Here is a 41,669-nt window from a genome sequence, read left to right on the forward strand (position 1 = left end):
GGCCTGCGCCGCCCCGCCCTCCGTCCCGGTGAGGACCCCGCCAACGCCCACCGGACAACCGACAGCCTCCGCCGCCCGGACCGCACCGGCAGCGGCGCCTACCCCGTGGTGCCCGAAAGCCGCGCGACTTCGAGCGGCGCACATCCCGTAGCGCCGGACGACCACGCCGATTCGAGTGGCGGGTATCCCGTGGTGCCGGAGGGACGCGCGGCCGTGAGCGGCGCGTATCCCGTCGTTCCCGGCACTTTCAGCGCCTTCGCCGACCAGGCCGACCAGCCCGGGCGTGCCGATTCGAGTGGCGGGTATCCCGTGGTGCCGGGCAGTTTCAGCGCTTTCGCCGACCAGGAAGCCGAAATCCCCGGCGGCGCCACCTCGGCCGATGGCCGCGCCACGGCAAGCGGCGGCTTCCGCACCGGCGAAGGACCAGCCGGCACCAAGCGCGCCGCCAGGTCCACCTCCACCGGCGAAAACCCGGTCACTTCGACCGGCGCCAACCGCACCGTCGGCGGGTCTGCCCGTGAGCGCCGGGCCACCTCGACCGGGAGCAACCGGGCCGTGGGCAGGTCCACCTCGACCGGCGGCTTCCGGATCAGCGAGAGCCGGGCCGCCTCGACGGGGATGAACCGCGCGGTCGGCAAGGCCACCTCGACCGGCGAGCAGCGCACCACAGGCGAAGGCCGTTCCACCGCCACCGAAGGCCGCTCCACGGTGACCGGCACCCACCGGGCGATGGGCAAGCTCGCCGGGCGGCGGCGGGTCGCGAAATGGCCGATCTTCGCCGGCGCCTTCGTCGTCCTGCTGATACTCGGGCTGCTGGCCTGGGGCTGGGCCAACAACGTCCTCAACAGCCGCGCCGAGGCCCAGGCCAACGCCTGCACCGACGGCAATTCCACGCTGACCGTCGTCGTTACCCCGTCCGCGCAGAAACCGCTCACCTCCGCCGCGGACCGGTGGAACCGGGCGAACACGGTCGTCCACGCGCACTGCGTGCACGTCGAAGTCCGCGCGATTCCCCCGCAGCAGGTGCTGGACGCGCTCACCGGCAAGGCCGACGTGAGCACGATCGGCGGCTTCCCGGCGGCGTGGGTTCCGGAGAACTCCTTCTGGATCAACCAGCTGGTGACCGCGAAGCCCGGCATCGTCGGCTCCCCCGCGGAGTCGGTCGCCTCGGCCGCCTCCACCGACTACCAGTTCCTCGGGCTGGCGGGCCCCACCGTGGACGAGGTGCAGACCCGCGCGGCCCAGGTGTTCCGCGACTTCCTGCACGAGCCGGCGCAGCAGGCCGACTTCAAGGCCGCCGGCCTCAGCGGCTGACGGCCGCGGCGGTCAGGCCTCGAGCCGGTCGGGATCGGGGCCGGTCCGGCCACCGTTGTCTAGTTCGTCGATGACCGCCAGGTCATCGGGCGCGAGTTCGAAGTCGAACACCTCGAAGTTCTCGCGGATACGGGACGGGGTGACCGATTTCGGGATCACCACGTTCCCGGACTGCAGGTGCCAGCGCAGCACGATCTGCGCCGGGGACTTGCCGTACTTCGCGGACAGGCCGGTGATCGCCCGGTCCGCCAGCAGCGCGCCCTGCGCGAGCGGGCTCCACGCCTCGGTCACGATGCGGTGCTCGGCGTGGAATGTCCGCAGTTCGAGCTGGGCCAGGTTCGGGTGCAGCTCGACCTGGTTGACCGCGGGCACGATGCCGGTCTCGTCGAACAGCCGGCGCAGGTGTGGGATGTGGAAGTTCGACACCCCGATCGCCCGCACCCGTCCGTCCGCGTACAGCTTTTCGAACGCACGCCACGAATCGACGTAGGCTCCGCGCTTGGGGGCGGGCCAGTGGATCAGGTACAGGTCGAGGTAGTCGAGCCCGAGCTTGGTCATGCTCTTGTCGAACGCGCGCAGCGCCGAGTCGTAGCCCTGGTCGCTGTTCCACAGTTTCGTCGTGACGAACAGTTCTTCACGCGGCAGCCCGGATGCCTTGATCGCGTCACCGACTCCGGCCTCGTTCCGGTAGATCATGGCGGTGTCGATACTGCGGTACCCGGTTTCCAGCGCGGTCTGGACCACTTTCGCCGTGTCTGCGGGCGGTACCTGGAACACGCCAAAACCGAGGCGTGGGACCGAGACACCGTTGTTGAGCGCAACTTCGGGAGTCATGGGCCGATCGTGCCACGCGCCCACGGCGGCCGCCGAACGTGGTCGGCCGGCCGGAAAAAAGCCCCGACCGCCATTACGGCGTTCGGGGCCTCCCCACTCTGTCCAATGCGCCTGAGAGGTTCACCCGGGGCGTTGGTCCGGGTTTGCACCGTCGGCGGGGTCATCGGGTTGTGGCCTTGACCCACTTTCCAGAGGCGTCTCTTCCGCGCGGTCCGGGGGCCTGAGAGGTTCCGGGGAGGATTTGCTCCTTCGGCGCCGAACCCGGGTTGGGGTCCGGTCTCTCCCGCACGGCTTCGGCGACTGCACACGCCAGCCTACCGTCAGTTAATTTCAGCCCGTGCGGCGGGCATTGCGTCGCTGGGTCAGCTCGTCCGGGACGATCGCTTCGATCTCGCCGCCGTCGGCGCGCTCGGCCGGGAACTCGTGGATAGTGCCGCTGATCTCCTGCATCGGGACCTTCACCGCGATGCCGAACACCCCTTGGCCGCCTTGCAGCAGATCGACGATCTCCTCCGGTGAGGTGCACTCGTACACCGTGGTGCCGTCCGACACCAGCGTCACCTTCGCCAGATCCGCGACGCCGCGGGCCCGCAGGTGATCGACCGCGACCCGGATGTTCTGCAGCGACACCCCGGTGTCCAGTAAACGCTTCACGATCTTGAGCGCGAGGATGTCCTTGAACGAGTACAGCCGCTGCGAACCGGAACCGTGCGCGGTCCGGATGCTGGGCGCGACCAGTTTCGTGCGGGCCCAGTAGTCGAGCTGCCGGTAGGTGATACCGGCGATCTGGCAGGCCGCGGGCCCCCGGTAACCGACCAGTTCATCAGGCAGGGACGAGTCAGGGAACAATTCGCCCTGCTCTCCGTCGACCGCCTTGATCGGCCTCTCCTCGACCACGCATGCCTCCCCTCGCCCGGCCGTGCGGCCGGTCGAAACAAGCACCGGGATCCCGGGAGCGGAACCCCTGCCGGTGAAACCGCATCGATGTGTTCTTGCAGAGGGAGAATCACACCTTGGCGATTTACCGCCTTCGACGGTATGCGTGCGGGCCCCACCGGTCAACGCGACGCGCGGAACGCCCCCACACCAACTCACCACGACAGCCCGGCAGAATCCGATACCAACGCAACCGCAGCGGCCCAGCGAGCCGACTCACCAACGCAACCACAACGGGGGTCCAGGGGGCTCGCCCCCGGCGGGGGTTTGGGGGTTCGACCCCCAAAAGACACAGGTAAGGCGCCCTGGGGCTCGCGCTTTCCGCGAGCACACCTCACCCGAAACCGGGCGCCTTATGTATCTGCGCCGCGGAAGTCTTCCGGGGACACGGAGTCGAGGAACTCGCGGAACTTCTCCACTTCGTCTTCCTGCTCGTCCGGGATGATCAGCCCGGCCTCTTCGAGCACGGAGTCGACGGCGTGGATCGGCACCCCGACCCGCAGGGCCAGTGCCACCGAGTCGCTCGGCCGCGCGGAGACCCGGATATCGCCGTCGAACACCAACTCCGCGAAGAACGTGCCTTCGCGCAGGTCGGTGATCACGACCTGTTCCAGTTCGCGGCCCAGCGCCCCGATGACCTCCTTGAGCAGGTCATGAGTCAGCGGCCGGGCCGGGCGCACGCCCTGTTGCTCCAGCGCGATGGCGGTGGCCTCGACGGATCCGATCCAGATCGGGAGGTACCGCTCGCCCTCCGTCTCCCGCAGCAGCAAGATCGGCTGATTCGCGGGTAGCTCGACCCGCACGCCGACGACGCGCATTTCGCTCATCGGACTTCGCCTCCCTCTCCTGTGCGCGGGCTGCAACGCCGCCTCGACGATCCCGCGTCGACGATTCCGACGCTACTCGTCCGCTTGGCGCTGTGCTCGCTTGTCTCGCGTAGTGACCGGCGCGCGTTCGTTGTCCGGCAATCCATAACCAACCGTACGGCATCCGGGGCGATAGGAAGAGTCATGAAACTGTGTCAATACCGACCGTGGAGCAGCCGATGTAGCCGCCTCATCCCCCGGTCACGCCCCGGATGCCGGCTTTGACCAGCAACGTGTGCAACGTGACCGAGAGGGCCGCCAGTTCCCGGACCATCTCGTCCGCACGCGCTCTCGCATCGGCGTCGTGATGACGCGAGACCGGGGTGACGATCTGTTCGAGCAGCCCGACCTCGCGGTCGGCCGAGGCCCGGAAGGCACGCAGATGCCGTGGTTCGATGCCGAACTCGGTCATCGCCTTGACCGTGCGCGCGACCAGCACCGCGTCCGGATCGTAGAACCCGGCGGCACCGGGCCGGAGCAGCCCGTACTGCTCGAGCTCGGTCAGGACCGGCGCGTCGATACCGGCCTCGGCCAGCAACTCCTCCTGGGTGAGCCGGATTTCCCGCCCTGGCGCGAAATCCCCGGCCGCGGGCAGCCCGTCGCCGGTGTGGGCCGACAGCGCCACGAGCTTGCGCGGCAACCGCGTACCGGCCACCTCGTGCCCGTCGGCGCCGCGGTCCGCGGCGTCGAGCTGTTCCTTGATCACCTTCAAGGGCAGGTAGTGATCCCGCTGGGCGGACAGCACAAAACGCAGACGCTCGACATCCGCCGGGGAGAACTGGCGGTAGCCCGACCGCGTGCGGCCGGGCTGTACCAGTCCCTCCGACTCGAGAAACCTGATCTTGGAGATGGTCACGTCGGGGAAATCGGCGCGCAGCTGCGCCAGTACGGCCCCGATGCTCAACCCATCGCGCTGTGGCCGCCCGGCAGCCGTCACTGTGCCCCCTGGCCTCCGTGCCCCGGGCCGGTCAGGAAGACCAGGCGGAACTTGCCGATCTGCACCTCGTCACCACCGGCGAGCACGGCCTGGTCGACCGGCTCGCGGTTGACGTAGGTGCCGTTCAGGCTGCCCACGTCGATCACCACGAACTCCCCGCCCTCGCGGCGGAATTCCGCGTGGCGCCGGGAAACCGTGACGTCGTCGAGGAAGATGTCACTGTCGGGATGCCGCCCCGCGCTGGTGGTGTCGCGGTCCAGCAGGAACCGCGAGCCTGCGTTGGGGCCCCGCTTGACGACCAGCAGTGCCGAGCCGGGCGGCAGCGCGTCGATACCGGCGACCGAGGGCTCGGAGGCCGGTGGCTCGTGGCCCTCGGCGTCCGCCAGGAAGTCGGCCCGGAAAACCGAAGTCCGTTCCGGAGACTGCTCCGGGGGAACGCCGGGTCCGTCGTTCGTGCTCACCTGAGCTCTCCTCACCACTGAATTGTTCGCCTACCCAAAAACGTGTGCCGTCAACGTACCGTGTCTGCCTGGACGCAGCCCCCGCGGCCTCCCTCTGCGCAGGCGAACACTAACCAGCGGTGAGCGCCTGGTAGGCCTCGGAATCGAGAAGGGTGGCGACCGCGGCCGGGTCGCGGAGTTTGAGCTCGATGAGCCAGCCTTCGCCGTACGGGTCGCTGTTGATCAGCTCCGGGGAGTCCGCGACCGCGCTGTTGACGGCCACGACCTCACCGTCCAGCGGCGCGAACAGCTCGGACACGCTCTTGGTCGACTCGACCTCGCCGAACGACTCGCCCGCACCGACCTGCTTGCCGAGTTCGGGCAGCTCCACGAAGACGACGTCGCCGAGCTGGTCCTGTGCGTACTCGGTGATCCCCACCCGGACCGAGTCGCCGGAGGCGGTGGCCACCCACTCGTGCTCCTCGGTGTACCGCAGCTCTTCTGGAGCGGACAAGTCAGTCCCCTTTCCTGCCTGGTTTCGCTCGCGAAAGTCTTACATCCCACGCGAGCGCGCGGCACCCCGGATGGCCGAGACGGTCTGGATCACGTACAGCGCGCCCGACCACAGGTAGAGCACGCAGCCCCAGGACAGGAAGGCGTAGGCGATCGGGCGGGCCACCGCGGCGACCGTCGAGCCGCCCTGGGTGAGCAGCAGGAAGGGGAACGCGTACATCAGCACGAAGGTCGCCGCCTTGCCGACGTAGGTGACCTCCGGCGGGGCGAAACCGTTGCGGCGCAAGGCGAGGATGCAGACACCGACGACGAGCTCGCGCACCACCAGCGGCGCGAAGACCCACCACGGGATGATGTCGCGGACGAGGAACGCGACCAGGATCGCGGCGATGTAGAGCCGGTCGGCGGCGGGGTCGAGCAGCTGACCGAGGCGGCTGGTCTGGTTGAGCCAGCGGGCCAGCTTGCCGTCGAGCCAGTCGGTGAGCGCACTGAACACCAGCAGCGCGAGTGCCCAGCCGTCTTCGCGCGGCCCCAGCAGGAGCCACAGGAACACCGGGACACCCGCCAACCGCAGCAGGGACAGGATGTTCGGGGCGTTGAACGCCTGCGCCAGCAGGCTGGGCTCACCCGGGGGGCCGGCAGGACGGCTGTCGGTCGTGACTCTCTCCGGGCTGGACTCGCTCACGGACCCAACCCTAGCCGGGTCAGGTCCAGGTCAGCGCGCACACCGCGTCAGTTCATGCGGTGGTAGCTCCAGCCGCGGCGACACAGGTCGGCGGTGGTCAGTGACTGGGGGCGGCCACGGTGGTCGGTGCCGATCCAGCGGGAGTCGCCGGGTTCGAGGACGTAGGGCCGGCCGTGGCTCCAGACGACGGTGCACGGGATGGTGGGCGGGGCTTCTTGCTCGGTTTCGGTACTCATCGCTCTCAGTGCTCGGGGACGTCGGGCATGCCTTGGGGGGCACACGGGGAATGTCGGCCGTTGCGCGCGATCCGTTAGCCACTGGCGGGGAATTCACCCGCACCGGGCAAAACCCACGCACGATCCGTGACTGTCTACTGTGGACTATTGCTGGTCCGGCGAGCGAGGCAGGGCGCGGCCGGGTAGCCTTCCGCTGCCGATCGCGGAGGGGAGACCGATTTGGAGGCCGTCACGCACCGATTCCGCTGGTGTGCGGTGGGGGCAGCGCTGCTGCTGACCGCGGGATGCTCGGGCACGGACGACCCCGTCCTGCGGGCCGGCACTCCGGCGCCGGTCACCACCTCCGCGAGTACCACGGCGCCGACGCCGGCCGGCCCGGCACCCAGTTCGCCGGAGAGCCTGCCTGCCGCCTCGCCGGCTCCGTCAAGCTCCCGCCCGGCGACCTCCGGCGCGGCACCTCCGGCCGGCGCCTGCGGCATGGTCACCGCCGCGAGCGGGCTGACCCTGCAGGTGCTCGACTCCCCCGGGATCCCTTGCGCGGACGCGAAAGCGCTGGTCGGCAAGTTCCAGGCACAGCTGGCCGGCAAGCAGCCTGCCGGGTCCACCCAGCCCGCGAGCGCCACCGTGGACGGCTGGCTGTGCGTCTCCGGGCCGCCCGCCTCCCAGGGTGGCACCAGCTGCAGCCTCGATGACAAGACCGTGTTCGCCAGTGTGGCGGCCGAGTAATCCCCTCCCGGCAAGAAAACCAAGGAAAACCGACGTGTCGCGACAGTTTGTGCTTCGCTCGATCGGACCCGTGGCGGTCTGCGTGCTCACCCTCAGTGCGTGTGGCTCTCAGGCTGCGCCGCCGCCCGTGCCCGTCCAAGGTCAGGACGTCCAAGCCGTGCTCGGGGTCCCGCCTGCCCAGAACATCCAGTGCGGCACCGTGCCCGCGTCCGGCGGGGCGCAGGCCAAGGTGACGATCCGCGAAGGCGTGGTCGAATGCGCCGAGGCGGTCACCGTGCTCACGCAGTACTTCGGCCGCCTCACCGCGGCCGCCGCGGCGAGCCCGGACGGCGCCGGCCCGATCGCGATCGACCCATGGACCTGTGGCAGCGACGCGGGCTCGGTCGTCACCGCCACCTGCTCGACCGAGGACGGCCGCGAGATCGACGCCGAGCCCGCGCGCTGACGGGTCAAGCTTTCAGGCCGGGGAAGTCTTCTTCGCGGAACTCGCCGTCCGGGCGCTCGCGGGTGGCGTGTTCGGCGTGACGCAGCTCGACCCGGCGGATCTTGCCGGAGATCGTCTTGGGCAGCTGCGCGAACTCCAGCCGCCGGATTCGCTTGTAAGGCGCCAGATGTTCGCGGCAGAACGCGAGGATGCTCTCGGCGGTCGCCGCGTCCGGCGCGTGCCCGGCCGCGAGCGTCACGAACGCCTTCGGCACGGCCAGCCTGATCGGGTCCGGCGAGGGCACGACGGCGGCCTCGGCGACCGCATCGTGTTCCAGGAGCACGCTTTCCAGCTCGAACGGCGAGATCCGGTAGTCCGAGGCCTTGAACACGTCATCGGTGCGCCCGACGTAGGTGAGGTAGCCGTCCTCGTCCACCGAGCCGACGTCACCGGTGTGGTACAGACCATTCTCGAAGGCCTTCGCGGTGCGCTCTTCGTCATCGGCGTAGCCGGTCATCAGGCCGACCGGCCGGTGTGCGAGATCGAGGCAGATCTCGCCCTCGCCGCCGCGCTCCCCCGTCACCGGGTCCACGAGCACCACGGTGAAGCCCGGCAACGGGCGGCCCATCGACCCCGGCTTGACCCGCTGACCCGGCGTGTTCGCGATCTGCACGCTGCTTTCCGTCTGCCCGAACCCGTCGCGAATCGTGACGCCCCAAGCCTTCCTGACCTGTTCGATCACCTCAGGGTTGAGCGGCTCTCCCGCGCCGACGACCTTGCGCGGCGGGGTCCGCAAAGCGGTGAGATCGGCCTGGATCAGCATCCGCCACACCGTGGGCGGCGCGCAGAAACTCGTGACCCCGCACCGGTCCATCTGGGCCATCAGCGCAGCGGCGTCGAACCGGCTGTAGTTGTACAGGAACACCGTCGCCTCGGCGTTCCACGGCGCGAACACGTTGCTCCAGGCGTGTTTCGCCCAGCCTGGCGAGGAGATGTTGAGGTGGACATCGCCCGGTTCCAGCCCGATCCAGTACATTGTGGACAGATGGCCGACCGGGTACGAAACGTGCGTGTGCTGCACCAGTTTCGGCTTCGCCGTGGTCCCCGAGGTGAAGTACAGCAGCAGCGGGTCGGTCGCCGCGGTGACGCCGTCGGCGGTGAACCGCGCCGGCGCCGAGTACGCGTCGGCGAACGAAGCCCATCCCGGCGCCGGCTCGCCGACCGCGATGCGAGTGTAGTCCCCGGTGACGTCGGCGAACTTCGGCACATCCGCCGAGCGCACCACGACATGCTTCGCCGCACCCCGGTCCACCCGGTCACGCAGGTCCGCCGGGCCGAGGAGGGTCGACGCGGGAATGATCACCGCACCGAGCTTGATCGACGCCAGGATCGTCTCCCACAGCTCGACCTGGTTGCCCAGCATGAGAATCAGCCGGTCACCGCGGCGCACGCCGAGCCCGCGCAACCAGTTCGCGACCCGGTCCGACCGCTGCGCGAGCTCCGGGAAGGTCCAGCGGCCCTCGGTGCCGTCCTCTTCGACGATCCACAGGGCGTAGCGCCGCTCGTTCGCCGGGTCGCGGGCGATGACGTCGAACCAGTCGAGCGCCCAGTTGAACTCGCCCGGCTCGGGCCAGCTGAACGCGCGGTAGGCGGCCTCGTAGTCCTCGCGATGCACCAGCAGATAGTCCCTGGCCTGGCGGAAAACGTCGCCCGTCACCTTTATTCTCCCTTGAACTCCGGCTGCCGTCGCTCGAGAAACGCCTGCATCGCCTCGCCGAGATCCTTGCTCGGCAGGAACGCGGCGTTCCACGTCGATACGTACCGTAACCCCTCGGCGATGCGCCGCTGGGTGTTCACCTCGAGCACATCCTTGACCCCCTGCACGACCAGCGGCGGGTTGGCGGCGATCTCGGCGGCCAGCGCCCGCGCCGCCGCCAGCAGCGAGTCCTGATCCGGGTAGACGTCGTTGACCAGGCCGATCTTCTCGGCGCGGGCGGCGTCGATGTCCCTGCCGGTCAAGGCGAGCTCCCGCAGGTGCCCCTCGCCGATGATGCCGGAAAGCCGTTGCAGACTGCCGAGATCCGCGACGATGGCGACCTTCGTCTCGCGCACGCTGAACTTCGCGTCGGCGCTGGCGAGCCGGATGTCGGCCGCGGAGGTCACGTCGACCCCGCCGCCGATGCACCACCCCGCGATCGCGGCGACCACGGGTTTGCGGCATCCGGCCACGGCATTGACCGATTCCTGCAAAGTGCGGACTTCCTTGAGGAGCGCGGTGCGCGGGCCGGCGAGGGCGTCCCCGGCGAGCAGCGGCGCCCACATTCCCATCATCGCCGGCAGGTCGAGGCCGTAGGAGAAGCTGGCGCCGCTGCCGGTCAGCACGATCGCGTTGACCTGCGGGTCGGCGTCGAGCGCGGCGAACACCAGTGGCAGCTCACGCCAGAAGTCCGGGCCCATCGCGTTGCCCTTGCCCGGGCCGATCAGCGTCACCTCGGCGACGGTGCCGGTGCGGTCGACTTTGAGCGAAACCAGATCTTCAAGATTTGTCAGGTCTGTCATGTCTGTCATCCTTATGCATGGACATGACACGTGAGCTCCCCGGTTCGTTCACGTTCGAGGGGCACCGGCTGGCCTATACCGACTACGGCGCCGGTGACCGGGTGGTCGTGCTGACGCATGGGCTCATGTTCACCCGCCGGATGCACGCCCCGCTCGCCCGCAAGCTCGCCGCGGACGGCTACCGCGTCATCACGCTCGACCTGCTCGGGCACGGCGAATCCGACCGGCCGACCGAATCGTGGCGGTACTCGATGCCCGCGTTCGCGCTGCAGGTGCTCGCGCTGCTGGACCTGCTGGAGATCGACCGCGCGGTCGTCGGCGGTACCTCGCTCGGCGCCAACGTGACGCTGGAGGTGGCGGTCGCGGCGCCGGAGCGGATGCACGGCATGATCATCGAGATGCCGGTGCTGGACAACGCGATCGTGGCCGGGTTGCTCACGTTCGCGCCGCTGCTGTTCGCCGCGCGGTTCATCCCGGTCGGCGTGGCGGGGGTGGCTTCGGTGGCCGGGTGGGTGCCGCACGGCAACCAGTGGGTCGACGTCGTCACCGACACCCTCGAGCAGCGGCCGGCCGCGATGGCCGCGCTCCTGCACGGTGTCCTTTTCGGACGGATCGCGCCGCCGAAGGCCGTGCGGCGGCTGATCACGGTGCCGGCGCTGGTGATCGGGCATCAGCGCGACCCGATCCATCCCTTCGGGGACGCCGACACGCTGGCCGCGGATCTGCCGGACGCCGAGTTCGTCCAGGCCCGCAGCCCGGTCGAGCTGCGGACGGATCCGCAACGGCTGACCGGCATGATCACGAACTTCGTGCGGCGCCGTTACTGATCCGATCAGTAACGAACGGCGCCGTTACGCCGGCTGAGCCAGTCCCGCGACCGGGCCGATCACGGTGACCGCGGGCGGGCGCACCCCGGCTGCCTTCGCGTCCGCCTCGACACAGTCCAAAGTGGACCGGGTGATCCGCTGGGCCGCCGTGGTGCCGTCCTGCACGATGGCGACCGGGGTGTCACCGGGGCGGCCCGCCGCCAGGAGCGCGCCGGCGAACTGGCCGAGCCGTTCGACGCCCATCATCAGCACGATGGTGCCACGCAGCCTGCCGAGCGCGTCCCAGTCCACGAGCGAGGTTTCGTGTCCTGGCGGCACATGACCGGACACGACGACGACTTCGTGTGCGACCCCGCGGTGGGTCACCGGGACGTCGGCCATGGCCGGGACGGCGAAGGCGCTCGTGATCCCGGGAACGACGGTGACCGGCACGCCCGCTTCGGCGCAAGCGAGGACTTCTTCGAAGCCGCGCCCGAACACATACGGGTCCCCGCCTTTGAGCCGCACGACGAACTTGCCCGCCTTCGCGTGCTCGATCAGCGTCGCGTTGATGACGTCCTGGCTGGCGGCGCGGCCGTACGGGATCTTCGCGGCATCCACGATTTCGACGTTCGGCGGCAATTCGTCGAGCAGCTCGCGGGGCCCGAGCCGGTCTGCCACCACGACATCGGCGCGCGCGAGCAGACGGCGGCCCTTCACGGTGATGAGCTCGGGATCGCCCGGCCCGCCACCGACGAGCGCGACGCCGGGCAGCTCGCCGATCCCGGCGGCCGCGTCCGGGATCGCGCCGGTGTGCAGGGCTTCGACGATGTTGTCGCGAACGGCGGCCGAGCGCAGCGGCTCGCCGCCGGACAGCACCCCGACGACGAGCCCCTCGTGCCGGCCCACCGCGGCGGTGACCGCGGTGCCCTCGGTGCCGGCGTCGGCCCGCACGCAGAACACCCGGCGGCGTTCGGCCTCGGCACAGACCTGGGCGTTGACAGCGGGATCATCGGTGCAAGCCAGTGCGTACCAGGCGCCGTCGAGATCGCCGTCGGTGTAGCGGCGGCGAAGCCAGACCAGCTCGCCCGCGTCGGCCATCGCGCTCACCGCGGGCGTGGTGTGCGGTGAGATCAGCTCGACGGCGGCACCCGCGCCGATCAGCCGGGGCAGCCGCCGCTGGGCGACGCTGCCCCCGCCGATCAGTACGACGCGGCGGCCGGTGAGATCGAGGCCGGCGAGGTAGTGGTCTTCCGACATGGCCCCATCATGACTGGTGGGGACCGGCGGCACCTGGTCAGGGCTGCAGGAGTGTGAGCAACCCCGTGTTGCCGAACATCTGCGCGGCCTCCAGTGCCGAGGGCGCACCGGTCTCCGGGTCGGCCCCCTTGGCGACGAGCGCCTTGACGATGTCGGTGGCGTTCTTGAACACGGCGGCGGCCAAGGGGCTCTGGCCGTGCTCGGTCAGCTGGTTCGGATCGGCGCCGCGGTCGAGCAGCACCCGCACCGCCTCGGTGTTGCCGTGGTACGCGGCGAGCATGAGCAACGTGTCGCCCCGGTCGTTGGTCGCGTCGAGGGGAACGCCACCGTCGACGTAGGTGCCCAGCAACTGGGCATTTCCTTCCCTGGCCAGGACGAACGCCCGTGCCGTGGGGTTCAGCAGATCCGCATCCGATGCTTCGTCGCTCATGCTCACCACATTAGCGTGTGCCGTAGGGCAGCAGGGCCATCTCGCGGGCCGTCTTGATCGCGACCGCGACCTGCTTCTGCTGCTGCGGGGTCAGTCCGGTGACCCGGCGGGAACGGATCTTGCCGCGGTCGGAAACGAACCGCCGCAGCAGCTCGGCATCCTTCCAGTCCACTTCGGACACTCCGAGGACGTGCAGCAGGTTCCGCTTGCGTTTGAGGGGACGTCGCTCGGCCACCGTCACCAGCTCGCCTTCGACACACCGGGCAGCTCGCCGCGGTGCGCCATCTCGCGCAGCCGCACCCGGGACAGCCCGAACTTGCGGAAGTAACCGCGTGGCCGGCCATCGGCGGTGTCGCGGTTGCGCAGCCGGGTCGGGCTCGCGTCCCGTGGCAGTGCCTGCAGCGCCGACATGGCCGCGGCCCGCTCCCCGGGCGTGGACGCCGGCGAGCGGATCGTCTCCTTGAGCTCGGCCCGCCGCTCGGCGTACCGCTGGACGATCTCGCGACGCCGCCCGTTCTTGGCGATCTTCGACTTCTTCGCCATCAGCGCTCCTCCCGGAACTCGACATGCCGGCGCGCCACCGGGTCGTACTTGCGCATGACCATCCGGTCCGGATCGTTGCGGCGGTTCTTGCGCGTGACGTAGGTGTAGCCGGTCCCCGCGGTGGATCGCAGCTTGATCACCGGGCGCACGTCGTTTCTCGCCATCACAGCTTCACTCCCCTGGCTTTCAGTTCCGCGGCAACGGCTTCGATGCCGCGCTTGTCGATCGTCTTGATGCCCCGCGCCGAGACCCGCAGCCGGATCCAGCGGTTCTCGCTGGGCAACCAGAACCGGCGGCTCTGCAGGTTGGGCTCCCACCGGCGCGAGGTGCGCCGATGCGAGTGCGAGACCTGCTTGCCATAGCCCGGCCGGGTGCCGGTGACCTGGCAGACCTTGCTCACTAACCACCCCTAGTTGATATCGGTTTTCATTTTCATCTAACGTACAGCATCGTGCGAACCTTCCCGTCCGGCACCCCGCGGGTGCCCCTGACCCTGATCTGCGGCCTCGACCCGGAGGCCGGCAACCGGCTCGCGGAGCGGCTGCTGCGCCCCGGAACCGCTCTCGTGCATCACGATCTGCGCGAGGTCACCTCCGGCGTGGCCCGCCGCAGACTGCGGCTCGACGACCACGACGAAACCGTCACGCTGGAGCTGGCGCACGGCTGTGTCTCGTGCACGCTGCGCGAGGATCTGTTGCCACTGCTGCGAAAACTGGGGCGAATGTCCGAAGTGGACCGGATCGTGCTGCGGCTCGACGAGTCGATGGAGCCGGAACCGGTCAGTTGGGCGGTCCACCACGTGCTCGTCGGTGACCGGCCAGTGAGCGACGACGTCGAGATCGACGGCGTGTTCACCGTGCTGGACTGCGCGACCTGGCTGGCCGACGCGACCGGGGACGACACGCTCGCCGACCGCGACCGCCGGGCCAGCCCCGACGACGAGCGCACGGTCGCCCAGGTTGCGTTGTCCCAGGCCGAATTCGCCGACGTACTCGTGCTCGCCGGTGCCGCCGCGAACGCGTGGGACGCCGCGAGGACCAGCGCCGTGCTCGACCGGGTGGCCCCGGCCGCGCCGCGCATCGCGCTCGCCGACGCCGACCAGGCCACCTTGGCCGCCGCCGTCCGGCCCGGCGCCCGCCGGGGCGAGGTCACCGACATGCACGGCCCGCTGCTGAGCGGCGAGCCGCCGCTGCACGCCGACTGCGGGATCTCGGTGCTGCTGTTCACCGCACGGCGCCCGTTCCACCCGCAGCGTTTCCACGACGCGATCGACGTGCTGCTCGACGGGGTGGTGCGTACGCGCGGCCGTGCCTGGGTCGCCAGCCGGCCGGGTACCGCGTTGTGGATCGAGTCGGCGGGCGGCGGGCTCGGAATCGGCGACGCCGGACCGTGGCTCGACTCACCGGATGCTCCACAGTGGACAGATGTGTCGCCGGAACGCCGGACACTGGCGTCGCTGCGCTGGGACCCGGTGTTCGGCGACCGGGCACAGGAGATCGTCGTGGTCACCGACCAGGCCACGCCCGAGGAGATCGACGGTGCCCTGCGCGAAGCGCTGCTGACCGACGCCGAACTCGCCGCCGGTCAGCAGGCGTGGCTGGGCTATCCCGACCCGTTCGGCTCCTGGGTGACCGCCGACGACTGAGCCGGCCCGCCGGGGCAGCAGGCCGGAAGACTCGTCACGACACGCCTTCGAGCGCGGAACGCCGCAGCAGCGGAAGGCCGAACGTCACGAGAATCCCCGGCAGCAGCGAGAACCCGAGCAGGATCGCGGTCACCGCACTGGACGGCTGCGCGGCCGAAGCGTCCACAGTGGACACGTAACCGCCGATGGTGAGAACCAGCCCGAACAGTCCCGGCCCGAGCGCCAGCCCGAGGGTCTCCGACGCCGTCCACACCCCGGCCGCCACCCCCGCACGGGTCGCACCGGTTCGCTGCTCTTCCAGGCTGATCAAGTCGGCCAGAATCGCCAGCGGGAACACCTGGATCCCCGCATACCCGACGCCGGCCAGCGCCACGAACACCACCGACACCGCGAATGGCACCACGAGCGACGCGCACAACCCGGCGGCGCCGAGCGCGAAGGACAGGCAGGCGACCCGGAAGCCCCACAGCTTGCCCCAGCGCGCCCCGATGCGCGGCCACAACGGCATGGTCACCAGCGCCGGGCCGACGAAGCACACGAACAGCACGGTCTGCAGCGCGGCGTCGCCGAACACGTACCGCGCGGCGTAGTTCACGCCCGCGAGCAAGGTGCCCAGGCCCAGTGACTGGACAAAGTAGACACCCAGCAGCCAGCGGAACCCGCGCCACTGGCGCATGGTCGCCAGCAGCTCCCGCCAGCTCACCGTGGTCGGCCGCAGCGAGCCCACGGGCGCGCCGCGGATCCCCAGCAGCACCGCGATCATGCCCAGCAGCATGACCACCCCGATGACCACGCCCATCACGCGATAGCCGGCGAGGCCGCCGATGCCGTCGGTGATCAGCGGCGCGCCACCGCCGGAGACCAGGATCGCCAGCGCCAGGAAACCGATGCGCAGGCTGGACAGCCGCGTGCGCTCCTGCGGGTCCTCGGTGAGCTCGGCAGGCAGCGCGTTGTAGGGCACCTGGAACAGCCCGTATGCGGTGGCGCACAACAGGAAGGCGACCACCACGTATGCCGCGTCGGCGGTCCTGGAGCCGAAGCCGGGATGCGCGAAGATCGCCCCGAACAGCACCGCCAGCCCGATGCCACCGGCCAGCAGGAACCGCCGCCTGCTGCCTCGCCTGGCCAGATCGGCGTCGGACAGCCGCCCGGCGAACGGGTTGAACACGACGTCCCATGCCTTGGGCACCAGCACGATGACGCCGGCGACCGCGCCGGGCACCGCCATCGTGTCGGTCAGGTAGGGCAGCAGAAGGAGCCCGGGCACTGTGCCGAAGGGACCGGTGGTGAAGGACCCGAGGGAGTACCCGAACCTCGTGGAAGCCGGAAGTGCGGCCACCGAACCTCCTTCACCCGCGTACTGCGCCGATGCACCGGGGACGAATCGTGTCATCGCCGCTCACCGCGGGTGTGACCGGGGCGTCGTTTCACGAGTTCGCCGCCCCGGTCACCTTCCAGTCCGGGCCCCTCCCTTAGCTCGCCTTGCGCTCGGCGACCAACTGCAGCGCGATGTCGATGATCATGTCCTCCTGGCCGCCGACATAACGCTTCTGGCCCACCCGGTACAGGATCTCGTGCGCCGGCACGCCGTAACGCTGCTCCGCCCGCTCCGCGTGCAGCAGGAAGCTCGAGTACACCCCGGCGAAGCCCTGCACGATCGACGAGCGGTCCATCACCGGCAACCGCGTGATGTAGGGCTTCACGACGTTCTCCGCCGCGTCGAGCAGGATGTCCTTGTCCACGCCCGTTTTCACGCCGAGCCGCTCGAACACCGTGGCCAGCACCTCGGTCGGCGAGTTGCCGGCGCCGGCGCCGAGCGCGACGAGGGAACCGTCGATCTGCCGCGCCCCGGCGCGATACGCCAGTACCGAGTTGGCGACGCCGAAGCTCATGTTCTGGTGCCCGTGATAGCCGACCTGGGCCTGGTCGCCGAACTCGGCGGCGAGCGCCTCGACGCGGACGCTCGCGTCCTCCAGGATCAGCGCGCCCGCGGAGTCCACAATGTACACACACTGGCAGCCGGCGTCGACCATGATCCGGCCCTGCTTGGCCAGCGCCTCCGGCGTGGACATGTGCGACAGCATCAGGAAACCGACGGTCTCCAGGCCGAGTTTGCGTGCCTCGGTGAAGTGCTGGATCGAAATGTCGGCCTCGGTGCAGTGGGTCGCGATCCGCACCGCACCCGCACCGAGATCGGCGGCGGCCTTCATGTCCGTCACCGTGCCGAGGCCCGGCAGCAGCAGCACGGCGATCTTCGCCTGCTTCGCCTCGTCCACCGCGGCGGCGATCAGCTTGCGCTCGTCCACGAGCGAGAACCCGTAGTTGAACGTCGAGCCGCCGAGCCCGTCGCCGTGGGTCACCTCGATCAGCGACACCCCCGCGGAGTCCAGCGCCCGCACGGTGTCGCGCACGTTCTCCTCAGTGAACTGGTGCGCCATGGCGTGGCTGCCGTCGCGCAGGCTCGTGTCGACGATCCGGACCTCGCGTTCCACCTGGTCCCACGTCATGCGATCGCCTCCAGCTTCCGTTGCGCGAGCAGCTCGCCGGCCTTCGCCGCGGCGGCCGTCATGATGTCCAGGTTCCCGGCATACGGCGGCAGGTAGTCGCCGTTGCCCGCGACCTCGAGGAACACCGCCACCCGCGCCTGTCCGTTCCAGCCGGGCCGCGGCTCGTCGAACTGCGGCGCCGCCTTGAGCGTGTAACCGGGCACGTACTCCTGCACGGTCTTGACCATCCGCTCGATCGACGTGGTGATCGCGTCACGGTCGGCGTCGGGGTCGATGGCGCAGAACACCGTGTCCCGCATGATCATCGGCGGGTCGACGGGGTTGATGATGATGATCGCCTTGCCTCGCGCGGCGCCGCCGACCGCTTCGATCGCGTGCGCGGTGGTCTCGGTGAACTCGTCGATGTTCGCGCGCGTGCCGGGGCCCGCCGAACGCGACGAGATCGACGCGACGATCTCCGCGTAGGGCACCGGCGTCACCTGCGAAACGGCGTTCACGATGGGAATCGTGGCCTGCCCGCCGCAGGTGATCATGTTCAGATTGGGCACGTCGAGCTGCTCGGGCAGGGTGACCGCGGGACAGGTGAACGGCCCCACCGCGGCCGGGGTCAGGTCGATCGCCTGTATCCCGGCCTCGGCGTAGCGCGGCGCGTTCGCCAGATGCGCCTTCGCCGAGGTCGCTTCGAAGACCAGTTCGGGCTTTTCCGCCTGGGCGAGCAGCCAGTCCACCCCCTCCGCGGAGGTTTCCAGGCCAAGGCGGGCCGCCCGCGCGAGCCCGTCGGACGCCGGGTCCACCCCGACCATGTAGCGCACGTCAACGTATTCGCTGCGGCGGAGTTTGGCGAGCAGGTCGGTGCCGATGTTGCCCGGCCCGACGATCGCCGCGATGGCTTTCTTCATGCCTTTACCGTCCTCGTACGGTAAGGCACACTCAACCTATGTGTGCCGCTGAGCGGGACGAAGTCGCCGGACTGACCGCCTCCCGCCTGACCGCGCTGCTCGGCGCGTTCCGCCCTGGTGACGACGTCCTCGGCGTGTCGGAACTCGCCCGCCGCACCGGGATGCCGAAGTCCTCGGCGCACCGGCTGGTCGGCCACCTCGTCCAGGAAGGCTTGCTGGAACGGGAATCCGGCGCGGTGCGGCTCGGCATCCGGCTGTTCGAGATCGGGCAGCTGGCCGCCGCGCGGCGCGGGCTGGTCGACGCCGCCCGCCCGTACCTGGCGGATCTGCGCGAGGCCACCCGCAACACCGTGCACCTCGCCGTGCTCGAAGGCACCGAGGTGGTCTACTTCGACATCGTGCGCGGCCGCGACGCTCCCGCACTGCCTTCGCGCATCGGTGGGCGATTTCCTGCCCACGCCACCGCCGTTGGAAAAGCGATACTCGCGTACTCTCCCGGTCAGCTGCTGGAGACGGTAATCTCTGCGGGCCTGCCTCGCATCGGTCCGCGGACGCTCACCGCGCCCGGCCTGCTGCGCAGGCAACTGACCAAGGTGCGTGAGGAGGGCATTGCGTACGAGCGGGAGGAATCGGCCGCCGGCGTCATTTGCGTCGCGAGCCCGGTGCTCGACGGGTCGGGTCGCGCGCGTGCCGCGGTTTCGATCTCGGGGTGGAGCAACCGGGTTCGTGCCGAACGGGTGGCTCCCGCGGTCCGGACCACTGCCCTTACGCTGTCCCGCACGCTCCCTTAACAGCCAGTGCACGCGTCGTCGGCCACCATCGCCCGCGACGCGGATACTGATCAGGTTCGCGCCAGGCGAAACGGAGGACGCCCGTGATCGGCCAGACCACGCAGGTCGACGACCTGCGGCTTGTCGCGCTGCCCAGCGCTGTCAGCTGTGCCGAGATGTTCGTACGCTTCGCGCTGGCGGAGTGGAGATTGCGCGAACTGATCACCGAAGCCATCCGTATCACCCGCCATCTGGTGTCCTCCTCGGTTGATGGTTCGCCCACCGACTCCCCGCGGTTTCTCACCATCCGGTTGCGGCTGCACGGGGACGCGCTGGTGATCGAACTGGATGACGACGTCCGCGGTGAGCCGCCGGAGCTGCCGGGTGCACAGATCAACTCCGTCACCCTGCCCGGCGCGCGCCGCAACGTCTGGTCGGAACTTCCGCTGCCGACGGGTATGTCCGCGGAGGCGGTGCCGCTACCGCAGCGTGCGCGCAACCGCGCCGCCGCGACCGCGGAGTTCCCCGCCGAGCAGCCACCGGTGGATGCGGATTCCCAGATCCTGCAACGGGTCCTGTACGGGCTCAACCGCGGCAACGGCCGGTAGAGACCGTTTCGAAAGTGGTTTGCGTAGCGGTGCGGGTAGCGGAACCTCAGGCGGCCCCTCCCGCCGGGATCGCCTCCTCAGGTATGCCGACACACAGAAATAACGCTGCCGGCGCTGCCAGTTATGAAACACATCCTGGCCCCGGTCTGTCCCGTTAGGACGGTTCAGGCGAGCCCGCGGATCGCGCGGGCAGGCGGGCGGTCACCGTCGATCGCGGCCACCATCTCGAGCACGCGCCGGGTCTGGCGTACTTCGTGCACCCGGAACACGCTCGCCCCGTCGCGGGCGGCGAGCGCGGTCGCGGCGAGCGTGCCGTCCAGCCGCTCGTGCAGCGGGACGTCCAGTGTCTCCCCGACGAAGTCCTTATTGGACAGTGCCATCAGCACGGGCCAGCCGGTGTCCGCCAGCATGGCCGCGTGCCGCAGCAAGGCCAGGCTGTGCCAGGTGTTCTTGCCGAAATCGTGGGTCGGGTCGATCAGCACCCCGGCCCGCGGCACCCCCAGCGCGACAACCTGTTCGGCCCGGCGGGTGGTCTCGTCCACCACGTCGCGCACCACATCCTCGTAGCGCACGCGGAACGGGCGGGTGCGCGGCACCGCTCCCCCGGTGTGCGAGCAGACGTAGCCCGCGCCGAACTCGGCGGCCACCTCGGCGAGTTTCGGATCCGCACCGGCCCACGTGTCGTTGAGCAGATCGGCCCCGGCCTCACAGGCGAGCCTGCCGACGTCGTGGCGCCAGGTGTCGACGCTGATCACCAGGTCCGGGTGGCGGCGGCGGATCTCCGCGACGAACGGCGCCACGCGGCGGATCTCCTCGTCGACGTCGACGTCGGCGCCGGGGCCGGCTTTCACGCCGCCGACGTCGACGATGTCGGCGCCCTCGGCGACCGCGCGGTCCACCGTCGCGAGTGCCTTGTCATCGGCGAAGGAGGCGCCCTTGTCGTAGAAGGAATCGGGGGTGCGGTTGACGATCGCCATCACCAGCGCGCGATCGCGAACCAGCCGGCGGCCACGGAATTCAAGCTCGGCACGAGACACGGCCCTATCATGCCCCGGCGGTCCGGGGGGCGAAAACGGCTGTCATGGCCTAAGTTCCTCATCGAGACTCGAAGGGGGTGCGCGCGGATGGCCACTCGTCCCGCCGGACCGGCCGAAACGCTGGGCAGGGAACGCTTTCTGCAGGCGGCGCTGAATGTGCTCGTCGAGCAGGGCGTGGCCGGGCTGACCGTGCGGGGGCTGGCCGGGGCGGCAGGCAGCTCCACCATCGGTGTCTACACCCGGTTCGGTGGCCGTGCGGGCGTGCTGGACGCGTTGTACGAGCGCACTTTCGAGCTGTTGCACGACGAGCTGGCGCGGCTGCCCGCGATCTCCGGTGACGCCTTGCCGGATGTGCTCGCGTTCGGCCGGATGTACCGCGAGTTCGCGCTGGAAAGCCCGGCGCGGTACGCGTTCATGTTCGAGCGCGCGGTGCCCGGTTACGATCCGGATCCGGATCTGCGGCTGCTCGCCCAGCGCGATACTTACGACCAACTGGTGGCGCGGGTGCGCCCGGCGGTCGCCTCGGCGAGGGACGCCGAGCGGGCGGGTTATCTGCTGTGGACGACGATGCACGGGTTGGTCAGCCTGGAACTGACGAACCGGGCGCGGACCCCACCACCGGGCTGGTTTCTCAAGCCCGGCAACGATTCCTACGCCACCATCTTCGACGACGGCATCACCACAACCCTCACCGGCCTCCCCCGCGCCACCCCCGGCCAGTAACCGGAGCGCCCAGGGACTTCGGGGTACGAAAAGGCCCCCAGCTCCAACGAAATCGGAGCCAGGGGCCCTTCCGAAAGCGAGATGACCTCACCAACGCAACCACAGCCGGGGGTCCAGGGGGCTCGCCCCCTGGCGGGGTTTGGGGGTTCGACCCCCAAAAGACACCGTAAAGCCGGGGAGGGGCGAGCGCTTTCGGCGAGCACACGCCCCCAAAAAAGAACCGGCTTTACGCGCCGCCCGACAGCTTTTCGCGCAGGGCGGCCAGTTGCTCGTCGGAGGCGAGGGTGCCACCGCTGGTCTTCGTCGCGGAGTCCGCGGGCGAGGAGCTGTAGTTCTGCTCGCCACCCTCGACACCCGTCGCGGCGTCGGCGGCCGCAGCCGCGTCGGCTTCGGCGGCCTTGGCGACCTGGCGCATGTGCGCCTCGTAGCGGGCCTGCGCCTCGGCGTACTGGCGCTCCCACTCCTCCCGCTGCTTGTCGAACCCTTCCTGCCACTCGTTGGTGTCGGGGTCGAAGCCTTCGGGGTAGATGTAGTTGCCGGCGTCGTCGTACTCGGCGGCCATGCCGTACTGGGTCGGGTCGAACTCGGTCTCCGGCGTGACACCCTCGTTCGCCTGCTTCAGCGACAGCGAGATGCGGCGCCGCTCGAGGTCGATGTCGATGACCTTGACCATGACCTCGCCGCCGACCTGCACGACCTGCTCCGGGATCTCCACGTGGCGCTCGGCCAGCTCGGAGATGTGCACCAGGCCCTCGATGCCCTCCTCGACGCGCACGAACGCGCCGAACGGGACGAGCTTGGTGACCTTGCCCGGCACGATCTGGCCGATCGCGTGGGTGCGGGCGAACTGGCGCCACGGGTCTTCCTGGGTGGCCTTCAGCGACAGGGACACGCGCTCGCGGTCCATGTCCACGTCGAGCACCTCGACGGTGACCTCCTGGCCGACCTCGACGACCTCGCTCGGGTGGTCGATGTGCTTCCAGGACAGTTCCGAGACGTGCACCAGGCCGTCGACACCGCCGAGGTCCACGAAGGCACCGAAGTTGACGATCGAGGAGACGACACCCTTGCGGACCTGACCCTTGGCCAGCGCGTTGAGGAACTCGCTGCGCACCTCGGACTGCGTCTGCTCGAGGTAGGCCCGCCGCGACAGCACCACGTTGTTGCGGTTCTTGTCCAGCTCGATGATCTTGGCCTCGAGCTCGCGGCCGACGTACGGCTGCAGATCGCGCACGCGGCGCATCTCGACGAGCGAGGCCGGCAGGAAGCCGCGCAGGCCGATGTCGAGGATCAGGCCGCCCTTGACGACCTCGATGACGGTGCCCTTGACGGGCTCGTCCTTCTCCTTGAGTTCCTCGATCGTGCCCCAGGCGCGCTCGTACTGGGCGCGCTTCTTGGACAGGATCAGGCGGCCTTCCTTGTCCTCCTTCTGGAGAACGAGAGCCTCGACCTCGTCACCGACGCTGACAACCTCGCCGGGATCGACATCGTGTTTGATCGACAGCTCACGCGAGGGAATCACACCCTCGGTCTTGTACCCGATGTCGAGCAGCACCTCGTCACGATCGACCTTGACGATGGTGCCCTCAACGATATCGCCGTCGTTGAAGTACTTGATCGTCTTGTCGATCGCCGCGAGGAAGTCTTCCTCCGACCCGATGTCGTTGACTGCGACCTGCTGGGCCTTGGCCTCGGTCGTCGGGACGGTGGTGGTGTCGGTGGTCATTAGGTGGGTAGCTCCGGTAACGGCTTGGGAATAGTGGGTGTGCAGTTTGCTGGCGCGGCGAGCAGGACGACGGCAGGCTGTTCAGCAAACGTTCGGGCGAACGGCCGCAAGCAGCACCGCCGAGGTGTGCGCGACCCGGACCCCCAGCTCGAGCTGTGCCAGGGAGGAAGGTAGCGCGAACCCACTGCGCTGGATGTATCGTACGCGGCGGGCGGTACGCGGCACAAACAGGGTCACCAGTACCGCGCGCCCCGCCCGGCTGGGCCAGAATGCGACCGTGACCGCTCAGGACAGGCACGAGCGCGCCGAGCACCGGCTCGGCACCGTCGGCATCGCCCACCGCCCGGTGGACGCGGGGGAAGCCGTCGCGGCCAATCGGGCCTGGTGGGACGCTGACGCCGACGATTACCAAGCCACGCACGGGGATTTCCTCGGGGACGCCGATTTCGTCTGGTGTCCCGAGCAAGTGCGCGAGGCCGACGTCGCGCTGCTGGGCGACGTAGGGGGCCGGCGCGTCGTGGAGATCGGCTGCGGTCAAGCCTCTTGTGCGCGCTGGCTTGCCCTCGCGGGCGCGTATCCGGTGGCACTGGACCTGTCCGGTGGAATGCTTCGTCATGCACTGGACGCCAACGCGCGCACCGGAATCGATATTCCTTTGATACAGGCGAGTGCCGAAGAACTGCCGCTGGCGACCGGAAGCATGGATCTCGCGTGCTCCGCCTTCGGCGCGCTGCCGTTCGTTTCCTCGCCCGAAACGGTGTTCGCGGAGCTGCACCGGGTGCTGCGGCCCGGCGGGCGCTGGGTGTTCGCGGTGACCCATCCGATGCGCTGGATCTTTCCCGACGATCCCGGGCCGAACGGGCTGACCGCGACCCAGCCGTACTTCGATCGCACGCCCTACACCGAGATCGACGGCGAAGGGCGCGCCACCTACGTCGAGTACCACCGGACGCTCGGCGACTGGATACGGGCGCTGACCGCGGGCGGATTCGTGCTGGAAGATCTCGTCGAACCGGAGTGGCCCGAAGGGCACACGCGCGTGTGGGGACAGTGGAGTCCGTTGCGCGGCAAGCTTTTCCCGGGCACGGCGATCTTCCGCACGCGCCGGACAGGGCCGTGATCGGCGAGCGGCTGCTGGCGGCGCAGCGCGCCCGGTTCGCCGCCGCCGACCCGCTGGTGCCCGTCCCGCCGGGGCCGCCGGATGGCGAACTGCTCGCGGCGGCGACCACCGCAGGCGAACAGGTCGCGGCGGTCCTGCAGACGAAGACGTACGCGCCCGGCACGCTTGATCTGCTGTGGTCGGCACAGCGCGTGTGGCAGCTGTTCCCCTATCCCGGCAAGAGCGGGACCGAGGGTATGGACGCGCTGCTGCGCGCGTGGCGGCACCGGATGGACGCCGAGTCGCCCGGCCCGGATTCGTCCTGCACCGTCACGTGGCCGAGCCGCGACGCGGCGGCCATCCACGCGTTCCTGCGGCACGGGATGGTGCCGATCTCGGTGCTCGCGATCCGCACCGCGCCACCGCCGGCGGAGCTCCCGCGCGAGGACGTCACGGTCCGGCTCGCCACGCCCGAAGACTTCGAAGAAGTGCTTGCACTGTCGAAGGAAACCTTCGACTACACCGCGATGGTGACCTCGCACGAGCGGCCGGACGCGGTCGAGCTGATGACCCCGCAGCTGACCCGGAATCTCGCGGCCGGCGCGCCGATCTGGCTCGCCGAGGCCGGCGGGATCGCGACGTCCGTGGCGGACTGCGGCTGGGTCGATTCCGCGCCGGGCACGTGGGCGGCCGAGCTGTTGCCGCCGGGACGCTGGGGTTACGTGAACAACGTGGCGACCCGTCCCGGCGCCCGCGGCCGCGGCATCGGCCGCGCGCTGATGTCCACTGTGCACCGTGCGTTCGCCGAACGCGGCACGGTGGGCACTTACCTCTACTACAACCCGACCAACCCACTGTCCTCGGTGTTCTGGCCCCAGCAGGGTTACCGTCCATTGTGGACATTCTGGGAGGTCCAGCCGGCGTCGGCGTTGCGCTGACCACATTCGTGCCCCATGTCGTTGCACGACACCACCCGTATGGGGTAATTTTTGCACTGACCAGTCAGTTCAAAAACTAGGGGGATGTTCGTGCGGGTGAACGCGGACGAGGTGACCGTCACCGGACCACATGGTCCCGTGCTGGCGCCGACTTCAGTGACCGTGGAGGACGGCGAACTCCGGCTCGTGCACGGCGAACCGGGGCCCGGGATGACCGCGCTGGCGCTCACGCTGACCGGCCGGATGAAGCCCAGCACCGGCACGGTCACCATCGATGACGCGGCCGACGACGCGAAACTCCGGCGCCTCACCGCGGTGGTGGACGCGCCGGGCATCAGCGAACCCGACGAGGCGCTGCCGCTGCGGGTGGTCGCCGGTGAGGAACTCGCGCTCGGCGGGCAGCCCGCCGGGAAAGAGGACGTCGCCCGGTGGCTCGCCGGGCACGACGCCGCGGACCTGGCCAACGTGCGGTTCGAGAACCTCGAGCCCGCCGTGCGCACGCGCCTGCTGACCGAGCTTGCGGCCGGGCGCAAAGGCGTGCGGATGCTGGTGCTCGACACTCCGGACCGGCACACCAGCGACGTCGGCAGCTGGGCCGGGCTCGCCCGCGAGCAAGCCGGACGCGGGCTGGCCGTCGTCGTGCTGACCGCCACCACTGCCCTGGCCTCGCTGCCGGAAACCCCTGTCAGGATCGGAGAAACGTCGTGACCAGCTTCCGGATCGCCGCGGGTGAGCTGCGCAGGCTCACCGCGGGCACCCTGCCCAAGCTCGCGGTCGCCGCGCTCATCCTGGTTCCGCTGCTGTATGCCTCGTTCTACATCTACGCCAACTACGACCCGTACGGCAGGCTCAGCAAGCTGCCCGCGGCGATCGTCAACTCCGACACCTCCGCGCAGGGCCGTGACATCGGCCGCGAGGTCACCGCTGACGTGGTCAAGTCCGGCTCGTTCCGCTGGCACGAGGTGTCCGCGGACGAAGCGGCCAACGGCGTGCGCGAGGGCAAGTACTCGTTCGCCGTCACGATCCCGCCGGACTTCTCCGCCGCGCTGACCTCCACCGGCAACTTCACGCCGAAGCAGGCGACCATCCGGCTGACCACCAACGACGCCAACAACTATCTGTCGCGCACGATCGCGAGCGAGGTCGCCGAGCAGATCCGGAACACGATCGCGGAAAAGGTCGGCGCGGAGGCGGCGAACCGGTTCCTGATGGGGTTCTCCACGATCTACGGCAAGACCCAGGAGGCCGCGAACGGCGCGGCACAACTGGCCGACGGGGCCGGCAGTCTCCAAAGTGGACAGAAACAGCTCGCCGACGGCGCGGCGCAACTCGCGGCAGGCAGCAGCCAGCTCGCCGCCGGCCTGAACACGCTGGAAGACAACACGGCCGCACTGCCGCGACAGACCCGTCAGCTCGCCGACGGCGCGGCGCAGGTGTCCGCGGGCAACGCGCAAGTCGCCGCTCAGGGGGCGGCGCTGGCAAGCGCCTCGGCCGATCTGCAGAAGACACTGGACAACGCGGACACCGAGGTCGCCGGACAGCTGCGGTCGGACGGTTTACCGGAAGACCAGGTGCAGCGGGTACTCGCGGTGCTGCGCGCCCAGCGCACCCCCGCGGACCAGGCCAACACGAAGATCCAGACCGCGTCGGGACAGCTGAACCAGCTCGCCGCCGGCTCCCGCCAGGTCGCCGCCGGTGCGGCGACGCTCGCCGCTTCCGCGCCACAACTGACGAACGGCATCGCGCGGGCCGCGGACGGTGCGAACTCGCTGGCGTCCGGCGCCGCGAAACTCGACGACGGCGAAAAGACCGCGCTCGACGGCACGAACCGGCTCGCCGCGGGCTCGGTGCAGTTGCGGGACGGGCTGAACGATGGCCTGAAACAGATCCCGAACCCGGACGATCCGCAACGGACCGCGACCGCGGACACGATCGCCGACCCGGTGACCGTCGACTCGGCCGGCCTCGCCTCGGCCGGTACCTACGGTGCCGGGCTCGCGCCGTTCTTCATGGCGCTGGCCACCTGGATCGGCGGGTTCGTGCTGTTTCTGTTGCTGCGCCCGCTTTCCGCCCGCGCACTGGCCGCCGGGGTCGCCCCGGCGCGGGTCGCGATCGGCGGCTGGCTCGCGGCCGCGGTGCTCGGCATCGCGCAGGCACTGGTGCTGTTCGGCGCGGTGACCTGGCTCGTCGGCGTCCATGTCGCGCACCCGTTCGCCGCGATCGGCTTCATGATCCTGACCTCGCTGACGTTCACCGCGATCGTGCATGCGCTCAACGCGATGTTCGGTGCCGTCGGCAAGTTCCTGGGGCTGGTGCTGCTGGTGCTGCAGCTGGTCAGTGCGGGCGGCACGTTCCCGTGGCAGACGCTGCCGGATGCCCTCTACCCGCTGCATCTGGTGCTGCCCATGGGATATGTCGTGGACGGGCTGCGGCATCTGCTCTACGCGGGCGCGTCGTTGCAGAGCCTGCTCGACATCGGGGTGCTGTGCGGCTGGCTGGTGGCGGCGATAATGGTGTCCGTGCTCGCCGCCAGGAAACAACGTGTGTGGACCGTGTCGAAGCTGCGCCCGGAGCTGAGTCTGTGACGGCCGGTACCCAGCAACGGTTGTTCGAGGCGACGTTGAAACTGGCCGGCAGCCGTGGGCTGGCCGGGCTGACCGTCGACGAGATCGCTGCCGAAGCCGGGGTCGCGAAAGGCACGGTGTACTACAACTTCGGCAGCAAGGACGGGCTCATCGACGCGCTGCTGCGCTACGGGGTGGGGCAGCTCGCGGAGCGCCTGCGGGCGCACAGTGATGCGCCCGACCCGGTCGCCGGGCTGGAGTCCCTTGTGGACGAAGGGCTCGCGTTCGCCGCGGAGTACCAGGGTTTCTCGCAGATCCTGGTGAGCGAGCTGTGGCGGACGCCGGGCCAGTGGCACGAAACGCTGACGCTGCTGCGCGAAGAGATCATCTCGATCGTCAAGCAGCAGCTTCAGCGAGTCGCCGACGCGGGACGGCTGCCGCCGGACGTCCGGATCTCCATGCTGGCGGGGGCCCTGTTCGGCACGCTGCTCGTGGTGGCCCTGGACTGGCAGGCGTTCCAGCCGCAGCGTTCGAGGGCCGAAGTACGCGATGGTGTGCTGCAGCTCGTGCGTGGGTACGCGCGCTGAGGTCGTCGTCAGCTCGTCAGCGGACGAGCGGGCGGGAGTGGCCGACCTGGTGAAGTGAGGTCGCGTGACCGTCGACGGCCCGCGTGACCGCGCCCCCGATCGCGTTCGCCAGCTCGGTGTGGCACAGCGGGCGAGCATCGTCTATTTCGGACATTGTGCCGACCAGGACGAGCTGGGTGGGATGTGCGGCGAGCACCGGTTCGGGCTCGATCGGGGGCCCGCCCGCCTGGCGCACCTCCACGACCGGCGCGCCGGGCGCGAGCAGCCGCTCGCACGCGCCCAGCACCGAACGCCGGTACTGGTCGTGGACCCAGGCGACCATCAGATCGGCCGGGCCGCGAAGCGCGGTCTCGGCCTTGCCCGCCAGTTCACGCGGACGGTCCCAGCGCGCCTCCACCCACAGCGCCCGGCCGGTCTCGAAACAGCCGGCCGCGGCGGTCGCGGTCGGCCGGTGCCCGCGCGCCCGCAACGCCTTGACCGCCGCAACACCCTGTTTCGGTTCCGGTTTGGGTTCCGGGACGGCGATCGGGTGGTAGCGGCGGCACGGCAACACGACGAGCCAGCCTTGCCGGACCAAGGTTTCCGCCACCCCGGACAGCATGCCGGTGCCTGCCAGGATCAACGCTCGCCTGCCCGCCATGACCCCGACGCTACCGCCGCCCCTGCCCGTTCGCAGGGCTCCATCCGGGCCTTTTCCACCCGGAAACAGAGTATTCACATGGGAATCCGCCGTTCGGTTACCCACCGCGGTGGCCTCGGCGCGCGGCGTCGCCTCACTTCAGGTGCCGGGCGAAGAACCGGTTCCCGTCGTCTCCCTCGAACTGAGGGACGCCGGTGTGCCCGCCGAGATTGGCGTGCAGCGTCTTCTCCGGGGAGCCGAAGGCGTCGAACAGGTCCAGGGCCCGCTGCCGGTCGTTCCCTTCGTCGTCCCACTGGAGCAGGACCAGCAGCGGAATGGTGACCTGCCGCGCCTCCTCGATCATGGCGCCGGGCACGAAACTCCCGGCGAACAGCACGGCGGCCGAGATGCGCGGCTCGGCCACCGCCAGCCGGACGCCGATGGCGATCACCCCTCCCGCGTAGCCGACCGGGCCGCCGATCTCGGGCAGCGCAAGGAGGGCGTCCAGGGCGGCCCGCCATTCCGGGACGGCCTGTCCGACCAACGGGAGGACGAGCCGGTCGACGATCTCGTCGCCGACCCGCTCGCCCGCCGCCAGCGCCCGGCGCAGGTCGGCGCGGGCCTCCTCGGCGGCGGCGGAACGGGGCCGCTCACCGCTCCCGGGGAGCTCGATGGTGGCCGCGGCGTAGCCCTGCGCCGCGGAGTGCCGGGCCCGGGCCACCAGCCGCGGGTACATCTTGTGCAGTCCGCCGGGGTGGCCGAGCAGGATCAGCGGGGCCGGTGCGGATCCGGGCGTCCACAGGATGCCGGGGATCCCGCCGAGAGTGAACTCGCGTTCGAGGACACCGTCGTCGAGACGACGTTCGGAAGTGAAACGCATGGTCGTGCCTTTCGGGAGTGCTGGTGAACGGCGCTCCCGGACGACCTATCGCCCGACCGTGACCCCGCAGGAGAGCACCCATGTCGAAACGTTCACGGGTACCACCTCCTCGTTCTCTCGCACGGCCTCCGGAAAAGTAGCAGTGGACGCCGTGGTCCGCCAACGGGTTTTCCCGGAGCCGCCGCGTCAGTGCGCGGCGTCGTTCCACGAGCGGCCGAAACCCACCGAGACCTCCAGGGGCACGGCCAGCTCGCACGCGGCGCCCATCTGCTTGCGCACCAACGCTTCCACCTCCGGGTGTTCCCCGTCGGCGACCTCCAGCACCAGCTCGTCGTGCACCTGCAGCAACAACCTGCTGTGCAACCGCGATTCCTTCAGGGCCCGCTGCACGCCCAGCATCGCGACCTTGATGATGTCCGCCGCGCTGCCCTGGATCGGGGCGTTGAGTGCCATCCGCTCGGCCATCTCGCGGCGCTGCCGGTTGTCACTGTTGAGATCGGGCAGATAGCGCCGCCTGCCGAAGATCGTTTCGGTGTAGCCGGTCTTGGCCGCCTCCAGCACCACGTTCTGCAGGTAGTCCCGCACCCCGCCGAACCGCTCGAAGTAGTCGTCCATCAGCGCGCGCGCCTCTTCGGTGGTGATGCGCAGCTGGTTCGACAGACCGTAGGCCGACAACCCGTAGGCGAGGCCGTAGTTCATCGCCTTGATCTTCGCTCGCTGGGCGCCGGTGACCTCCGCCGGCTCGCACGAGAACACCTTCGCCGCGGTGGCGGCGTGGAAATCGAAACCCGACTGGAAAGCCTCGATCAGCGCGGCATCCTCGGACAGGTGCGCCATGATCCGCATCTCGATCTGGCTGTAGTCCGCGGTCATCAGTTCCGTGTACCCGGCGCCGACGACGAACGCGTCACGGATGCGGCGGCCCTCGTCGGTGCGGATCGGGATGTTCTGCAGGTTCGGATCGACCGACGACAGCCGGCCCGTGGCCGCGATGGTCTGGTGCAACGTGGTGTGGATGCGCCCGTCGGCGGCGATCGACTTGATCAGGCCCTCGACGGTGACCCGCAGCCGGGTCGCGTCCCGGTGTTCCAGCAGATGCTGCAGGAACGGGTGCTCGGTCTTCTCGAACAACGTCTGCAACGCGTCGGCGTCAGTGGTGTAACCGGTCTTAGTGCGTTTGGTCTTGGGCATCTGCAGCTCGTCGAACAGTACGACCTGCAACTGCTTCGGCGAACCGAGGTTGATCTGCTTGCCGATCACCCGGAACGCGTCCGCTTCGGCCTGGCGCACCCGGCTCGCGTAGTGCTGCTCCAGGTCGGTCAGCTGCTCGATGTCCACCGCGACCCCGGCGGCCTCCAGCTCGGTGATGACCTCCAGCAGCGGCAGCTCCATCTCCTGCAGCAGCCGGGTGCCGCCGATCTTGTCCAGCTCGGTGATCAGCGCATCGGCCAGTTCCGCGACGGCCCGCGCCTTGACCAGCTCGGCCTGCACCAATTTCACGTCACCGTCGTCGCCGTCCAGCAGCGACAGCTGACCATCGTCCTCGTCGGCCTCGGAGCGCAGCTCGCGATGCAGGTACCGCAGCACGAGATCGTCCAGCTCGAAGGAACGCTGCCCCGGGCGCACGAGATACGCCGCGAGCGCGGTGTCCAGGTGCAGCCCGGCGAACGTCCAGCCACGCGCGAGCACGGCGTGCAGCGAGATCTTGAGCGAGTGGCCGACCTTGCGCATCTTCGGGTCGGCGAGCCAGGCCGCGAGCGCCCTCTCGTCCTGTTCGTCCATAGTGGACAGATCGACGTACGCGCCCTGACCGTCCGCCGCGGCGAACGAGAGTGACTGCGCGTCGGCCGACACCGAGGCGCCGCTGGTGCGGAACGACAGCCCGACCGGTTCACCGGGCTGGACGTGCTCGGCGAGCCAGGCGGTGAGCCCGCCGGTGGGCAACGCCGACCCCGCGACCTCGAAACCCTCGTCGGCTTCCGGCTCGGCGCTCTGCAGCGTCGCGAACAGCCGGTCCCGCAGGACCCGGAACTCCAGCTCGTCGAACAGCCGGTGCACTGCGTCCCGGTCCCAAGGATGCAGGTTCAGCTCGTCCGGCGTGACGTCGAGGGGCACGGTCCGGACCAGTTCGGTCAGCTCGCGGTTGAGCGTGACCGACGACAGGTGCGCCCGCAGCGCGTCCCCGACCTTGCCCTTCACCTCGTCGACGCGGTCGATCAGGGTGGCCAGCGAGCCGAACTGCTGGATCCACTTGGTGGCGGTCTTCTCCCCCACCCCCGGGATACCGGGCAGGTTGTCCGACGGGTCGCCGCGCAGCGCCGCGAAATCCGGGTACTGCTCGGGCGAAAGACCGTACTTGCCCTGCACACCCGCCGGGTCGAACCGGACGAGATCGGAGACACCCTTGCGCGGGTACAGCACCGTCACCGAGTCGCTGACCAGCTGCAGCGCGTCCCGGTCACCGGTACAGATGAGCACGTCGAAGTCCTCGTCGACGGCCTGCGTGGTGAGGGTGGCGATGAGGTCGTCGGCCTCGAAGCCCTCCTTGTCCAGCACCGGGATGCCGAGCACGCCGAGCACTTCCTTGACGAGGTCCACCTGGCCGCGGAACTCGTCCGGCGTCTGGGAACGGCCCGCCTTGTATTCGGTGTAGCGCTCCGAGCGGAACGTCTGCCGTGACACGTCGAACGCCACCGCCAGGTGCGTCGGCTGCTCGTCGCGCAGCAGGTTGATGAGCATGGACGTGAACCCGAAGACGGCGTTGGTGGTCTGGCCGGTCTTGGTCTTGAAGTTCTCCGCCGGCAGCGCGAAAAAGGCGCGGTAGGCCATCGAATGGCCGTCGATCAGCAACAGCCGCGGCCGGTCGGCCGGCGCGGTTTTCACTGTGGCGTTCGCTACGGATCGGTTCTGACTGGGGCTCACGGGAGCGAGTCTAGGGTGAGGGTCTGACAGTCTCGCCCCTCGTATCGCCTTAGGAGCCGTGCGTGACCGAACAAGTGTCGGAAGTGAGCTCGGAAGTGAACGTTGCCGAGCAGCAGCTCAACGACAAGATCGGCCTACGGCTGGTGGAGGCGGGACCGGAGCGGGTGGTCGGCACGATGCCGGTGGACGGCAACCGTCAGCCGTACGGGTTACTGCACGGCGGGGCCAACGCGGTGCTCGCCGAGGCGCTGGGCTCGACCGTGGCGGCGCTCAGCGCCGGGCCGGACAAGCTGGTGCTGGGCTTCGAGCTGTCCTGCACGCACCACCGCGGGGTGCGCGAAGGCCTGATCACCGGGACGGCGGTCCCGGTGCACGTCGGCCGCGGCACCATCACCGCGGAGATCGTGCTGACCGACGAAGCCGGCCGGCGTACCTGCACCGCCCGGCTCAGCTGCATCGTGCGGGACCGGCCCCCGGCGTAACCCGTCACATATACCCCTGTGGAGGCAGCCCGCCCTACCCTCCTGGAGGGCGGCGCCCCTTGGCCTTCACTTAAGGTGTCGCGGTGCGCCCGAACCTGCGGACGATCTGGATCGACGTGCTGCTCGCCGTCGTGCTGACCACGCTCCTGCTGGCCACGCAGATCGGCTACTACGCCGACCGGCTCCGGTGGTTCGACTACGTACTGCTGGTGCTGACCTCCGCGCCGGTCGCGCTGCGCCACCAGTTCCCCGTGCTGACCCTGTGCACGATGGCCGGCGCCGAACTGACGTATGCCCTCGCCGGCGGCGTGCTCAACAACGTGGGGCTGAGCCTGCTCGTGGGCATGTTCTCGGTGGGCAACCTGCGGCGGATCCGGACGGCGGCGACGGTCTGGCTGCTCGCCACCGTCGCGGTGGTGGTGAGCGCGCGGGTCTCCGGCAGCAGCGCGCAGAGCTGGCCGGAGGCCGTCCAGGCCGCGGTCGCGTTCTTCTGCGTGTGGATGCTGGGCGAAGGCAGCAAACGCTGGTCCCAGCGCGCCGCGCGCCTGGCCAGGCAGGCAGCGCAGGCCGTCGCCGACGAGCGGGTGCGGATCGCTCGCGAACTGCACGACATCGTCGCCCACCACATGTCGGTGATCTCCCTGCAGGCCGGGCTGGCGCGGTACGTCATCGACACCGACCCGCCCACCGCTCGCGCCGCGATCGCGACCGTCGGCGATTCGAGCCGCGAAGCGCTCGGCGAACTGCGCCGGCTGCTCGATGTGCTGCGCGTCGAGCAGGACAACGAACCGGCCGACGGCTACCGCCAGCCTGGACTGTCCTCATTGGACGATCTGGTGGAACGCACCCGTAGCGCGGGCCTTCCGGTCAAGGTCGTCACCACCGGCACGCCACACGAACTGCCGGCGGGACCGGACCTGTGCGCCTATCGCGTCGCACAGGAATCCCTCACGAATGTACTCAAACACGCAGGTCCGGCTGCGGCCAAAGTGGAGCTCGACTACAGTGAGCGAGCACTCACGCTGACGGTCACCGACAACGGCCAGGCCAAGCCCGCCTCGTCGCCGAACTCGCACGGGATTCGCGGGATGCGGGAACGGGCGGAACTCTACGGCGGGGTTCTCACCGCGGGTCCGATGGCGACCGGGGGTTTCCGCGTGCGGCTGCGCTTACCGGTGAACAAGGAGCGAGCATGACGATCCGTGTACTGGTCGCCGATGACCAGGCCCTGATCCGGACAGGGCTGGTGGCACTGCTGGCCGCCGCGCCAGGGCTGGAGTCCGTCGGCGAGGCCGAGGACGGGGCGCGGGCCGTGGCGCTGGCCGCCGAACTGGAGCCGGACGTGGTGCTGATGGACATCAAAATGCCCGTACTGGACGGGATCGGCGCCGCCAGCCGGATCCTCACCGCCTCGCCGCGGACCCGGATCATCGTGCTGACCACCTTCGACATCCCCGAATACGTCTACACCGCGCTCACCGACGGCGCGGCCGGCTTTCTGCTCAAGGACACGCCACCGGACGCCATCCTCGCCGCGGTGCACGCGGTCCATGCCGGTGACACATTGGTCTCCCCCAGCATCACCCGCAAACTGGTCGAAACCTATGCGCACCACCATCGTGCGACGGTGATCGGTGACAGCACCGAACTGGACCGGCTGACCCCACGCGAGACCGATGTGCTGCGGCTGGTCGGAAACGGGTTCAGCAACGCCGAAATCGCGGAACGCCTGCGGTTGTCCGAAGCCACGGTCAAAACGCATGTCAAGCACACCATGGCCAAGCTCAACCTCACCAGCCGCGCCCAGGCGGTCGTCGTCGCCTACGAGACCGGGCTGGTCGTGCCCACGGCGGCGAGGAACGGCTGAGTGACGGGACACCCGCGCCGGGTGCCCCGTCGCGACGTGTCAGCCGACGCCGAGATAGGCCTCTTTGATGGAGCTGTCGGCCAGCAGTTCCCGGCCCGGCCCCTGCCGCGTGATGCGGCCGGTCTCGAGCACGTAGGCCCGGTCCGCGCGGGAAAGCGCCTGCTGCGCGTTCTGCTCGACCAGCAGGACCGTGGTGCCCTGCTGGTTGATTTCGGTGATGATGCGGAAGATCTGCGCGATGAACTGCGGCGCCAGCCCCATCGACGGCTCGTCGAGCAGCAGCAGTTTCGGCTTGGCCATCAGCGCCCGGCCGATCGCGAGCATCTGTTGTTCGCCACCGGAAAGCGTGCCACCCTGCTGCGAACGCCGCTCCTGCAAACGCGGGAACAGGTGGAACACCCGCTCCAGATCGGCCGGCAGGTTCTTCCGGTCCTTGCGGGCATACGCACCCATGTCGAGGTTCTCGGCGACCGTCATGCCGGGGAACACCCCGCGGCCTTCGGGCACCTGCGAAATCCCCCGCACGACACGCAGATCCGCGCGCAGCTTGGTGATGTCCTCACCGGCGAACGTGATCGACCCGGCGGACAACGGCCGGATCCCGGAAATCGCCCGCATAGTGGTCGACTTCCCGGCCCCGTTGGCGCCGATCAGCGCGACGATCTCGCCCTCGCCGACGGTGATGGACAGCTCCGATACGGCCTGGATCCGGCCGTAGTGCACCGAAACGCCGGACAGCTCAAGCAACGTCATCGTCAGGCACCCCCAGATACGCGGCGACCACCGCCGGGTTCTCCCGGATCTCGGCCGGCAGCCCGTCGGCGATCTTCTTCCCGAACTCCAGCACCACGATCCGGTCCGTGACCCCCATGACGAGCTTCATGTCGTGCTCGATGAGCAGCACCGTGTAGCCGTCGGCGCGGATCTTGCGGATCAGCGCCATCAGCTGGTCCTTCTCCGCCGGGTTGAACCCCGCGGCCGGTTCGTCGAGACACAGCAGTTTCGGCTCGGTGGCCAGTGCCCGCGCGATCTCCAGCCGCCGCTGGTAGCCATACGGCAGGTTCTTGGCCTTGTCCGCGGCCCGGTCGGCGATGCCAACGAACTCCAGCAGCGCCATCGCCCTGTCCACGGCCTGCCGTTCCTCACGGTGGTGCCGGGGCAGCCGGAGCAACGCGCCGACCACACTCGTCTTCGCCCGTGCGTCGGCACCGACCACGACGTTCTCCAGCGCCGTCATCTCACCGAACAGCCGGATGTTCTGGAAGGTACGGGCGATACCGCGCTGGGTGATCTTGTGCCGGGACGCCTTGCCCAGCGGCTTGTCCTCCAGCAGCACCTGCCCGGACGTCGGCCGGTACACCCCGGTCATCGCGTTGAAGCAGGTGGTCTTGCCGGCCCCGTTCGGCCCGATCAGGCCGAGGATCTCCCCGCGGCGGATCCCGAAGGACACCGAGTCCAGCGCGGTCAGCCCACCGAACCGCAGTGTCACGTCACGCAGTTCGAGCAGGGTCGCGCCCACCTCGACCTGGATTTCGCGATCGGGAGCGACGGCGTCGGCGACCTCCGCTTCGTGCTCGGCGCGCTGTTGCGCGCTCATGTGGGCGACCTCGGCGACGAGCCCGCCCACTTCCCTGGTCTCCTCGTTCGGGTTCGTCATCGGTTACTCCCTGCCGGTCCGCTGGCAAGTGCGCTGTCACCGCTGAGCTGCTCGCCGCGGCCGATGAGCCGCCGGTAGGCCTGGCGGCCACGGGCGAGCAGGCGCTGGCGGGCACCGAGCAGGCCCTGCGGACGGAAGATCATCAGGATGATCAGCGCGATACCGAAGATGAGGTAGTTGTAGTCGGCGATCTGCACGAACCGCAGCGGCAGATAGGCGACCACCACCGCACCGAGCAGCACCCCGACCTTGTTGCCCGCCCCGCCCAGCACGACTGCGGCGAGGAACAGCATCGAAGTGACCACGTCGAACGACTGGTTGTTCACGAAGCCGAGTTTCCCGGCGTAGATCGAACCCGAAAGCCCACCGATCGCGGCGCCGATCACGAACGCCCAGATCTTGAACTTGTAGGTCGCCACCCCCATGATCTCCGCGACGTCCTCGTCCTCGCGGATCGCGACCCAGGCGCGGCCGGCTCTCGACCGTTCCAGGTTTCCCACCAGCAGCAGGATCCCGACGATGATCGTGACGGTGAACCAGTACCACTGGGTGGGGTTGGCGAAGAACGGCTGGCCGGCGTTGTTGGTGCCGACCCGTTCGAACCCGGACTGGCCGCGCAACGGCGTCACGTTGTCGGCGAGCAGGCGGATGATCTCGCCGAACCCGAGGGTCACGATAGCCAGATAGTCACCGCGCAACCGCAAAGTCGGGGTGCCGAGGATGACCCCGAAGATCATCGTGATCACCATCGCGAGCGGCAGCGTCCACAGATAGGGCAGCTTGTGCAGCGACGAGTTCGGGGAGGTGAACAACGCCGCCACATACGCGCCGACCGCGAAGAACCCGACATATCCCAGGTCCAGCAGACCCGCCTGCCCCACCACGACGTTGAGGCCGACGGCGACGAGCGCATATCGGGCCACATCGAACATCGCGGTCGGGAAGTCCGTGCCGGTGGTGGCCAGGATCGGCGGGTTGAGCACCGGCAGGAAGTAGATCAGCACCAGCAGCGGGATGAGCATCGCCCACTGCGCGGGACGGGGCAGACTGTTCCAGCGTTCCCTGATGTTGTTCATACCCGCGCCTTCCCCAGCGACTCACCGAGAATCCCGGTCGGCCGGAACATCAGCACGATGACCAGCACCACGAACGCGACGATGTCCTTCCACTCACCACCGAACAGCGACTGGCCGTAGTTCTCCACCAGACCCAGCACGAACCCGCCGAGCAGCGCGCCACGCAGGTTGCCGATACCGCCGAGCACGGCGGCGGTGAACGCCTTGATCCCCAGCAGGAACCCGCCGTTGTAGATGGCGCCCTGCGGGATCTTCATCATGTAGAACAGGGCCGCCGCACCGGCCAGCAGACCGCCGACGAGGAACGTCACCACGATGACCCGTTCCTTGTTCACGCCCATCAGCGTCGCGGTATCGGGATCCTGTGCCACGGCACGGATTCCGCGCCCGAGGCGGGTTTTGTTCACGAAATAGTCCGCGACGAACCACAGCAGCACGGCGGCCACGAAGATGATGATGTCGCGGTTGGTCACCACGGCCCCGAAGATCCGGAACAGCGGTTGTGGTTGCAGCAGCCGGATCTGTGGCTGCTGGTTCAGCCCGAAGATCAGCTTGAGCGCCTGCTGGATCGCGAACGACGCGCCGATCGCGGTGATCAGGAAGACCAGCCGTGGCGCGTTGCGGTTGCGCAGCGGCCGGTACGCCACCCGTTCCAGGCCGACGGCGACCGCACCGGATACGGCCATCGCGGCGATGGCCGCCAGCAGCAGATAGGCGATCACTTCGATGACCGAAAGGTGGGGATCGGAGCCGGGCCGGAAACCCAGCAGGTAGAAGGTGATCCACGTGGCGAAGGTGCCGACGATGAACACCTCGGAGTGGGCGAAGTTGATGAGTTTGAGAACACCGTAGACAAGGGTGTAGCCCAGCGCGATGAGGGCGTAGATGCCGCCCTGCGCCAGGCCGTCGATGGTGTTGTTCCAGAACTGGTTTGCCAGGCCGTGGACGTCGAACTGTATCCAGCTGTCGGTCTGGGTCAGGACAGCGGTGGTCGCGGGGTGCAAGGGTTCACTCTATTCCCGGGTACGGATCAGGCATGCGCGCGACGTGTGTGCCGCGCGCATGCCTGTCGTCTGTCGTGTCTAGCTGATCTGGCCGTTGTTGACGATCTTGCCGTTCTCCACTCGGTAGCTCCACACCGGAGTGTCGGACAGCTCGCCCTTCGCGTCCCACTTGAACCTCTTGGTCAGCCCCTGACCATCGTAGTTCTTGACGTAGTTCAGCAGGCCGGCCCTGTCCTTGATGCCGGTGTCGATGCCCTTGAGCAGGATAGTGGCGACGTCGTAGCCCTCGGGAGAATACGTACCGGGGTCGGCGCCCTCGGTCGACTTGAACGCGGCGGTGAAGTCCTTGAAGTTGTCTTCCGGCACGCAGGGGCAGGTGAAGTACGCCTTGCTCGCGCCGGCGCCCGCGCCCTTGACGAACTCGGGGTCCTTCACACCGTCCGGCGCGACGAACTTCGCGGTCACGCCCTTGTCGTTGAGCTGCTGAGCGAACGGACCGGCCTCCGGGTAGTAGCCCGAGTAGAAGATCGCGTCCGGGTTCTCGGTGGAAATCTTGTTGACCACCGCGGAGAAGTCGGTCTGACCGGTCTTCACCTTGTCCGAGCAGCTGGCCTTGGCACCCAGTGCCTGGGTGATCTGCGCGGCCAGGCCGGTGCCGTATTCGGAGTCGTCCTCGATGACACACACCTTGTTGGCCTTGAGGGTGTCGGTGAGGAACTTCGCCGCGGCCGGGCCCTGCACCGCGTCGTTGCCCATGCCGCGGAAGAAGGTCTTCCAGCCGTTGTTCGCCAGCGCGGGGTTGGTCGCCGACGGGGTGACCGTGACGAGACCCGCCTGGTTGAACAGGTTGCCCGCGGCCTTGGACTCACCCGAGAACGGCAGGCCGACGACACCGATGATGTCGGCCTCGCTGATCACCTGGGTGACGATGCCGGGCGCCTTGTCGGGCTTGCCTTCGGTGTCGAACTGCTTGAGGGTCACCTGGCAGCCGGGGTTGGCCTGGTTGTGCTGCTTCACCGCCAGGTCGGCGCCCCGCAGGATGTTCTGGCCCAGCGCCGCGCTCGACCCGTTGATCGTGCCCGCGTACGCCAGTGAAACACCGGAACAGACGGCCTTGCCGTCGCCCGCCGGGTTCGCCGCGTTGGCGGCCTGCGACGGAGCCGCCGCGGAACCCGTGGTGTTACCCGATGAGCTGCTGTCGTTTCGTGCCGCGCACGCGCCCAGGACGAGCGATGCGGCGGCCGCCAGCACGATGACTCCGGTGAGTCGTGCTTTTGACACTCGTTTCCTCCCAATACCTGTCTGCCGCGGATGGTGCGCGGCTGTTCCCCGTGGCAGGGAACCTGACTGGGCGCAAAACGTAGCCGTCTGAGGAGCGTTACACAGCGATACTGGCCGTCTTGTATCCACATCGTGACGCGCATCACAAAGTTTTATGCAGTGTTTACACCCGGTTGCCGGAAAGCAACAACCGGGTGCTCGACGGATAGTAGTACTGCGTTACCCCAAATGGGTTAACTCAGGGGCGTTGACCGATGCTTTCGACCACTGCCTGTGCGACCGCCTTCATGGTGGTGCGCCGGTCCATCGCGGTGCGCTGGATCCAGCGGAAGGCGTCCGGCTCGGACAGTCCCTGCCTGCTCATCAGCAGGCCCTTGGCCCGGTCGATGATCTTGCGGGTCTCCAGCCGGTCGGTGAGTCCCGCGACCTCGGCCTCGAGTGCCTGCAGCTCGGAGAAACGGCTGATGGCGAGCTCGATGGCGGGCACGAGGTCACGTTTGGCGAAGGGTTTGACCAGGTAGGCCATGGTGCCCGCGTCACGGGCGCGCTCGACCAGGTCACGCTGGCTGAACGCGGTCAGAATGACCACGGGCGCGACCCGGTCACCGGTGATCTTGGACGCGGCCTCGATGCCATCCAGTTTCGGCATCTTGACGTCCAGGATCACCAGGTCGGGCTTGAGTTCGGTGGCGAGCTTGATGGCTTCTTCGCCATCGCCCGCCTCGCCCACGACCTGGTAGCCCTCTTCGCGCAGCATTTCGACAAGGTCAAGCCGGATAAGCGCTTCGTCTTCGGCGACGAGCACCCTACGCTGCGGCTCGGTGGCGACACCGCCTGCCTCGGCAGCCTGTTCGGTCACCGGGGTCCTCCTGCGTGCTCGACGGAACGGGGATGCGGCGTACCGCGGAACATGAGCCTACCGGGAACGATGCAGAACGTGAGATGGCGTTCACCACGTGGGGCCCGGAGGGTCTGCAGGCGCTTGGAGGAGCGTGGTTACACAGGGCTACCCCGCCTGTCTCGGGCGGAAGGACGCCGCGTAAAGTCTGACGGCGCCGCCCCCGTAGCCCAACTGGCAGAGGCAACGGATTCAAAACCCGTCCAGTGTGAGTTCGAATCTCACCGGGGGCACTCCCCTAGACCTGCTCAGATCGGCCCCTCATCTGCATGAATGCGGTGAGGGGCGATCTTGTCTTCTCCGGCTGGCTCCGGTCCAACCCGGCCGCACCCGGCCATTTCCCCCCTATTCGCCCCCGAGCTCCCCCTAGT

45 protein-coding genes, 1 tRNA gene, 1 pseudogene and 1 riboswitch are annotated in these 41,669 nt (G+C 69.0%); of the genes and pseudogenes, 17 read left to right on the forward strand and 30 right to left on the reverse strand.

The annotated features are described in order from the left end of the window. A pseudogene (locus GKO32_RS39470) lies at nt 1-1,314 on the forward strand (substrate-binding domain-containing protein); the annotation flags it as partial. Between the two features lie 12 nt (nt 1,315-1,326). Here the strand turns inward: GKO32_RS39470 and GKO32_RS31860 are convergent. From GKO32_RS31860 to GKO32_RS31895, 8 genes are all read right to left on the reverse strand, one after another. Further along, the gene (locus GKO32_RS31860) at nt 1,327-2,148 is read right to left on the reverse strand and encodes an aldo/keto reductase (RefSeq protein WP_154760620.1); all 822 of its coding nucleotides are present in this window, start codon (nt 2,146-2,148) and stop codon (nt 1,327-1,329) included. Nucleotides 2,149-2,346: 198 nt separating this feature from the next. Beyond that, nucleotides 2,347-2,444, reverse strand: a riboswitch (glycine riboswitch). Between the two features lie 34 nt (nt 2,445-2,478). Continuing rightward, entirely contained in the window at nt 2,479-3,045 is a 567-nt protein-coding gene (locus GKO32_RS31865) for a MerR family transcriptional regulator (RefSeq protein WP_312868899.1), read from the reverse strand. Between the two features lie 392 nt (nt 3,046-3,437). Further along, complete coding sequence (locus GKO32_RS31870; protein WP_139097318.1) at nt 3,438-3,911, reverse strand: bifunctional nuclease family protein; 474 nt, start codon at nt 3,909-3,911, stop codon at nt 3,438-3,440. A gap of 229 nt (nt 3,912-4,140) precedes the next feature. Next, complete coding sequence (gene ftsR, locus GKO32_RS31875; protein ID WP_312868901.1) at nt 4,141-4,887, reverse strand: transcriptional regulator FtsR; 747 nt, start codon at nt 4,885-4,887, stop codon at nt 4,141-4,143. After that, a complete protein-coding gene (garA, locus tag GKO32_RS31880) occupies nt 4,884-5,348 on the reverse strand; it encodes a glycogen accumulation regulator GarA (RefSeq protein WP_312868902.1) in 465 nt (154 codons plus the stop codon). Before garA ends, ftsR begins: the two co-directional genes overlap by 4 nt. A gap of 109 nt (nt 5,349-5,457) precedes the next feature. Beyond that, on the reverse strand, nt 5,458-5,841 hold the full coding sequence (gene gcvH / locus GKO32_RS31885; RefSeq protein WP_154760621.1) for a glycine cleavage system protein GcvH: 384 nt from the start codon (nt 5,839-5,841) through the stop codon (nt 5,458-5,460). A 39-nt stretch (nt 5,842-5,880) separates the two neighbouring features. Beyond that, nucleotides 5,881-6,525 (reverse strand): cardiolipin synthase ClsA, encoded by a 645-nt coding sequence (gene clsA / locus GKO32_RS31890; protein ID WP_376766018.1) that lies wholly within the window; start codon nt 6,523-6,525, stop codon nt 5,881-5,883. A 47-nt stretch (nt 6,526-6,572) separates the two neighbouring features. Beyond that, the gene (locus GKO32_RS31895; protein WP_154760622.1) at nt 6,573-6,761 is read right to left on the reverse strand and encodes a hypothetical protein; all 189 of its coding nucleotides are present in this window, start codon (nt 6,759-6,761) and stop codon (nt 6,573-6,575) included. Between the two features lie 219 nt (nt 6,762-6,980). Here GKO32_RS31895 and GKO32_RS39475 point away from each other — a divergent pair, with 219 nt between their 5' ends. Next, nucleotides 6,981-7,487 carry a hypothetical protein gene (locus tag GKO32_RS39475; RefSeq protein WP_246245029.1) on the forward strand — a complete coding sequence of 169 codons (507 nt, stop codon included), beginning with the start codon at nt 6,981-6,983 and terminating at the stop codon, nt 7,485-7,487. 34 nt (nt 7,488-7,521) lie between these two features. Then, nucleotides 7,522-7,932, forward strand: coding sequence for a hypothetical protein (locus tag GKO32_RS31905; RefSeq protein WP_154760623.1), 411 nt, complete (start codon nt 7,522-7,524; stop codon nt 7,930-7,932). A gap of 4 nt (nt 7,933-7,936) precedes the next feature. Here the strand turns inward: GKO32_RS31905 and GKO32_RS31910 are convergent, their stop codons facing one another. Then, nucleotides 7,937-9,628 (reverse strand): AMP-binding protein, encoded by a 1,692-nt coding sequence (locus GKO32_RS31910; RefSeq protein WP_312868903.1) that lies wholly within the window; start codon nt 9,626-9,628, stop codon nt 7,937-7,939. Between the two features lie 2 nt (nt 9,629-9,630). Then, complete coding sequence (locus tag GKO32_RS31915) at nt 9,631-10,479, reverse strand: crotonase/enoyl-CoA hydratase family protein (protein ID WP_154760624.1); 849 nt, start codon at nt 10,477-10,479, stop codon at nt 9,631-9,633. Between the two features lie 14 nt (nt 10,480-10,493). Between GKO32_RS31915 and GKO32_RS31920 the strand changes: the two genes are divergently transcribed. Continuing rightward, nucleotides 10,494-11,297 carry an alpha/beta fold hydrolase gene (locus GKO32_RS31920; RefSeq protein WP_246245031.1) on the forward strand — a complete coding sequence of 268 codons (804 nt, stop codon included), beginning with the start codon at nt 10,494-10,496 and terminating at the stop codon, nt 11,295-11,297. 24 nt (nt 11,298-11,321) lie between these two features. Here GKO32_RS31920 and cobA read toward each other — a convergent pair whose 3' ends face one another. From cobA to rpmB, 6 genes are read right to left on the reverse strand one after another with little or no spacing between them, the layout of a single operon-like run. Then, nucleotides 11,322-12,536 carry a uroporphyrinogen-III C-methyltransferase gene (cobA, locus tag GKO32_RS31925; protein ID WP_154760626.1) on the reverse strand — a complete coding sequence of 405 codons (1,215 nt, stop codon included), beginning with the start codon at nt 12,534-12,536 and terminating at the stop codon, nt 11,322-11,324. A gap of 37 nt (nt 12,537-12,573) precedes the next feature. Continuing rightward, a complete protein-coding gene (locus tag GKO32_RS31930; RefSeq protein ID WP_154760627.1) occupies nt 12,574-12,966 on the reverse strand; it encodes an ankyrin repeat domain-containing protein in 393 nt (130 codons plus the stop codon). Between the two features lie 10 nt (nt 12,967-12,976). Next, complete coding sequence (rpsR, locus tag GKO32_RS31935) at nt 12,977-13,201, reverse strand: 30S ribosomal protein S18 (RefSeq protein WP_376766019.1); 225 nt, start codon at nt 13,199-13,201, stop codon at nt 12,977-12,979. Nucleotides 13,202-13,203: 2 nt separating this feature from the next. Then, a complete protein-coding gene (gene rpsN / locus GKO32_RS31940; protein ID WP_154760628.1) occupies nt 13,204-13,509 on the reverse strand; it encodes a 30S ribosomal protein S14 in 306 nt (101 codons plus the stop codon). Continuing rightward, nucleotides 13,509-13,673 (reverse strand): 50S ribosomal protein L33, encoded by a 165-nt coding sequence (gene rpmG / locus GKO32_RS31945; protein ID WP_154760629.1) that lies wholly within the window; start codon nt 13,671-13,673, stop codon nt 13,509-13,511. Before rpmG ends, rpsN begins: the two co-directional genes overlap by 1 nt. Next, nucleotides 13,673-13,909, reverse strand: coding sequence for a 50S ribosomal protein L28 (gene rpmB / locus GKO32_RS31950; RefSeq protein WP_312868905.1), 237 nt, complete (start codon nt 13,907-13,909; stop codon nt 13,673-13,675). The genes rpmG and rpmB overlap by 1 nt, the downstream gene beginning before the upstream one ends. 51 nt (nt 13,910-13,960) lie before the next feature. Here rpmB and mrf point away from each other — a divergent pair, with 51 nt between their 5' ends. Then, nucleotides 13,961-15,154 carry a ribosome hibernation factor-recruiting GTPase MRF gene (gene mrf / locus GKO32_RS31955; protein ID WP_312868906.1) on the forward strand — a complete coding sequence of 398 codons (1,194 nt, stop codon included), beginning with the start codon at nt 13,961-13,963 and terminating at the stop codon, nt 15,152-15,154. Nucleotides 15,155-15,188: 34 nt separating this feature from the next. On the opposite strand, the gene GKO32_RS31960 is transcribed toward mrf, so the two are convergent. The 3 genes from GKO32_RS31960 to GKO32_RS31970 form a co-directional block, all read right to left on the reverse strand. Beyond that, the gene (locus tag GKO32_RS31960) at nt 15,189-16,493 is read right to left on the reverse strand and encodes an MFS transporter (protein ID WP_312868907.1); all 1,305 of its coding nucleotides are present in this window, start codon (nt 16,491-16,493) and stop codon (nt 15,189-15,191) included. A 133-nt stretch (nt 16,494-16,626) separates the two neighbouring features. Continuing rightward, on the reverse strand, nt 16,627-17,661 hold the full coding sequence (gene dmpG / locus GKO32_RS31965; RefSeq protein ID WP_154760631.1) for a 4-hydroxy-2-oxovalerate aldolase: 1,035 nt from the start codon (nt 17,659-17,661) through the stop codon (nt 16,627-16,629). Next, nucleotides 17,658-18,560, reverse strand: coding sequence for an acetaldehyde dehydrogenase (acetylating) (locus tag GKO32_RS31970; protein WP_154760632.1), 903 nt, complete (start codon nt 18,558-18,560; stop codon nt 17,658-17,660). The genes dmpG and GKO32_RS31970 overlap by 4 nt, the downstream gene beginning before the upstream one ends. Nucleotides 18,561-18,598: 38 nt before the next feature. Between GKO32_RS31970 and GKO32_RS31975 the strand changes: the two genes are divergently transcribed. Beyond that, nucleotides 18,599-19,351: an IclR family transcriptional regulator gene (locus tag GKO32_RS31975; protein ID WP_154760633.1), complete on the forward strand. Its 753-nt coding sequence runs from the start codon at nt 18,599-18,601 to the stop codon at nt 19,349-19,351. A gap of 83 nt (nt 19,352-19,434) precedes the next feature. Continuing rightward, nucleotides 19,435-19,938, forward strand: coding sequence for a hypothetical protein (locus GKO32_RS31980; RefSeq protein WP_312868908.1), 504 nt, complete (start codon nt 19,435-19,437; stop codon nt 19,936-19,938). A gap of 164 nt (nt 19,939-20,102) precedes the next feature. Here GKO32_RS31980 and folP read toward each other — a convergent pair whose 3' ends face one another. Beyond that, nucleotides 20,103-20,915: a dihydropteroate synthase gene (gene folP / locus GKO32_RS31985; protein WP_154760654.1), complete on the reverse strand. Its 813-nt coding sequence runs from the start codon at nt 20,913-20,915 to the stop codon at nt 20,103-20,105. Nucleotides 20,916-21,062: 147 nt separating this feature from the next. Between folP and GKO32_RS31990 the strand changes: the two genes are divergently transcribed. Beyond that, nucleotides 21,063-21,698 (forward strand): TetR/AcrR family transcriptional regulator, encoded by a 636-nt coding sequence (locus GKO32_RS31990; protein WP_154760634.1) that lies wholly within the window; start codon nt 21,063-21,065, stop codon nt 21,696-21,698. A gap of 226 nt (nt 21,699-21,924) precedes the next feature. Here GKO32_RS31990 and rpsA read toward each other — a convergent pair whose 3' ends face one another. Then, nucleotides 21,925-23,424, reverse strand: coding sequence for a 30S ribosomal protein S1 (rpsA, locus tag GKO32_RS31995; RefSeq protein WP_154760635.1), 1,500 nt, complete (start codon nt 23,422-23,424; stop codon nt 21,925-21,927). A gap of 277 nt (nt 23,425-23,701) precedes the next feature. Here rpsA and GKO32_RS32000 point away from each other — a divergent pair, with 277 nt between their 5' ends. The 5 genes from GKO32_RS32000 to GKO32_RS32020 all read left to right on the forward strand — a co-directional run bounded on the left by GKO32_RS32000 (nt 23,702) and on the right by GKO32_RS32020 (nt 28,612). After that, on the forward strand, nt 23,702-24,544 hold the full coding sequence (locus tag GKO32_RS32000) for a class I SAM-dependent methyltransferase (protein ID WP_312868909.1): 843 nt from the start codon (nt 23,702-23,704) through the stop codon (nt 24,542-24,544). Next, a complete protein-coding gene (locus tag GKO32_RS32005; protein WP_312868910.1) occupies nt 24,541-25,461 on the forward strand; it encodes a GNAT family N-acetyltransferase in 921 nt (306 codons plus the stop codon). Before GKO32_RS32000 ends, GKO32_RS32005 begins: the two co-directional genes overlap by 4 nt. Before the next feature lie 90 nt (nt 25,462-25,551). Further along, complete coding sequence (locus tag GKO32_RS32010; protein WP_312868917.1) at nt 25,552-26,169, forward strand: ABC transporter ATP-binding protein; 618 nt, start codon at nt 25,552-25,554, stop codon at nt 26,167-26,169. Then, complete coding sequence (locus GKO32_RS32015) at nt 26,166-28,046, forward strand: YhgE/Pip family protein (protein ID WP_312868911.1); 1,881 nt, start codon at nt 26,166-26,168, stop codon at nt 28,044-28,046. Before GKO32_RS32010 ends, GKO32_RS32015 begins: the two co-directional genes overlap by 4 nt. Beyond that, nucleotides 28,043-28,612: a TetR/AcrR family transcriptional regulator gene (locus GKO32_RS32020; protein WP_312868912.1), complete on the forward strand. Its 570-nt coding sequence runs from the start codon at nt 28,043-28,045 to the stop codon at nt 28,610-28,612. Before GKO32_RS32015 ends, GKO32_RS32020 begins: the two co-directional genes overlap by 4 nt. Before the next feature lie 16 nt (nt 28,613-28,628). Here the strand turns inward: GKO32_RS32020 and GKO32_RS32025 are convergent, their stop codons facing one another. The 3 genes from GKO32_RS32025 to polA all read right to left on the reverse strand — a co-directional run bounded on the left by GKO32_RS32025 (nt 28,629) and on the right by polA (nt 33,033). Further along, nucleotides 28,629-29,252 carry a Rossmann-fold NAD(P)-binding domain-containing protein gene (locus GKO32_RS32025; protein ID WP_246245032.1) on the reverse strand — a complete coding sequence of 208 codons (624 nt, stop codon included), beginning with the start codon at nt 29,250-29,252 and terminating at the stop codon, nt 28,629-28,631. A gap of 133 nt (nt 29,253-29,385) precedes the next feature. After that, entirely contained in the window at nt 29,386-30,111 is a 726-nt protein-coding gene (locus GKO32_RS32030; protein ID WP_154760638.1) for a dienelactone hydrolase family protein, read from the reverse strand. A gap of 186 nt (nt 30,112-30,297) precedes the next feature. Then, nucleotides 30,298-33,033, reverse strand: coding sequence for a DNA polymerase I (gene polA / locus GKO32_RS32035; RefSeq protein ID WP_312868913.1), 2,736 nt, complete (start codon nt 33,031-33,033; stop codon nt 30,298-30,300). Nucleotides 33,034-33,095: 62 nt separating this feature from the next. On the opposite strand from polA, the gene GKO32_RS32040 reads away from it, so the two are divergent. The 3 genes from GKO32_RS32040 to GKO32_RS32050 all read left to right on the forward strand — a co-directional run bounded on the left by GKO32_RS32040 (nt 33,096) and on the right by GKO32_RS32050 (nt 35,382). Further along, nucleotides 33,096-33,515 (forward strand): PaaI family thioesterase, encoded by a 420-nt coding sequence (locus GKO32_RS32040; RefSeq protein WP_312868914.1) that lies wholly within the window; start codon nt 33,096-33,098, stop codon nt 33,513-33,515. Nucleotides 33,516-33,598: 83 nt separating this feature from the next. Then, on the forward strand, nt 33,599-34,711 hold the full coding sequence (locus tag GKO32_RS32045; protein ID WP_312868915.1) for a sensor histidine kinase: 1,113 nt from the start codon (nt 33,599-33,601) through the stop codon (nt 34,709-34,711). Beyond that, nucleotides 34,708-35,382 (forward strand): response regulator, encoded by a 675-nt coding sequence (locus tag GKO32_RS32050; protein ID WP_154760640.1) that lies wholly within the window; start codon nt 34,708-34,710, stop codon nt 35,380-35,382. The genes GKO32_RS32045 and GKO32_RS32050 overlap by 4 nt, the downstream gene beginning before the upstream one ends. A 39-nt stretch (nt 35,383-35,421) precedes the next feature. Here the strand turns inward: GKO32_RS32050 and GKO32_RS32055 are convergent, their stop codons facing one another. The 6 genes from GKO32_RS32055 to GKO32_RS32080 form a co-directional block, all read right to left on the reverse strand. After that, nucleotides 35,422-36,135 carry an ABC transporter ATP-binding protein gene (locus GKO32_RS32055; RefSeq protein ID WP_154760641.1) on the reverse strand — a complete coding sequence of 238 codons (714 nt, stop codon included), beginning with the start codon at nt 36,133-36,135 and terminating at the stop codon, nt 35,422-35,424. After that, on the reverse strand, nt 36,122-37,039 hold the full coding sequence (locus tag GKO32_RS32060; RefSeq protein WP_154760642.1) for an ABC transporter ATP-binding protein: 918 nt from the start codon (nt 37,037-37,039) through the stop codon (nt 36,122-36,124). Before GKO32_RS32060 ends, GKO32_RS32055 begins: the two co-directional genes overlap by 14 nt. Beyond that, nucleotides 37,036-38,115 (reverse strand): branched-chain amino acid ABC transporter permease, encoded by a 1,080-nt coding sequence (locus tag GKO32_RS32065; RefSeq protein ID WP_154760643.1) that lies wholly within the window; start codon nt 38,113-38,115, stop codon nt 37,036-37,038. Before GKO32_RS32065 ends, GKO32_RS32060 begins: the two co-directional genes overlap by 4 nt. After that, nucleotides 38,112-39,119, reverse strand: coding sequence for a branched-chain amino acid ABC transporter permease (locus tag GKO32_RS32070; protein ID WP_154760644.1), 1,008 nt, complete (start codon nt 39,117-39,119; stop codon nt 38,112-38,114). The genes GKO32_RS32065 and GKO32_RS32070 overlap by 4 nt, the downstream gene beginning before the upstream one ends. A 78-nt stretch (nt 39,120-39,197) precedes the next feature. Continuing rightward, nucleotides 39,198-40,370: a branched-chain amino acid ABC transporter substrate-binding protein gene (locus GKO32_RS32075; RefSeq protein WP_312868919.1), complete on the reverse strand. Its 1,173-nt coding sequence runs from the start codon at nt 40,368-40,370 to the stop codon at nt 39,198-39,200. A 268-nt stretch (nt 40,371-40,638) separates the two neighbouring features. After that, nucleotides 40,639-41,259, reverse strand: coding sequence for an ANTAR domain-containing response regulator (locus GKO32_RS32080; RefSeq protein ID WP_312868916.1), 621 nt, complete (start codon nt 41,257-41,259; stop codon nt 40,639-40,641). 198 nt (nt 41,260-41,457) lie between these two features. Here GKO32_RS32080 and GKO32_RS32085 point away from each other — a divergent pair. After that, a tRNA-Leu gene (locus GKO32_RS32085) sits at nt 41,458-41,531 on the forward strand. The last annotated feature ends 138 nt before the right edge of the window (nt 41,532-41,669 follow it).

The sequence above is a fragment of the Amycolatopsis pithecellobii genome, assembly GCF_009707865.1.
GTDB lineage: Bacteria > Actinomycetota > Actinomycetes > Mycobacteriales > Pseudonocardiaceae > Amycolatopsis_E > Amycolatopsis_E pithecellobii.

Bases quoted from the DNA above. Each gene is read 5' to 3' on its own strand.
- GKO32_RS31860 (WP_154760620.1), bottom strand. From the start codon at position 2,148: ATGACTCCCGAAGTTGCGCTCAACAACGGTGTCTCGGTCCCACGCCTC.
- GKO32_RS31990 (WP_154760634.1), top strand. From the start codon at position 21,063: ATGGCCACTCGTCCCGCCGGACCGGCCGAAACGCTGGGCAGGGAACGC.
- GKO32_RS32065 (WP_154760643.1), bottom strand. From the start codon at position 38,115: ATGAACAACATCAGGGAACGCTGGAACAGTCTGCCCCGTCCCGCGCAG.
- dmpG (WP_154760631.1), bottom strand. From the start codon at position 17,661: ATGACGTGGGACCAGGTGGAACGCGAGGTCCGGATCGTCGACACGAGC.
- rpsN (WP_154760628.1), bottom strand. From the start codon at position 13,509: ATGGCGAAGAAGTCGAAGATCGCCAAGAACGGGCGGCGTCGCGAGATC.
- GKO32_RS31920 (WP_246245031.1), top strand. From the start codon at position 10,494: ATGACACGTGAGCTCCCCGGTTCGTTCACGTTCGAGGGGCACCGGCTG.
- GKO32_RS31970 (WP_154760632.1), bottom strand. From the start codon at position 18,560: ATGAAGAAAGCCATCGCGGCGATCGTCGGGCCGGGCAACATCGGCACC.
- GKO32_RS31895 (WP_154760622.1), bottom strand. From the start codon at position 6,761: ATGAGTACCGAAACCGAGCAAGAAGCCCCGCCCACCATCCCGTGCACC.
- GKO32_RS32030 (WP_154760638.1), bottom strand. From the start codon at position 30,111: ATGCGTTTCACTTCCGAACGTCGTCTCGACGACGGTGTCCTCGAACGC.
- GKO32_RS31975 (WP_154760633.1), top strand. From the start codon at position 18,599: ATGTGTGCCGCTGAGCGGGACGAAGTCGCCGGACTGACCGCCTCCCGC.
- GKO32_RS31915 (WP_154760624.1), bottom strand. From the start codon at position 10,479: ATGACAGACATGACAGACCTGACAAATCTTGAAGATCTGGTTTCGCTC.
- GKO32_RS32060 (WP_154760642.1), bottom strand. From the start codon at position 37,039: ATGACGAACCCGAACGAGGAGACCAGGGAAGTGGGCGGGCTCGTCGCC.
- rpsA (WP_154760635.1), bottom strand. From the start codon at position 23,424: ATGACCACCGACACCACCACCGTCCCGACGACCGAGGCCAAGGCCCAG.
- GKO32_RS31930 (WP_154760627.1), bottom strand. From the start codon at position 12,966: ATGAGCGACGAAGCATCGGATGCGGATCTGCTGAACCCCACGGCACGG.
- GKO32_RS32055 (WP_154760641.1), bottom strand. From the start codon at position 36,135: ATGACGTTGCTTGAGCTGTCCGGCGTTTCGGTGCACTACGGCCGGATC.
- folP (WP_154760654.1), bottom strand. From the start codon at position 20,915: ATGGCGATCGTCAACCGCACCCCCGATTCCTTCTACGACAAGGGCGCC.
- GKO32_RS31870 (WP_139097318.1), bottom strand. From the start codon at position 3,911: ATGAGCGAAATGCGCGTCGTCGGCGTGCGGGTCGAGCTACCCGCGAAT.
- GKO32_RS32050 (WP_154760640.1), top strand. From the start codon at position 34,708: ATGACGATCCGTGTACTGGTCGCCGATGACCAGGCCCTGATCCGGACA.
- GKO32_RS32025 (WP_246245032.1), bottom strand. From the start codon at position 29,252: ATGGCGGGCAGGCGAGCGTTGATCCTGGCAGGCACCGGCATGCTGTCC.
- rpmG (WP_154760629.1), bottom strand. From the start codon at position 13,673: ATGGCGAGAAACGACGTGCGCCCGGTGATCAAGCTGCGATCCACCGCG.
- cobA (WP_154760626.1), bottom strand. From the start codon at position 12,536: ATGTCGGAAGACCACTACCTCGCCGGCCTCGATCTCACCGGCCGCCGC.